Origin of the sequence: Paenibacillus oceani (assembly GCF_014705615.1) — a bacterium.
GTDB classification, from domain to species: Bacteria; Bacillota; Bacilli; order Paenibacillales; family NBRC-103111; genus Paenibacillus_AB; species Paenibacillus_AB oceani.
In genome coordinates this window covers 1-57,671 of the sequence record NZ_JACXJA010000034.1, presented here as the reverse complement: position 1 = coordinate 57,671, position 57,671 = coordinate 1, and the positions used below count along the sequence as shown (strand labels likewise).

49 protein-coding genes, 5 tRNA genes and 1 riboswitch (1 of these 55 running past the window's edge) are annotated in these 57,671 nt (G+C 51.5%); of the genes, 12 read left to right on the top strand and 42 right to left on the bottom strand.

What is annotated here, in order from left to right; translation table 11 throughout:
* The 3 genes from IDH45_RS23020 to IDH45_RS23010 form a co-directional block, all read right to left on the bottom strand.
* On the bottom strand, positions 1–207 hold the start of the coding sequence (locus IDH45_RS23020; protein WP_190930477.1) for a UDP-N-acetylmuramoyl-tripeptide--D-alanyl-D-alanine ligase. It extends 885 nt beyond the left edge of the window; only the first 207 of its 1,092 coding nucleotides appear in the window; its start codon is at positions 205–207; its stop codon lies off the left edge, out of view.
* Positions 208–241: 34 nt separating this feature from the next.
* Positions 242–721: an NUDIX domain-containing protein gene (locus IDH45_RS23015; protein ID WP_190930476.1), complete on the bottom strand. Its 480-nt coding sequence runs from the start codon at positions 719–721 to the stop codon at positions 242–244.
* A 620-nt stretch (positions 722–1,341) separates the two neighbouring features.
* A complete protein-coding gene (locus tag IDH45_RS23010) occupies positions 1,342–1,974 on the bottom strand; it encodes a hypothetical protein (RefSeq protein WP_190930475.1) in 633 nt (210 codons plus the stop codon).
* Between the two features lie 260 nt (positions 1,975–2,234).
* Between IDH45_RS23010 and IDH45_RS23005 the strand changes: the two genes are divergently transcribed.
* The 3 genes from IDH45_RS23005 to IDH45_RS22995 all read left to right on the top strand — a co-directional run bounded on the left by IDH45_RS23005 (position 2,235) and on the right by IDH45_RS22995 (position 4,023).
* Positions 2,235–2,495 carry a ribbon-helix-helix protein, CopG family gene (locus IDH45_RS23005; protein ID WP_190930474.1) on the top strand — a complete coding sequence of 87 codons (261 nt, stop codon included), beginning with the start codon at positions 2,235–2,237 and terminating at the stop codon, positions 2,493–2,495.
* Positions 2,492–3,631, top strand: a complete 1,140-nt coding sequence (gene dnaN, locus IDH45_RS23000; RefSeq protein WP_190930473.1) for a DNA polymerase III subunit beta — start codon at positions 2,492–2,494, stop codon at positions 3,629–3,631. The genes IDH45_RS23005 and dnaN overlap by 4 nt, the downstream gene beginning before the upstream one ends.
* Positions 3,632–3,753: 122 nt before the next feature.
* Positions 3,754–4,023 (top strand): hypothetical protein, encoded by a 270-nt coding sequence (locus tag IDH45_RS22995; RefSeq protein WP_190930472.1) that lies wholly within the window; start codon positions 3,754–3,756, stop codon positions 4,021–4,023.
* A 130-nt stretch (positions 4,024–4,153) separates the two neighbouring features.
* On the opposite strand, the gene IDH45_RS22990 is transcribed toward IDH45_RS22995, so the two are convergent.
* The 3 genes from IDH45_RS22990 to IDH45_RS22980 form a co-directional block, all read right to left on the bottom strand.
* Positions 4,154–4,801 carry a thiamine diphosphokinase gene (locus tag IDH45_RS22990; protein ID WP_190930471.1) on the bottom strand — a complete coding sequence of 216 codons (648 nt, stop codon included), beginning with the start codon at positions 4,799–4,801 and terminating at the stop codon, positions 4,154–4,156.
* A 55-nt stretch (positions 4,802–4,856) separates the two neighbouring features.
* Complete coding sequence (locus IDH45_RS22985; protein WP_190930470.1) at positions 4,857–5,492, bottom strand: YigZ family protein; 636 nt, start codon at positions 5,490–5,492, stop codon at positions 4,857–4,859.
* Between the two features lie 125 nt (positions 5,493–5,617).
* Positions 5,618–6,979 carry a glucose-6-phosphate isomerase gene (locus IDH45_RS22980; RefSeq protein ID WP_190930469.1) on the bottom strand — a complete coding sequence of 454 codons (1,362 nt, stop codon included), beginning with the start codon at positions 6,977–6,979 and terminating at the stop codon, positions 5,618–5,620.
* Positions 6,980–7,131: 152 nt separating this feature from the next.
* On the opposite strand from IDH45_RS22980, the gene IDH45_RS34240 reads away from it, so the two are divergent.
* Positions 7,132–8,442, top strand: a complete 1,311-nt coding sequence (locus IDH45_RS34240) for an NAD(P)-binding domain-containing protein (protein WP_317891268.1) — start codon at positions 7,132–7,134, stop codon at positions 8,440–8,442.
* On the opposite strand, the gene ppnP is transcribed toward IDH45_RS34240, so the two are convergent.
* The 9 genes from ppnP to IDH45_RS22930 form a co-directional block, all read right to left on the bottom strand.
* Complete coding sequence (ppnP, locus tag IDH45_RS22970) at positions 8,412–8,732, bottom strand: pyrimidine/purine nucleoside phosphorylase (RefSeq protein ID WP_190930467.1); 321 nt, start codon at positions 8,730–8,732, stop codon at positions 8,412–8,414. The two genes, IDH45_RS34240 and ppnP, sit on opposite strands and share 31 nt — an antisense overlap.
* Before the next feature lie 340 nt (positions 8,733–9,072).
* Positions 9,073–11,088 (bottom strand): transketolase, encoded by a 2,016-nt coding sequence (gene tkt, locus IDH45_RS22965; RefSeq protein WP_190930466.1) that lies wholly within the window; start codon positions 11,086–11,088, stop codon positions 9,073–9,075.
* 340 nt (positions 11,089–11,428) lie between these two features.
* Positions 11,429–12,118 (bottom strand): CAP domain-containing protein, encoded by a 690-nt coding sequence (locus IDH45_RS22960; protein WP_190930465.1) that lies wholly within the window; start codon positions 12,116–12,118, stop codon positions 11,429–11,431.
* An 8-nt stretch (positions 12,119–12,126) separates the two neighbouring features.
* Positions 12,127–12,265, bottom strand: a riboswitch (cyclic di-AMP (ydaO/yuaA leader).
* A 181-nt stretch (positions 12,266–12,446) separates the two neighbouring features.
* Positions 12,447–13,535, bottom strand: coding sequence for a hypothetical protein (locus tag IDH45_RS22955; protein ID WP_190930464.1), 1,089 nt, complete (start codon positions 13,533–13,535; stop codon positions 12,447–12,449).
* Positions 13,536–14,455: 920 nt separating this feature from the next.
* Entirely contained in the window at positions 14,456–15,181 is a 726-nt protein-coding gene (locus tag IDH45_RS22950; protein ID WP_190930463.1) for an amino acid ABC transporter ATP-binding protein, read from the bottom strand.
* Positions 15,129–15,848 (bottom strand): amino acid ABC transporter permease, encoded by a 720-nt coding sequence (locus IDH45_RS22945; RefSeq protein WP_190930462.1) that lies wholly within the window; start codon positions 15,846–15,848, stop codon positions 15,129–15,131. The genes IDH45_RS22950 and IDH45_RS22945 overlap by 53 nt, the downstream gene beginning before the upstream one ends.
* Positions 15,849–15,922: 74 nt before the next feature.
* Positions 15,923–16,759: a glutamine ABC transporter substrate-binding protein GlnH gene (gene glnH, locus IDH45_RS22940; RefSeq protein WP_190930461.1), complete on the bottom strand. Its 837-nt coding sequence runs from the start codon at positions 16,757–16,759 to the stop codon at positions 15,923–15,925.
* 813 nt (positions 16,760–17,572) lie between these two features.
* Complete coding sequence (purU, locus tag IDH45_RS22935; RefSeq protein ID WP_190930460.1) at positions 17,573–18,472, bottom strand: formyltetrahydrofolate deformylase; 900 nt, start codon at positions 18,470–18,472, stop codon at positions 17,573–17,575.
* Positions 18,473–18,630: 158 nt separating this feature from the next.
* A complete protein-coding gene (locus tag IDH45_RS22930) occupies positions 18,631–19,758 on the bottom strand; it encodes a deoxyribonuclease IV (RefSeq protein WP_190930459.1) in 1,128 nt (375 codons plus the stop codon).
* A gap of 109 nt (positions 19,759–19,867) precedes the next feature.
* Here IDH45_RS22930 and IDH45_RS22925 point away from each other — a divergent pair, with 109 nt between their 5' ends.
* A complete protein-coding gene (locus IDH45_RS22925; protein ID WP_190930458.1) occupies positions 19,868–20,296 on the top strand; it encodes a DUF2621 domain-containing protein in 429 nt (142 codons plus the stop codon).
* A 238-nt stretch (positions 20,297–20,534) separates the two neighbouring features.
* Positions 20,535–22,478: an FAD-dependent oxidoreductase gene (locus IDH45_RS22920; protein ID WP_190930457.1), complete on the top strand. Its 1,944-nt coding sequence runs from the start codon at positions 20,535–20,537 to the stop codon at positions 22,476–22,478.
* Positions 22,479–23,451: 973 nt separating this feature from the next.
* On the opposite strand, the gene IDH45_RS22915 is transcribed toward IDH45_RS22920, so the two are convergent.
* On the bottom strand, positions 23,452–25,707 hold the full coding sequence (locus IDH45_RS22915) for an FAD-dependent oxidoreductase (RefSeq protein WP_190930456.1): 2,256 nt from the start codon (positions 25,705–25,707) through the stop codon (positions 23,452–23,454).
* A gap of 125 nt (positions 25,708–25,832) precedes the next feature.
* On the opposite strand from IDH45_RS22915, the gene IDH45_RS22910 reads away from it, so the two are divergent.
* The gene (locus IDH45_RS22910; protein WP_190930455.1) at positions 25,833–26,714 is read left to right on the top strand and encodes a helix-turn-helix domain-containing protein; all 882 of its coding nucleotides are present in this window, start codon (positions 25,833–25,835) and stop codon (positions 26,712–26,714) included.
* A gap of 406 nt (positions 26,715–27,120) precedes the next feature.
* On the opposite strand, the gene IDH45_RS22905 is transcribed toward IDH45_RS22910, so the two are convergent.
* The 4 genes from IDH45_RS22905 to IDH45_RS22890 all read right to left on the bottom strand — a co-directional run bounded on the left by IDH45_RS22905 (position 27,121) and on the right by IDH45_RS22890 (position 33,040).
* Positions 27,121–27,363, bottom strand: coding sequence for a hypothetical protein (locus tag IDH45_RS22905; RefSeq protein WP_190930454.1), 243 nt, complete (start codon positions 27,361–27,363; stop codon positions 27,121–27,123).
* 13 nt (positions 27,364–27,376) lie between these two features.
* Positions 27,377–31,624 carry a glycerophosphodiester phosphodiesterase family protein gene (locus IDH45_RS22900; protein ID WP_190930453.1) on the bottom strand — a complete coding sequence of 1,416 codons (4,248 nt, stop codon included), beginning with the start codon at positions 31,622–31,624 and terminating at the stop codon, positions 27,377–27,379.
* 544 nt (positions 31,625–32,168) lie between these two features.
* The gene (locus IDH45_RS22895; protein WP_190930452.1) at positions 32,169–32,474 is read right to left on the bottom strand and encodes a hypothetical protein; all 306 of its coding nucleotides are present in this window, start codon (positions 32,472–32,474) and stop codon (positions 32,169–32,171) included.
* A 293-nt stretch (positions 32,475–32,767) separates the two neighbouring features.
* Positions 32,768–33,040: a hypothetical protein gene (locus IDH45_RS22890; protein ID WP_190930451.1), complete on the bottom strand. Its 273-nt coding sequence runs from the start codon at positions 33,038–33,040 to the stop codon at positions 32,768–32,770.
* Between the two features lie 200 nt (positions 33,041–33,240).
* Here IDH45_RS22890 and IDH45_RS22885 point away from each other — a divergent pair, with 200 nt between their 5' ends.
* Positions 33,241–34,119 (top strand): cytochrome b family protein, encoded by an 879-nt coding sequence (locus tag IDH45_RS22885; RefSeq protein ID WP_190930450.1) that lies wholly within the window; start codon positions 33,241–33,243, stop codon positions 34,117–34,119.
* Positions 34,120–34,229: 110 nt separating this feature from the next.
* Here the strand turns inward: IDH45_RS22885 and IDH45_RS22880 are convergent, their stop codons facing one another.
* From IDH45_RS22880 to IDH45_RS22850, 7 genes are all read right to left on the bottom strand, one after another.
* A complete protein-coding gene (locus IDH45_RS22880; RefSeq protein ID WP_190930449.1) occupies positions 34,230–34,661 on the bottom strand; it encodes a thiol-disulfide oxidoreductase DCC family protein in 432 nt (143 codons plus the stop codon).
* Between the two features lie 400 nt (positions 34,662–35,061).
* Positions 35,062–35,727, bottom strand: coding sequence for a response regulator transcription factor (locus tag IDH45_RS22875; RefSeq protein WP_190930448.1), 666 nt, complete (start codon positions 35,725–35,727; stop codon positions 35,062–35,064).
* A 224-nt stretch (positions 35,728–35,951) separates the two neighbouring features.
* A complete protein-coding gene (locus IDH45_RS22870) occupies positions 35,952–37,325 on the bottom strand; it encodes a sensor histidine kinase (RefSeq protein WP_190930447.1) in 1,374 nt (457 codons plus the stop codon).
* A gap of 367 nt (positions 37,326–37,692) precedes the next feature.
* Positions 37,693–38,778: a lactonase family protein gene (locus tag IDH45_RS22865; RefSeq protein WP_317891267.1), complete on the bottom strand. Its 1,086-nt coding sequence runs from the start codon at positions 38,776–38,778 to the stop codon at positions 37,693–37,695.
* Between the two features lie 167 nt (positions 38,779–38,945).
* A tRNA-Leu gene (locus tag IDH45_RS22860) sits at positions 38,946–39,027 on the bottom strand.
* A 32-nt stretch (positions 39,028–39,059) separates the two neighbouring features.
* Positions 39,060–39,132: transfer RNA gene (locus IDH45_RS22855), tRNA-Lys, on the bottom strand.
* 304 nt (positions 39,133–39,436) lie between these two features.
* Positions 39,437–39,511, bottom strand: a tRNA-Glu gene (locus IDH45_RS22850).
* 286 nt (positions 39,512–39,797) lie between these two features.
* On the opposite strand from IDH45_RS22850, the gene corA reads away from it, so the two are divergent.
* A complete protein-coding gene (gene corA, locus IDH45_RS22845) occupies positions 39,798–40,730 on the top strand; it encodes a magnesium/cobalt transporter CorA (RefSeq protein ID WP_223836893.1) in 933 nt (310 codons plus the stop codon).
* 92 nt (positions 40,731–40,822) lie between these two features.
* Here the strand turns inward: corA and IDH45_RS22840 are convergent.
* The 3 genes from IDH45_RS22840 to IDH45_RS22830 form a co-directional block, all read right to left on the bottom strand.
* Positions 40,823–40,908 (bottom strand) — tRNA-Ser (locus IDH45_RS22840).
* Between the two features lie 15 nt (positions 40,909–40,923).
* Positions 40,924–40,996, bottom strand: a tRNA-Asn gene (locus IDH45_RS22835).
* Between the two features lie 18 nt (positions 40,997–41,014).
* Positions 41,015–41,488 carry a SprT family protein gene (locus tag IDH45_RS22830; RefSeq protein ID WP_190930445.1) on the bottom strand — a complete coding sequence of 158 codons (474 nt, stop codon included), beginning with the start codon at positions 41,486–41,488 and terminating at the stop codon, positions 41,015–41,017.
* Positions 41,489–41,632: 144 nt separating this feature from the next.
* Between IDH45_RS22830 and IDH45_RS22825 the strand changes: the two genes are divergently transcribed.
* Positions 41,633–41,986, top strand: a complete 354-nt coding sequence (locus tag IDH45_RS22825) for a hydrolase/acyltransferase (RefSeq protein WP_190930444.1) — start codon at positions 41,633–41,635, stop codon at positions 41,984–41,986.
* A 102-nt stretch (positions 41,987–42,088) separates the two neighbouring features.
* The gene (cmpA, locus tag IDH45_RS22820) at positions 42,089–42,232 is read left to right on the top strand and encodes a cortex morphogenetic protein CmpA (RefSeq protein ID WP_190930443.1); all 144 of its coding nucleotides are present in this window, start codon (positions 42,089–42,091) and stop codon (positions 42,230–42,232) included.
* A gap of 133 nt (positions 42,233–42,365) precedes the next feature.
* Here the strand turns inward: cmpA and IDH45_RS22815 are convergent, their stop codons facing one another.
* The 5 genes from IDH45_RS22815 to IDH45_RS22790 form a co-directional block, all read right to left on the bottom strand.
* Entirely contained in the window at positions 42,366–44,609 is a 2,244-nt protein-coding gene (locus IDH45_RS22815; RefSeq protein ID WP_397327102.1) for a Tex family protein, read from the bottom strand.
* Between the two features lie 207 nt (positions 44,610–44,816).
* A complete protein-coding gene (locus tag IDH45_RS22810) occupies positions 44,817–45,167 on the bottom strand; it encodes a type II toxin-antitoxin system PemK/MazF family toxin (RefSeq protein WP_190930442.1) in 351 nt (116 codons plus the stop codon).
* Between the two features lie 3 nt (positions 45,168–45,170).
* Positions 45,171–45,452 (bottom strand): CopG family ribbon-helix-helix protein, encoded by a 282-nt coding sequence (locus IDH45_RS22805; RefSeq protein WP_317891266.1) that lies wholly within the window; start codon positions 45,450–45,452, stop codon positions 45,171–45,173.
* Positions 45,453–45,952: 500 nt separating this feature from the next.
* Positions 45,953–47,419 (bottom strand): alanine racemase, encoded by a 1,467-nt coding sequence (alr, locus tag IDH45_RS22800; protein ID WP_223836892.1) that lies wholly within the window; start codon positions 47,417–47,419, stop codon positions 45,953–45,955.
* A gap of 379 nt (positions 47,420–47,798) precedes the next feature.
* Entirely contained in the window at positions 47,799–48,881 is a 1,083-nt protein-coding gene (locus IDH45_RS22790; protein WP_190930441.1) for an outer membrane lipoprotein-sorting protein, read from the bottom strand.
* Positions 48,882–49,042: 161 nt separating this feature from the next.
* Here IDH45_RS22790 and IDH45_RS22785 point away from each other — a divergent pair, with 161 nt between their 5' ends.
* Entirely contained in the window at positions 49,043–50,548 is a 1,506-nt protein-coding gene (locus IDH45_RS22785) for a sugar transferase (protein ID WP_190930440.1), read from the top strand.
* Positions 50,549–50,590: 42 nt separating this feature from the next.
* Here IDH45_RS22785 and IDH45_RS22780 read toward each other — a convergent pair whose 3' ends face one another.
* From IDH45_RS22780 to IDH45_RS22750, 7 genes are all read right to left on the bottom strand, one after another.
* A complete protein-coding gene (locus IDH45_RS22780) occupies positions 50,591–51,532 on the bottom strand; it encodes a glycosyltransferase family 2 protein (protein ID WP_190930439.1) in 942 nt (313 codons plus the stop codon).
* Between the two features lie 7 nt (positions 51,533–51,539).
* The gene (locus IDH45_RS22775) at positions 51,540–52,472 is read right to left on the bottom strand and encodes a glycosyltransferase family 2 protein (RefSeq protein WP_190930438.1); all 933 of its coding nucleotides are present in this window, start codon (positions 52,470–52,472) and stop codon (positions 51,540–51,542) included.
* Positions 52,473–53,483 carry a dTDP-glucose 4,6-dehydratase gene (gene rfbB, locus IDH45_RS22770; RefSeq protein WP_190930437.1) on the bottom strand — a complete coding sequence of 337 codons (1,011 nt, stop codon included), beginning with the start codon at positions 53,481–53,483 and terminating at the stop codon, positions 52,473–52,475.
* Positions 53,484–53,496: 13 nt separating this feature from the next.
* Positions 53,497–54,039 (bottom strand): dTDP-4-dehydrorhamnose 3,5-epimerase, encoded by a 543-nt coding sequence (rfbC, locus tag IDH45_RS22765; RefSeq protein WP_190930436.1) that lies wholly within the window; start codon positions 54,037–54,039, stop codon positions 53,497–53,499.
* A 17-nt stretch (positions 54,040–54,056) separates the two neighbouring features.
* Positions 54,057–55,085, bottom strand: a complete 1,029-nt coding sequence (locus IDH45_RS22760) for a hypothetical protein (RefSeq protein ID WP_190930435.1) — start codon at positions 55,083–55,085, stop codon at positions 54,057–54,059.
* Positions 55,086–55,122: 37 nt separating this feature from the next.
* The gene (locus tag IDH45_RS22755) at positions 55,123–56,898 is read right to left on the bottom strand and encodes a class I SAM-dependent methyltransferase (protein WP_190930434.1); all 1,776 of its coding nucleotides are present in this window, start codon (positions 56,896–56,898) and stop codon (positions 55,123–55,125) included.
* A 14-nt stretch (positions 56,899–56,912) separates the two neighbouring features.
* On the bottom strand, positions 56,913–57,671 hold a 759-nt coding region (locus IDH45_RS22750; protein WP_190930433.1), incomplete at its 5' end, for a hypothetical protein.

Below are 57,671 nucleotides of genomic sequence, written 5' to 3'. Positions count from 1 at the left end.
AGCGACATCGGTATCCGGCTCCATATCCAAGAGCGTCAGAGGAACACCGATCTGGCTGTTCAGATTGCCTTTCGTTTTGTGCACCTTGTACATCGTTCCGAGAATCGATTCGATCATATCTTTCGTAGTCGTTTTGCCATTGCTTCCGGTAACGCCGATCACCTTCGCCGGCAGTTCGCTGCGATAGCCATGCCGCTGCACTCCCATCATAAAGGCTTCTTGGTATGAAGGAAATTCGCCTTCAGCCGCCGCCGTTCTGCAACCTGGATAACAAGCTGTAGGCAGGGTTTACTTCCCAAGTTTCATATGGAACCAAAACTTTCGCTTTCATGGCGTCAAGAGTGCGGGATCGCTGCTGCGGACGAGTGATGTAATCGCCGATGTTGGATTCGTTCAACCCGATATATCCCGCTTCCGCGATCTCCTCCGGCTGAATCCGGATGTCGCCGCTGACGTATTCCGCTTGAAAGACGACAACCAGAACCTGCTTGGTCGCATTGTAGTAAACGCCTGTAACTCCGAGCGGACGGATGACGATTCCGGTCTCCTCCCACACTTCCCGCGTTACCGCTGCATCCAGCGGCTCCCCCGCCTCGACGCAGCCTCCCGGCATCTCCCACGTATCGGAGCGCCAATGTGTCCGGACCAGGAGCACCTCCCCGCTTTCGTTTTGGACCAACGCGCCAACAGCTACAACATGCTTTGGAGATACATATTCCAACGCGCATCACCACCTCGTTCAGATACATCCCAATATACCTTATCCATCCTATTCCTGGGGCTGATATCATCATGATTGTTTCCTGATGAAAGCGGAGCGGTTTATTATGAAAAAACGTCCGGTAAAGTTGTCCACTCGGTCCTTTGACGTGCAAACCCATGCGGTGGTGCGTGGGAGGGAATGATGTTGGGCTACAGTCGTTGACTCCTAATCGGTGTTGTCTGGAGGTAGGTTTATGGAAACAACGGGACTTCAAATGCGGCCTGTAAACAGCTTTCTTGCGAGCTGGCATGTTCCGATACCCGAAATACATCATGCGTAATACAGTCTCTTTGCAATATAGGGGACTTTTGCACCCTCTATTTTCGGCCTTTTCGGGAAACTCAGGCGTATAAAAGCGGTTTGTACCCCTTATTTCAATCAAACAGGGGGGGATTGCACCTTGTTCGCCGATTTTTAGAGCCCCAAACCGCTCTTATTTCCCCATCCAATCGGGCTTCGGACAAAATAAAGACTCCAATCCGCTCTTATCCGGTACTTTCCGGCTACGAGCAGGGCATGGGCCGTACCGCGACAAGATGAACGGCCTCCGGCACTTGCCTGGCACAATAAGAAACCCTCTAAGCGACTAAACGAAGCCTGTTCAACGAGAACCCCGCATAAGCGGAGGCATTTCTTTGCAAGAAATCTTTTGCAAGCTCGATCGATGCTCCCGTATCGAACAACAAGTCGACCATCTCTCCGTCGATCTTTACCTGAATACGCGGAAAACTGTTCATCCGGCTCCCCTGATCGTTGTGCAAAAAGCCGAGAGGCACCGTATGAGGGCTATCCTTCATCGCTTCCCCGGCCATTACGTCGGGATCGTAAATAAACTGCTTACGGATATAATCGAAAACCCATACCCGATCCGCAAACCAGGCTTGGCCGATCAGTCCATCCAGCCCCTCCAGCACTCCCCTCGGCTCGGACATTACCAGAAACTTGCCCGGACACCCTCCGACCAGTAAGGGAGGAACAGCTTCGTCTTCCTCGCCAAAGGGCAAACCTACCGCAGGGAACGTCTTGTTCCCGACGACTTCCGTAGCGTCCGGAACCAGCCCCGCCTTGCGGATCGCCTTCTCCGTAAGCACGAGACCCCCTCCCGTATCAGTCAGCAGTTGAAGCGGCACTCCGTCTCTGGTGACAAGCCGGATCAAGATGCGGTCATCCCTGAATTCGGCGGGCGATAGCCGGGTTGTATTTGTCTTCATCCCTGAAAACCTCCAGTTCTGTTACAAGGCAGTCCCCACAGCAAGCCAGCCCGGTACTTAGTCAACACCCATCCCGGGTATTCTGACCTGTCTGCGTAGTATTCCAACTAGCATAACACAATTTCAATATATTGGAAATTCATCCGATTCCGCTAAAAAGAACACAGTTGCCCGCTTCACGAGACTGTGATACGCTTAGATCAACCGATATTATGATTAAAGTTACTTTATTCTAATTAAAAGAAAACGGTGAGCCAAATTTGAACGAAGAAGAGATCAAATTAATCGTCCCCCGACAGGAGGGCCAGATCAGCGCCATGTTCTCGCGCGGCGGTCCCCGGGAAGGCGCCGGACGCAAAGCGATCGGCCAGACACGCAAGCTGTCGCTCACGCTGTCCGAACCGGCATGGGCCGAGCTGGAAAACCGGTGCCGGGAAAGCAATCAGACGAAGTCGGAATGGATTCGGGAGCTGATTACGAATTATTTCGCAGCGAAGACGGACCGGCAGGAGGATTTATGAAAATTGAAGTCTCGCAAGCGGAGCTGCTTCATGCGTTGCAGCAGACGGCGCGGGCGGTTCCACCCAGCAGCCCGCTTCCCATCCTGGCCGGTATGGTGCTGCGTATTCATCGGGAAGGCATCACGCTGCTTGCAGGAAGCTCGCCGATGGTCATCCGCACCGACATCCGCATTCCGATGCCCGGTCTGCCGCGGGAAACCGAAGACAACGGCCTCGTCGTACCCGCCCGGACGTTCGCAGACATCGTGCGCAAGCTGCCTCCCGGACCGGTGGAGCTGGAACAAACCGACCGGTCCATGCTGTGCATCCGCGCGGGCAGCGGGCTGTTTCGCCTGTGCGGTACAGATGGCGAGGAATACCCGGCTGCGCCTGAAATCGGACGTCCGACACTGCAGCTCCGGCTGCCGAACACAGTATTGAAGTCGATGATCCGGCAAGTCGCTTTTGCCGTCTCGGCCTCCGAGACGCGGCCGATTCTCACCGGAGTATGGTGCAGATCTGACGGCGAGCAGTTGAAGCTCGTCGCCACCGACAGCGTGCGCTTCGCCTCCACCACCTCACGGATCGAGCAACCAAGCGACACTCCCCCGTTCGAAGCGATCGTCCCGGGACGATGCATGGCCGAGTTGGCCAAAATGCTGCAGGACGATCAGGGGGAGACCCGGATCGATGCGGATGAAGCGTTGATCCGCTTCCACACGGCGGATATGACGCTAAGCTGCTCGCTTTTGCATGGAGCCTATCCTCCCATCGACAGATTGGTGCCGGCGAGGCCCAACTGCGAATTAAAGGTCGATACGGAGAAGTTGTTGCAGGCGATCGAGCGGGTGACTTTACTGTCCGGCGAAGGCTGTGTCGTTTTCTTGCATACGGTCTCCGCCGAATCCGCAGCGTTAGTCGGCCAAGCCGCCGAAGTGGGCGACGTCAGGGAAGAAGTGCCGATCGAGACCGTAGCAGGAGAAGGGGTGGCGATCTCGTTTAACGGCAAATATATGACGGATATTTTGCGGGCAATCGCCGGTGGTACGCTGATGCTGCGCTTTTACGACAAGCTCGGCCCGATCGCCGCCGAACCGGAGCCCGCGGCCGGTTCCTCCTCTTTGTATCTGCTTACGCCTATCCGTACATCGCGATGATCGCACACCGTTTACAGCACAGACGTATTCAGGCGGGTATGACACGAATGTATTCTTTCCTGACGGACCGGGAAAAGTAAAGCGGACCATTCCAGATATCTTTTATCCGGAGGTGAATCACTATGGAGCAGCGCGGTAAGAACAGCGAACAACTGGAGCAAAACTTGGCGGACGCCCTGACCGAAGGGGAGATGGAGGAAACGACTCCCGACGAAGCGGCGGTTCGGCGGCTGAGCCCCCGGTACGAAGTGCGCGTGCAACTGGAGCGCGACCCGATCGTCGAAGAGACGTTGCTCTTCAGGCGGATGGCGAAAGAAGTGGACAACAGGTATGACAAGTATATGTCGCGGACGCAGCCATCCTGCGATCCGGACCACGAGGCAGACGGTTGAAAGTCAGCCTGTATCCGATACCCCGGAAGACGGGGCCGGGCTCCCGAAGCATGGACCCAATGGGAAAACAAGCTCCGAACTCTCTATATCAAGCAAAAAAACAGCAGGTTACGGTCCAAGCCGTCGCCTGCTATTCGTCTTTACTCTGAATGACCAGCAGCATACCGTCCCGGATCGAGACATGCCCGCTCTCTTCAACGATGACGTTGCTGATGCCCAGCGATTGTCCGATCGATAACGTCGCTTCCGTCAGTGGATACAGAAAACCTTGCAGCGTAATTCCAGTTACTTCCGCACTGAGCGGAAGCAAGGAGACGTTGGCGAACTTGCCTTTGTGCAACGCCGTCACCTGACCGGGTCCGAGCAGCCTCAGTTCATTGTGGCGATCCGCGATGAGGGAAGGAATCCCGTGCTGAAGCCCTTTGCGCAGCAAATGGACGTTGGCGAGCGAATGATCGAACCGGCTGCCAAGCGCCCCCAGCAGTACGATCCCAGCCGGCCGGCGATCCAGCGCCCAGTTAAACGCCATCTCAGTATCGGTCCAATCTTTCATCACCGGATCGCAGTCGATCAAGGCCTCGCTGCCTTGCCGGATCTCGTCCAGCTCCTCGGCCGTCACCGAGTCGAAATCACCCAGCGCTAGCGCCGGCCGGTAGCCGTTCCTCACGAGAAACAACGCGCCCCGGTCCGCTCCTACGAGTAAGTCCCCGGGTTGGATATAGCCGCTCACCCAATCGCCGACCGTACCGCCTGTAACGATGATAATTCGGGATGACACGCGTCTAACCCCCCGTGTATTTAATGACTTGATATTCTCCAACTCCAAGGCTTCCCTACTCCTGAACTTCCCGGTATTCCACCGTACCTGTCGTAAGCTGGGCTTGACCTTGCGTCAGATCGGTCATCCAGGCGAGAAATGCCTCCGCTTCTTTCGCGCGGGGCCAACACGCAATCGTCACCTTGTCGGTAAAAAACGTTTCTCCGAGCATTGTACCCCGGCCGCGCAGCCCGTTCTCGACTTTCCCGTGCCACGTGTAATCGATCTCGACCCGCACTTCCTGATGAAGCGCCAGCGTAAGCGGCTCTGCCGCAGCCAAACCTTCGACAGTGGCATCCGTATAGGCGCGAATCAGCCCGCCCGCTCCGAGCATAATGCCGCCGAAGTAACGGGTCACGACGACGACCGTGTTTTTGAGCCCTTGCTGCTTGATCACTTCAAGAATCGGCTTGCCTGCCGTTCCGCTCGGCTCCCCGTCGTCGGATTGTTTCTGGAATTCGTCCCGTTCCCCTACGACATAAGCCGAACAATTGTGCGTGGCCGACCAATGCTCTTTCTTGATCTCCTCGATAAACGCGACCGCTTCCTCTTCGCTCTCCACCGGCTTCACGTGACCGATAAACCGCGACTTCTTGATGACGATCTCGGCAGACGTTTGCCTCCGCACGGTCCGGTATTGTTCCAGCTTCATCCGAATCCTCCTCTCGTCCGTTATGTGCGCCAAAAGAGCGGGCGGCGGCAACACCCGCACAATCCCGCTCCCTCACACACAGCATGCTTTCGCTAGCAGCAGCATCAGCCTGCCGCCTGTCCCTCTTATTCGCCGAGGCGCGCTTCCAGCTCCGCCTTTTCCTTCTCATAACCGGGTTTGCCCAGCAGCGCGAACATATTTTTCTTGTACGCTTCCACGCCCGGCTGGTCGAACGGATTGACGCCGAGCAAGTAACCGCTGATACCGCACGCTTTTTCGAAGAAATAAACCATATAACCGAACGAGTACGCCGAAATATCCGGAATCGTCACGATCAGGTTCGGCACGCCGCCGTCCGTATGCGCCAGCATCGTTCCCTGGAACGCCTTTTTGTTGACGAAATCCATCGTCTGACCGGCCAGGAAGTTCAAGCCGTCGAGGTTTTCCGGATCGGTGCCGATCTCGATTTGTTCCGGTACGTTCGTTACTTGGATAACCGTCTCGAACAAGTTGCGAGCGCCTTCCTGGATAAATTGCCCCATGGAGTGAAGATCGGCGGAGAAGTCGACGGAAGCCGGGTAAATGCCCTTCTGGTCTTTCCCTTCGCTTTCCCCGTACAACTGCTTCCACCACTCGGAAACGTAATGGAGCGACGGCTCGTAGTTCACGAGAATCTCGATCGCTTTGCCTTTCCGGTACAAGGCGTTGCGCACGGCCGCATACTGGTAGCTCGCGTTGCTGTCCAGATCCGGGTTGGCAAACTCTCGGGAAGCGTCGGCCGCGCCTTCCATCATCGAACCGATGTCGATTCCCGCCGTAGCGATCGGCAGCAGTCCTACAGCCGTCAGCACGGAGTAACGTCCGCCTACGTCGTCCGGAATAACGAACGATTCGTAGCCTTCCGCGTCGGACAGCTTCTTCAGGGCGCCCTTCTCGCGGTCCGTCGTGGCGTAGATCCGTTTGCGTGCGCCTTCCTTGCCGTATTTGCGCTCCAGCAGCTCTCGGAAAATGCGGAAGGCGATAGCCGGCTCCGTCGTCGTCCCGGATTTGGAGATAACATTAACCGAGAAGTCTTTGCCTTCCAACAGTTGAATCAGATGAGTGACATAGGTCGAGCTGATATTGTTGCCGACAAAATAGATTTCCGGCGTATGGCGTTTCTCTTTTGGAAGCACGTTATAAAAAGAATGCGACAACATCTCGATTGCTGCGCGCGCACCCAGATAAGACCCGCCGATCCCGATGACGACAAGCGCGTCGGAATCTCCCTGAATCCGCTTGGCGGCTTCCTGGATGCGGGCAAACTCCTCTTTATCGTATTGCGTAGGCAGATCGATCCATCCCAAGTAGTCCGAACCCGCCCCGGTCCCCTTGTGCAGCTGCTCATGGGCTAAACGTACCGGTTCGCGAAAATATTCGATTTCGTGCTGCTGCACGAATGCGGCAGCGCGGCTATAGTCAAATTGAAGCTTTGGTTTCTGAGTCATTTCCTTACCCCTCCTCGGTTTTCATTAGCAATAGAATACTTGAATTGTCCGCGCAAAAGCAAGTAGTGGGTCATTCACAGAGCTTTCGGATAGTGCTACAATGGTTCTAGGTCCAGCAGCACTCCAGGCACCATCTTCTGCAAATATTCGAGGTGAAAATAATGAAAAAAATCGGGTTTATCGGCCTGGGAACGATGGGACTGCCCATGGCAGCCAACCTGCTGCGCAAAGGCTTTTCATTGACCGTATACAACCGTACATCTGAAAAAACGGCGGAGCTGGTTCGTCGAGGCGCCCATTACGCCGCCACTCCGGCCGAAGCGGTGCGGGACGCAGACGTCTTGATAACGATGCTTAGCAACGATATAGCCCTCCGGCAAACGTTCTACGATCCGAATGGAATAATAGAAGGCATCCGTCACGGCATGACGGTGATCGACTGCAGCACCATTTCCCCGCATATGAGCAAGACTCTGTATGCCGAACTGGCCGATCTGGCCGTCGACTTTCTGGATGCACCGGTAACCGGCAGCAAGCCGGCAGCGGAGAGCGGCACGCTTCTGTTCATGGTCGGCGGACGGGAGGAAGCGCTTCATGAGCACCGCGACGTATTCGAAGCGATGGGCAACCGGATCGTCTATATGGGCCCTTCCGGATCAGGCTCTTATGCCAAGCTCGCCCACAATACGATGGTCGGCATTAACGCCATCGGCTTCGTGGAAGGGATGGCGCTTGCCGCCAAAGCGAATATCGACCTGGAGAAATTTTACGAGATCGTCCTGGCCGGCGGCGCGGGCAGCAAACAAGCTGAGCTAAAAGGCCCAAAAATGTTGAACCGCGATTTCGCCACTCAATTTTCGATGCAGCTGATGCATAAAGATTTGCGGCTCGCTTCGCAGCTCACCGATCAGCTTCAATTGACCGCTCCGCTCCTCGGTCTGGCCAAAAGCGTCTTCGAAATGGGCCTGAGCAAAGGGCTCGGTGATCAGGATCTAAGCGCTGTCGTGATGTGCTACGAGGAATGGATGGACAAGAAGATCGAAGTATGTAAGCGGGAAGAAGTTCCATCCGAGGAGCTGCTGCCGAAGCTGCAATTAAATATCGAGCGTCGCCGCAGCGTCCGGGTCCCTATGAACATCCGGCTTCTGCTGTCCGTCTACCAGTGGGAGCACGAAGGGGCGTTCTCCGGTCAAAATATCGAAGGCACGCTGTACGACTTGTCCGACAGCGGCCTCCAATTGACCAGCACATTTCCGCTTGCGCAAGATATGTTCGTCGTGATCCATTTTCCGCAGGATGCGGGCTTGCCGCCGATTACGGCGCGGATTATCCGGGTCATCTCGGACGGCACCGGATTCCGTTACGGCTGTATGCTGTCCGGACTTCCACCGCATACCCGGATCAAGCTGGAGGAATATATCCAGCTCAAGCTTCAGGAGACGGAGATGAACGAGCAGACGTAATCGGTGATCGTCTTCACGTCCACCTTAAACGTAGCGCCCGCCGGCACCTCGAACTGCATGCCGCCCGTGAAAGGCTTCCATTCGGTCTCTCCGGGCAGCAGGACGAGAAGATCGCCGGCCGTTATTTCCATAATCTCGACGACATCGGTGGTGAATTGGTATTGCCCGGGCAGCATGACGCCTAACGTTTTTTTGGAACCGTCGGCGAACACGACCGTACGGCTCGTAACGCCGCCGTCGAAGTAAACGTTAGCTTTTTTCAATACTGTGACATGTTCGAATTGAGACACCTTGGTTTCACTCTCCCTGGTTGGATGGTGTGCTGCAAGTTTAAAACGAACGCAATATCAACAAAAGATCAAAATAAGGGTCCCTCCGGGACTCTTATTTTGTCGAATTACCCATTTTATTGAAAACGGGAGTTGGCAGGCCCGCTATGCCACTGCCTGCCAAAGCGGACTGGCCTTTCCCATGTCGTATGACCCGTGCAACCGGCAGCTTTCTTGGTTCTAGGTGCCCATCGATACATTCAGAATAAGAGCTCCGGGGAGCTCTTATCCACCTTCTTTATCTCAGATTGCAGACCTGAATGACAAACGCCAGACAACAGGTCCGTACCTTCGGCTCTCCTTACAGCAGCGCCTTAACTTTGGCTGCCACGTTGTCGACCGTAAAGCCGTACTCGGCGATAATTTTAGCCGCAGGCGCGGAAGCTCCGAACGTGCTGATGCCGAGAATCGCTCCGCCGTCGCCGACGTAACGCTCCCATCCGAGCGGGTACGCCATCTCAACAGCAAGACGAGCTTTTACGCCGGACGGAATTACCGATTCTTTGTACTCTTTCGATTGCTTCTCGAACAGCTCCCAGCTCGGCATGCTGACGACGCGTACGCGCACGCCGTCTTCGGCCAGCTTCTGCTGAGCTTCGACAGCCAGCGATACTTCGGAGCCGGTCGCCAGAATAATCGCCTGCGCCGAGCCGCCTTCCGCTTCGGACACGACATAAGCTCCGCGGGCCACGCCTTCGCGGGCTTTCTCGGACGTCGACTCGAGATTCGGTACCGCTTGACGGGTCAGTACGAGCGCGACCGGTCCGTTTTTATTTTCCAGCGCATACCGCCATGCTTGCGTCGTCTCGTTCGCATCGGCCGGACGGATGACCGTGACATTCGGAATGATGCGCAGCGCCGCCAATTGCTCGATCGGCTCGTGGGTCGGACCGTCTTCGCCGACGCCGATACTGTCATGCGTCAGGACGTACGTAACCGGCAAATCCATAATCGCCGCCAAACGTACAGCAGGACGAAGATAGTCGGAAAATACGAAGAACGTGCCGCCGTAAGGCTTAACGCCTTTGTGCAGCGCCATCCCGTTCATCGCCGCACCCATGGCGAATTCGCGAACGCCGAAGTAAACGTTGCGGCCGCTGTAATCATTGCGGGTCATCTGGCCGAGGCCTTTCATATGCGTCATCGTCGAAGATTCCAGGTCGGCCGAGCCGCCGATGAACGACGGAATTTTGGACGCGAACGCGTTAATTGCGTTACCGGAGGCGTTACGAGTACCGATTCCTTTATCCGCCGGGCTGTAGGTCGGAAGATCGGCATCCCAGCCTTCCGGAAGCTCGCCGGCTACGGCTGCCTTAAATTGCTTGGCCAGTTCCGGATACGCCTTCTCGTATTTGGCGAATAGCTCGTTCCAAGCCAGCTCTGCCTGCTCGCCTTGCGATTTCAGACGGGCAAAATGCGCGGCAACTTCCGAAGGGACGTGGAAATGTTGATCTTCCGGCCACTCGTAAGCTTTCTTGGTGAGCGCGACCTCGTCTACGCCGAGCGGTGATCCGTGAGGTCCCACATGACCGCCTTTACCGGCTTTGTTCGGGCTTCCGTAGCCGATTACGGTTTTCACTTCAATCAGCGAAGGACGCGGGTCCTGCTGCGCTTCCCTTACAGCCGCATTGATCGCGGCCAGATCGTTGCCGTCCTCGACGCGGACATAGTGCCAGTTGTAGCCTTCGAAGCGGGCTTTTGCATGTTCGGAGAACGACAAGTTCAGCTCGCCGTCCAGCGATATATCGTTCGAATCGTACAGGACGATCATTTTGCCAAGCTGCAGATGGCCGGCAAGCGAAGCCGCTTCGCTGGAGATCCCTTCCATCAGGTCTCCGTCGCCGCAAATAACATATGTATAGTGATCGATAATGTTCATATCGTCACGGTTATAAGTAGCCGCCATATGAGCTTCAGCCATCGCCATACCGACGGCGCTTGCAAACCCTTGTCCGAGCGGACCGGTCGTTGCGTCTACGCCCGCCGTGTGGCCGTACTCCGGATGACCCGGCGTCTTGCTGCCCCATTGACGGAAATTTTGCAAATCTTCCATAGACAAATCGTAGCCGCTTAGATGAAGCAGGCTGTAAAGCAGCATCGAGCCGTGCCCCGCCGACAGAACAAAACGGTCGCGGTCGATCCATTCCGGATTGGCCGGATTATGTTTCATCAGGTTAGCGTAGAGCGCGTATCCCATCGGAGCTGCTCCCATCGGCATGCCGGGGTGCCCCGAATTCGCTTTTTGCACCGCATCAATAGACAGCGTGCGGATCGTATCGATCGCCAATTGATCAATCGACTTCGTTTGAGACGTCATCGTTCCATTCCTCCCAAAAATCGGTATTCGCCGCTTGCCGGGTGTCTACCCTGCGCGAACCCCCTTCTTCGTCCAGCGGACACTTTCAGTCGCTTGCATTATTGTACCACTTGATTTGCTTGTTTGCCACAGAACCAAGGCAAAATGCGGTGTCGATTTACAAAACTCCCCCGGATGAAAGGACAGCTCCTGCAGGCATGTCCGTAACTTCCGGGGGAATTGACGTTTTTTTAATTTTGTAAACATGCGGCTTCTTTCGTCCTTCAAAGGAACGCCGGCTGTTTCTTATTGTAACAAAACCATGACTAGTACATGCGCCGCCCGAGGGATGCCTCCAAAATTAGTTCGCAATAAACTCCTGCACCCATTCGCCGTTATAATACGCGACGCCGATCTTCGTGAAGTTCGGGCTCATCATATTTTGACGGTGACCCGGGCTGTTCATCCAGGCGTTCATCACTTCCTGCGGATTGCGCTGGCCTTTGGCGATATTTTCCCCGGCATACGTGTAACGGATTCCGTAAGAACGCATCATATCGAACGGCGAACCGTAAGTCGGCGAGTTGTGATCAAAATAGTTGTTATTGTACATATCCTTCGCTTTGTCCATCGCCATCGCCGTCAGTGCCGGATCGCTCGCGAGCGGCTTCAATCCCGCTTTGGCGCGTTCCTGGTTGACCAAGATCACTACTTGGTCGGCATAAGCGGATGCCGGAGTCGAAGTATCCGCTCCGGAACCGGTGCCTTGTCCTGTTCCGCCGCCGTTTCCGTACCCGCTGCCATTCCCGCCTCCGTACCACGAACCGGTCCCCGGGATAACGAGCTTCATCCCTGGCCATACTATATTCGGATTCGCCACGTGCGGGTTCGCCTGGATGAGCGACTGCAAGCTGACCCCGTAACGCTGCGATATTTTCCACATCGTATCGCTATGATTCACCGTGTACGAAGTTGCGGCGAAAGCGGAACCTGTTCCGGCAACTACGCTGAGTGCAAGCACCCCGGCCATTACGGTCTTTTTGAAACGCATGTAAACCATCCTCTCCTTTTTGCGGCCTGCGAGGTTAGCTGACGGATTCGGGTCAAAGAGCAATCACCCGGCCAACAAACGTTGGCTTCACCCCGGTAGATCTGGGTTCCCCCGCGCTTCACAATGAAGCTTCGGCCTGTCCGTATTCCCCATGAAAAGCTCCGGCCGTCTTGCCGACCAGCCGTCCTCCATGCGGTTTTCTCATCTTAACACGGGATATACACGCGATCATTACATAATGTTTTCCAAACCGGGACAAAAAACAACCCCCGAATTCCCCATACGAGGACCGAAGGTTGTAAGTACGTACATATAACCTAAATTAGCGTTACTTGTTCGCATAACGTTCGAGCCAAGCTCTTATTCCTGTCGGCTCACGGCCTTGTTCATCCGTCAATTCGATGATTCCAACGCCTTCTTCATTTTGCAGACTTGCCAGGTCGCTCCCATGAACCCGGCCCTCCAGCTCGGTAATCGTAAACGAAACAAAGCGCATCTCAGGGCCAACCTTGGACGAGATGTCCAGATCGGGACCGAACCAGCTGAACGTGAAGCACTTTCCTTCGTTATCGATAGCTAATGCATAAAGTTGTGTGGTTTCCATGTTATACTCTTTTAGCCAACGTTCAAGCGTACTGAAACCAACGTTCTGCTCGAAGGTAATGGCAAATCGGCTGTACGATTGTTCGGTAATTGTATCAAGCTTCGCCTTAGCCGCTTTTTTATACTGCTCAAGAGACTCTTTGGAATGGATATAAGCGGCATCGCTCTTGATTTTCACAGCTGTCGGTTGCTTCTGCGGTCCAATGTATCGAATGACCGAATCCTCCGAAGCGTGCCGTTTAGCAGGCCATTCTTCCACTTGTGATTCCTTCCAGGATACGCTTGTGATCGGATCGCCAGTGTCCGGCAAGTCGTATACCGAGCCGTTTGGCTGAGCGAATCTTTGAAGCGATTCCATCATCACCTTATGCGACTCATCGTTCCCCGATCGTTTCCAGAACGTTTGGACAAAATAAGGCATGTCCGCACGAATCTGCTCCGGGTCCCAAAATGTCGCTTTGATCCGGTAACCTTCCGAACCGTCCTCCGGAACCCTCTCGAACTTCGCGGCAGGTACGTTCGTAAAGATCGCTTGAGGCTTCAGCTCTTCGGGGCGATCCGACCGAAACTCAAATGCAGGAAACCGGATATAGTGCTCATGTTTAATAGAAGAGAGCTGCCGGTCCGTCCACTCGAATCGGGCGGTTGCGGCGAACACATCCGTATTGGTTTTGAACGCCTCAAACGAAACGGCAGCAGGTTTGTCCCAATTCTCAGAGTCGGAATTGAGAATCACGGACGGCTCTGCCCCTACAGCCGACAGCCAAACGAGCTGGGATAACAGAACTATGGCAGTGACTTTTCGTTTAGTCATCTAACGGTCCCTATTCCATATTTTCCTTTCATTTCCTCTTTAAAAAGAAAAACTCATTCCCCTAAGTCATAGTCATATATCACCTATTCCACCCTCTCACTACCTAATGCAACGCTACGTAAAAATCCCAACACTTGTACGAGCAGATTCCGCACCGCGCGAAGCTCCCGGCGCGAGGTGCTCGGTTTTACCGAAGCGGCGAGTTTGCGCAGACGGGGCGGTTGGATGTACTAGTCGGCATATAGAGGCTGTCGATTCATAGTGTAGAAGTGATAGCAGGCCGTTCCAAGTGAAAAGTTACCTTCTTCTGCTCAAACAGGTTGTCCGGAATCCCTTGATTGCATTAGGATTGTAAGGTAGGGGATTCCAGACAAAACTCGCCAGAAGGTAATCTTTTCCCTTTCCACTTGGTTGTCCACATGGAATCGACAGCCTCATAATAACAGGCGAGCGATGGTCGTTTGGCAAAGAATACGGTTCAACCTTGTTTTGCTCCCTGCAAATGAAGATAGAGGAAACTTTACTTCCGCTAATTCGTCGATGGAACTCTTTAAGAGTCGTTAGCGGAAGTTTTATTTCCTCTATACGGAGGATTTCTCTGTATTTCAAACAAATTTTCATAAATAACGGAAATAATAGTTCCGCTATCCACCTTTCTGGACGGTTTCAGGCACAGTAGCGGAAGTCTTTCTTCCGCTAATCGTTTCACCCTGCACAACCCCTTGCTATCCTCATTCAGCGTGTAGGCGTAAATTCATTCGCCGCCGGATCCGGACACCGATCTCCGCTGCCCATACGCTGGTAGATTTATCTGTTGGTCTAATTTCGAGGTCTAGCGCTAATAACCCCCCTTAACCATTAACAACACAAATAACCCCGAATCCAACCAAGATCCGGGGTTATCCGTTTGCTTTAAGCGACTACGAAATCACCTTGCTGAGAAACTCGCGGGTCCTCTCGTTTTGCGGGTCCTCGAACAAGCTGCCTGGCTCGCCTTCCTCCATAATAATTCCCTGATCCATAAACAAGACACGATCGCCGGCTTCTTTAGCAAAACCCATCTCGTGGGTGACGACTGCCATCGTCATGCCTTCCGCGGCCAAATCCTTCATGACGGCCAGCACCTCGCCTACGAGCTCGGGATCGAGCGCTGAGGTCGGCTCGTCGAACAGCATCACCTTTGGGTTCATCGCAAGCGCACGGGCGATCGCCACACGCTGCATTTGCCCGCCTGACAGCTTGCCGGGGTACACATCCGCTTTCTCACGAAGCCCGACTTTATCGAGCAAGACCAGCGCCGATTGGCGGGCCTCCTCCTTGGACTTCTTCCTCACCTTCCTCGGGGCCAGCGTTATGTTATCCATTACCGTTAAATGAGGAAACAGATTAAACCGTTGAAAAACCATGCCGACTTCTTCCCGCACCTGATTGATATCCGTGCCCGGATCGGTCAGATCGTGGCCGTCTACAATCACCTGGCCGCTCGTTACGCTCTCCAGCAAGTTCAGACATCGGAGAAACGTACTTTTCCCCGATCCTGACGGCCCGATGATGCACACTACTTCCCGCTCCTCGATCCGGCAATCGATTCCTTTAAGCACCTCGAGCTGGCCGAACGACTTGTGCAGATTTTGGACTTCGATCATGATGGACGTCGAGCCTCCTTTCGATCCGCTTCAGCAGAAAGGACAACGTTAAGGTCAGCAGCAAATACATCGCGGCCACCATCGTATAAATCTCCAGCGCGTTAAAGCTGCTGGCCACGACCTCCTGACCGTTGCGCATCAGCTCCCCGACCGAAATAACGGACAGCAGGGACGTATCCTTCAGGCTGATAATAAACTGATTGCCGAGCGGCGGGATCATTCGTTTAAACGCTTGGGGGTAGATGATATGAACGAACGTCTGGAAGCGGGTTAAGCCAAGCGACCGTCCCGCCTCCTCTTGTCCCTTCTCGACCGATTGAATGGAGCCTCTTACAATTTCCGCTATGTAAGCCCCCGCATTAATGGCGATTACGATAATGCCGGCTATATCACCGGGGATCCGCCATCCTACCGTTTGTACAAGCATCTGATTAAGTCCGAAGTACAACCATAACGCCTGAACGAGAATCGGCGTGCCCCGGATCATCTCCACATAAACCGTAGCGAGACCGTATATCGCTTTATTTCGGGACGTTCTCCCTAGCCCGGCAATTAATCCGACTATAAACCCGAAGATAAGGCCAAACACGGCAATGAGCAGCGTAATTTTTAACCCTTCCAGCAAAAACGGCAACGATTGGGCCGCACCGCTCCAGTTGAACTGCAAGCCTTTTCCCCCTTTCCTCCGACCGTAATGCGAAGGCTGACAATCTTAAGTGTTAGTTCCGACTTCGCATCTGTTTACGAGCCCGGCATTTTGGCAGGTTTCTGACCGAACCACTTTTCGTAAAGCGTCTCGTAGGTACCATTTTTAAACAACGTTTGCAGCGCCTCATCGACCCGTTTTACGAGAGCGCTTCCTTTCGGGAAGGCGATCCCGTATTGCTGCCCCTCAAGCAGTTCGCCCACCGGCTTTACTTTGCCTGCCCCTTTCACCTTTGCAAAATACAAAATGTTCGGGGAATCAAACACAACGGCATCGACACCCTTATTGATCAATTCCATGTAAGCGCCATCTATATTCGGGAAAGGCTTGACCTCCTTCACTCCTTCGATGGCCTTCGCGTAGTCGTAGCTGGTTGTACCGGATTTGCTCGCGACCACCTTCCCTTTCAAGTCGCCAACACCCTTAATCTCGGTTTCACCCGATCGGACAAGTACGAGCAGTCCCGCATCGTAGTACGGCAAAGCGAAATCGACCTGCTGCTTGCGTTCCTCCTTAATCGTCATGCCGGCCAGAGCGGCATCGATGCTTCCCGACTGCAACGCCGGAATCAGCCCGTTGAAATCCATCGGCTTCAGCTCGTATTCCAATTTCAGTTCCTTGGCGATGGCCGCCCATAAATCAATATCGAATCCTTCGTATTTCCCCGTCTGCTCATTACGGAATTCAAACGGGACAAAGCTCGTATCGGTCCCGACGACCAGCTTCTTGCCTTCCGGTGCGGCAGCACCGGGTTGTCCTCCAGATTCGTCTGAAGTCCCCCCTGCCGGAGTCGAAGCCGCCCCGCAGGCTGCCAGTAAAACCGCCAGCAGTACGAACACCGCCGCCTTGCTCCAATCCAATCTTTTCTTCATTGTTGCATCCTCCCTGGCATGAATTTTTTGTCTCTCATTATAAATTTTTTTTATAAATAAGAGACGAACTTGAAGAGCCGCTTATCGCGTGAACGAACGCCTGCTCTCTGCCCAAAAACTGGCACTTATCTCCTTACCCATCTATATCGGATTCGAAACATAACATTCCTGGCCGATTGTCCGCAAGCGAGTCCGGAGAACGGGTTAAAGACGAAATTATAAGGGATTTTATAAGCAACTCTTATAGGATGCCAGAGGATACGGAAGCGTTTTCCAGCATCGGCAGGGTAATTAGCGTTCATCCTTGCTGAGCCGTCTATATGCCCCCTTAGGTCCCCTCAGGGGAATTTGTACCTTTACTTGGAAAGTATAAAAAAAAATTTTTCGTAGCCGTAGAGTGAACGATTCAAAAGAAGTGGCTGCTTTGAATCGCTGCTGGAAGCTTCTGTTACTGAGGGGGGGCGCACAGGGTGATCGTGGAGACGAAACGGTCCAATTTCTGTAATGGACATCACAGCCTCTTATCCACCCCATTTCAGCTTTTTTTGCACTGTAACGGTCATCCAGGCACCTATCGCGCGATTTATCCGCGATTTTCACTAGCTATGCAGTCGTTAGCGTTTATTATGCCCGATAGCTGCCTTCGGGTCCCGTTTTGCCGTTCTAAGCTGCACTCAGGTCCATTCCCGTAAGAGGTAGCTTTTCTTGCCAGCAGACTAGCAGAACGGGTTCAGCTTCCCTGGAACTATGCTCATAAAAAAACAACCCGCCCTGCTGCCATACCAGCATCAGGCGGGTTGCCTATATGCGTCGTCAATTAAAGACGACGGTTTTGTTCTGGTGAGTCAAAATACGGTCTTCCACATGCCACGACACAGCCCGCGCCAGCACGATCCGCTCGATATGCCGGCCGATCCGCTTGAGCGCCTCCACATTGTCTCGATGACTGACCCGCTGCACGTCCTGCTCGATAATCGGGCCTCCGTCCAGCTCTTCAGTCACGTAATGCGCAGTCGCGCCGATAATTTTCACACCGCGCTCATAGGCTTGCGCATAAGGCTTGCCGCCGACGAACGCCGGCAGAAACGAATGGTGGATGTTGATGATCCGGTTCGGGTAATGTTCGATAAACGAAGGCGAGATGATCTGCATATATCGTGCCAGCACGATCGCATCGACGCCCTGCGTCACTTCCAGCTGCTTCGCTTCCGCTTCCTTTTTCGTATCGGCCGTAACCGGGATATGATGGTACGGAATGCCGAACGATTCGACCGTGTCGCGCATATCCGGGTGATTGCTGACGACCATCGCAATATCCGCATACAGGTCGCCGGATTTCCATTGCCATAACAGCTCGAGCAGGCAATGGTCCTCCTTCGATACGAACACGGCGATGCTTTGCTTGCGGCCGGCTTGCGTAACCCGCCACTTCATCGAGAATTCGGCTGCCGTCGTCTCCGCGAAATCCTGTTTAAGCTTCTCCAGATTCACTTCAAGCTGCGGGAGGTCAAACTCGATCCGGATGAAAAACATGCCGCCTTCCGGGTCCATCGTATATTGGTCCGACTGGACGATGTTCGCGCCGTGTTTGGCCAAAAACTGCGATACCGCCGCCACAATACCCGGGCGGTCGGGACAAGATATGAGCATCCGCGCCCGGTCTTGATGGCGGTCGGAACGCTGCCGGTTCGGTGGTGTAACTAAGGGACTCATCTGCCTTCTCTCGTTCCTCTCGTAACATAGGAGCCTGTCCGACGCATTTTCGTCGGTCGGTCAGACCCGTAGGTAGTAGTGGTAGACGGACATTCGATCCTGCCGCTTGTCCGCCGCTTCCGTCCGTCGTCCGTCGCATTGCCGCAAGCAGACCTCTCTTAGACGGCTGCCAGTATTTCCTTGCCGGCCAGCCAGACTGTAATGCGGTGATTGATCTGCTCCTCGCTCAAATCCGGGAACAGCTTGCTCTCAAGCACCATATCGTACAGACGTTCCATCGGCTCGCGCGGGTCGGCTTTTTTCGCTTTCGCGTCGTTTTTGAGCACATCCCAGGTCGTCACGACAAAGTCGCGGTGGTTGACTTCCTGCTTGCCGAAATAATGGTGCAAACGCTCGAGATGATCGAGGAACTCGGCTCCGAAACGCCCGTTCAAATCGCCGCGAAGCAGCGCGATCTCCGCTTCGTACATCGGACGGACGGTCTTGTCCTCCTTGCCGATCCACGGCGTCTCGAGAATCATCGGCAGATGCTGCAGGCTGTCGTGGTGCACGATGTAATTCATCGCTTTATAGCCGATCAGGCCTGCGCCTACCGGTGCATGGCGGTCTTTGCCGGCTCCCCGGACGTTTTTGCTGTCGTTCAGGTGGATGACGGCCAGACGGTCAAGGCCGACGGTTTTGTCGAAATGATTCAAGACGCCGTCAAAATCGTCCACAATATCGTAACCTGCATCATGAACGTGGCAGGTGTCCAGGCAAACGGTCAGCCGGCTGTTGTCTTCAACTTTATCCATAATTTGCGCAAGCTCTTCGAACGAGCGCCCGATCTCCGAGCCTTTGCCCGCCATCGTCTCCAGCGCAATGTTAACGTTTGTGTCTTTCGTGCCGCTGAGCACTGCGTTCAGGCCTTCGGCGATACGGGCGATGCCGTACTCCGCATCTTTGTCCGTATACGCGCCCGGATGAAGCACGATATTGCGCACGCCCAAATAATCGGTACGGCGAATCTCGTCCTGCAGGAAGCGGACCGCGAGCTCAAACGTATCTTCCTTGTAAGAACCCAAATTAATAATATAAGGCGCGTGGACGATAATTTCGCCGATGCCGTTTTTCTCCATAAGCGCCTTGCCTTCTTCAATATATTGCTCCTCGATCGGTTTGCGTCTAGTATTTTGCGGAGCCCCGGTATAGATCATGAACGTGCTGGAACCATAAGATTCGGCCTCTTGCGCCGCGTTCAACAGCCCTTTGTCGGAAAAAGAAACATGAGATCCGATTTTCAACATCTTCTTCGACTCCTTTGCATTTGCTTTCCCTATTGTACTAAGAAACTTCAAATAAATCTACGAATAGGGTATAATTCCAGTAACACCAGTTCTTCAAGGAGAATGAACAATGCCTTCGGATAATTTCATGCTGTTTCTCATATTTTGGGGATTTGTTCTGCTGCTTTTCATGTCGGTGGGCGGATTTTTCATGTTTCGTAAATTTATGAAAGTATTGCCCAAAGCCGACGGCAAGTCTAAGCTGGACTGGCAGAACCATTACGTCGAATCGTCCCGTCACCTGTGGACGGACGATTCCAAATCGTTCCTGGAAAAGCTGGTCTCCCCGGTGCCCGGCCCGTTCCGCGACATCGCCCGCCATTCGATCGCAGCCCGCATTGGCCAAGTCGCTCTGGAGAAAGGTGCCAGAGAAGTAACGGAAGAGCACTGCATCGAAGGCTACATCCTCGCGACCCCGAAGCGGGACCATAAGAGTTTGATTTCGTTTCTGGAGAAAAACGGCATCGATTATTCGCCGTACCGACACCTGTTGCAGTAGATGGCGCAGATCGTCCTGCCCTCCGCTTCTCGCGGCAATATCTTATTAAACACGAAACCTCCTTTCCGACTATGTGTCTGGTAAGGAGGTTTTTTGTTTTTTTCGCGGCACGAAGAAAGTTCCGGGGAAGTTGAAACCTCGCGCCGTCTCGGAGCGTCCATACAGTAAGCAGATATGCACGGGAATCGGGGAACCCGCCCGGTTTTCGACAAACCGCTAGGGAGTGTTACTACCGTCCATGTTTAAAAGGTCATCATCTATTTTCTATAACAACAACCAGCGTAAATACCGCAAAGGACTCGCCTCCGCGATCGCCATCGCGCTGCTTCTGGCAGCGGCGGTCGTCTTCATCTGGCTTCGGGAGCCGCTGGAGACCCCCGCGCCGGCTGAGCTTCTGGAAGTCCCGTCCGTAGCGAAACCGAAGGAAGAATACGACGTCATCGTCGCCGGGACGGACCCCGAAGGCGTCGCAGCCGCCGTATCGGCCGCAAGAAACGGGCAAAGCGTGCTGCTTGTCGACGGCAGAAACCGGGACCGGTTGGGCGGGCTTATGACGCTGGGCTGGCTGAACAGTCTCGATCCGAGCTACTCCCCCAAGAAGGCGCTGCTGCCGGGCAAGCACAACTTCTTGAACAAAGGCATCTTCCAGCAGTGGTACGACCGGGTGGAAGGAACGTCCTTCGACATCATTACCGCGGCCAACGCATTCCGCAATCTGGTGGCGAACGAAAACCGGATCGACGTGCTCCTGAAAACGCAATCGATGCGCCCCCTTGTCGACCACTCGAGCGTAGCCAGGACGGTACGCGGTCTCTCTATCACCCTGGCCGATGGCACGAGCATGTCCGTTCAGGCCAAAGCCGTCATCGACGCCACCCAGGACGCCGACATCGCCGACATCGCCGGAGTTCCGTTTACTTATGGACGGGAGGACCTCGGCGAGAAAGATTCGAAGATGGCGGTAACCGCGGTCTTTCGGCTGGCGAATGTGACGCCTGACGTGTGGGGCAAGATGATCGCCCGCGAAGGCGTCGGCCACGACGGCCACAGCGCATGGGGTTACCACGACATGTGGGACTACCCGACGACCGACAAAACGAAGGTACGCATGCGCGGCCTGAACATCGGCCGTCAAAACGACCATTCGATCTTAATTAACGCCCTGCAGCTGTTCGGCGTCGATCCGTTCGATCCGAAATCGGTCGAACAAGCGTACGAGACGGCTCGCCGGGAACTGCCGCTCGTCGTAGACTATATGAAGGACAAGTATCCCGAGTTTCAACAGGTAGAGCTTGCCGGCATCGCGCCCGAATTGTACGTGCGGGAAACCCGCCATATGATCGGGGAATACCGGCTCTCCATCGCCGATCTGCTCGACAACCGGGATCACTGGGACCGGATCGGCTTCGGCTCCTACAGTGTCGACATCCAGAGCACCTCGTACGATTTTCGCGGCACGATTCTGATGAAGCCGAAGCAGTACGCGATCCCTTTTCGCAGCATCGTGCCCAAGGAAGTGGACGGTTTGCTTGTCGTCGGCCGGTCGGCAAGCTACGACTCGCTGCCGCACGGGAGCGCCCGGACGATTCCCGTCGGTATGGCGGCGGGGCAAGCGGCGGGAGCGGCAGCCAAGCTTGCGGCCGAACACAAGGTGACGTTCCGGCAGCTCTCCGCTTCCAAAGACATAATCGAACAGCTTCAACGATTGCTGAACGATCAGGGCATGGAGCTAAAGCCGTTTCGGATCGACCCGCCTGTTTATACCAAGCATGCCTCGTACCCGGGCTTAAAAGCGGCGGTTAGTATGGGGTTCGCCTTCGGAGGCAGCCAGAACGACTTCGAGCTCGAAGACGTGTCCAACCCGCAGCGTCTAGTCCACACGATGCTCCAGGTGCGCCAGGTCCATCCCGACGCCTTCAAGGGCAATCCGTCCGAGGCGCTCGAAGGAATAGGAGAGCCTGACACAGCGCCGCTGACGCTCGAACAAGCAGCTTTTACTATTGCGCTGTCTGCGGGGCTTCCGACCAGCCCGGAGCAAGCCCGCTCCATGTTGGGGACGAGGCAACTGCTATCCGCAGAAACGATGACAACGATAAAAAATCCGCAAAAGCTCACCAATGCTGACGTCTATATGATGATTCGCGATGTGGTGAAAGGAATGACCGGGACGGTATATGAATAGACTCGCGAAGGCATTCAGCGGGATGTGCCGGTCTGCATGGGGAACTGCGGCTCGGCGGCTCCGGGAAGGCTGGTAGGGGCAAAGCGCTCATCGGACAATATCGGTCGCAGATGACGAGCACCGTACGCCGGAATCTGGACACGGTCCGTCGGATGTAAGCAATTTTGCTTGAAGCACACACCTTGGGCGCTAATAGATTTCACATTTGGCATCGTATAAATCGGGCCGTCTCCGAGTCTACTTTGGTTTTCGGTCCCCGTTTCGGGCTGTTTCTAAGGAATAAGAAAACCGTCCGGTAAAATGCCGGACGGTCCTTCGCTATGCTAACCCATACGTTTAACGCGTTTGAGGGGATAAGTATCGGACTCCAGCCGCTCGCCCTCAATCCTGTTCTCTTTTTAAGGTTTTATTGTTATAACACCACTTCAAATGTGGACCGTAACCAGCTTACCTGCGAGCTGTTCATGTTCGGATGCGCTGAATACGTAATCATACGGGCTCTTTCACTAAATAGGAGTCTCAGGCACCCTCTATTTTCCGTTTTTTCGAGAAACCCCGGCAAATAAAGGCGGTTTGTACCCCTTATTTCAACCGACAGCCCGGGTTTGACCAATTTCGCCGATTTTAAGAGCTCCAAATCGCTCTTATCTTCCCATCCAACCCGGATTCGTACAAAATAAAGGCTGCAAACGACTCTTATCCTCTTCGCTCTGGCTAGAAGCAGGGCACAGGCCGAACCGACACGATGAAACGACCTGCGACACGTGCCGGGTACGATAAGAAAAGCCTCAAGGCGACCAAACGTAACCTTTGCCGCGATGACCCTGTATAAACCGAGGCTTTTTTTAGGTCAAGCGGTTATCTATCTCACTCGGCCGGCTCCCCCTTGCGGAGACAACCCCTTATCCATTTAATCGCCCTACAGCTAGGGACAGCAAGAGGCCATCCAGCCTCAAGCCTCCCCTGCGATCCGTTATTCCCCGTACACCCTGACTTCCACAATCTCCGCGTGCCGGCTTCCGTTTGTCGCCTCCACAACGATTCTCACCCGATCGCTGCTCGCCGGTTCGCTCAGCCGGTGCACGCGCTTGCGCTTGCGGTTATCCGTTATGCGCTCCAGCGACTGCCACTGACCGTCGATCCAGGCTTCGATCCGGTAATCGCGCACCAGCTCCGGCATCGTCACGAACGGCGTACGATGATGGTGAAGATTGATTAAGTCCTCGTTGACGTCATCGTTAAAAATCAGCTGCAGCTCCTCGATCCGGACCGCCTGCTCCCAATCGAGCTGGAGCCATTGCTCCTGTCCGGCCGGCGTCGGCTCCGACATCCACTGCTGCGGCCCCCCATATGGACGGCGGTATCCGTTCCGCGCCTTGTCGGGCGCGTACGCCGAAGTATCCCCGTCAGCACGGAAGCAGAACGGCTGGCGCGTTTTGCGCTGCATGCGCCATTGGATAACCGGCTGGCTGTGGCCGTGGTATTCCAGTTTCGACGGCGCATTCGGCTCCAAGCCATTGAAGAAGATCAGCACGCCGGTTAACGGCTCGCTGGCATGGTACAACTGCACCGAATCGTTCGCTTTGACGATGACGAAAGCGTTCTGCGCTGTGTCCGGCGTCCAGGCGAGCTCGAAGCGCACCCATTGAGAGCGGCCCGGCAACACGGAAGCTTGGCTGCTCGCCCGAAGCGTGTGCGGCAAATAATTTTCCTTGCGGCCGGTATCCCACAGCTCGACCTCGACGGTCGTCGCCGTATCGGCATCAAGCAGCAGCTCAAGGCCGTCCAGCCGCGGCTCCACGGGGAACAGCAAAGCAGCGTCGCGCGTGAGCCGGTAGCGCTCCTCCCCATAGCTCTCCTCGCTGAGCCGCATGAGCGTGCTGGAAGCGCTGGTGCGGGCTTGCTGCGCGAGATCGAGACTGTCCGCGTTGCGAAGACCGATGATCGAAGCGTCCTGACGCAGCAGCGTCTGACGCAGCTCGTCGCAGTGGCTCGCGTAAAGCTCGCGCGGTGTAACGCCCTTGGCGGCGCAAAGTGCGGCGCCGGTGCCGGCAGCTTCCCCGATGACGGCGCACGTCGCCATGACGCGGGTCGTCCCGAAGGCGACGTGCGAAGCGCTGATGTCGCGGCCGGCCATCAGCATGTTGTTCACGTTGACGGAATATAGCGAGCGGAACGGAACGTGATAGACGCCGTCCGCATGCAGATGCTTCGAGCCGCTTTCCGTCGAATACATGCCTTGCGGCGGGTGCAAGTCGATCGACCACCCCCCGAACGCTACGCCGTCCTCGAACTCCCTCTGGGCGAGAACGTCGTTCTGGTTCAAGACGTAGTCTCCTACGAACCGCCGGTATTCCCGCTTGCCCGGCAGCGCTCCGACCCACTCCAGCGTCATATTGGCGCTGTCGAACTTCCCGGAGTTTTTAATGTAATCCCATATCCCGTATATGACCGCCCACAGTTCGTCGCGAATCCGCTCGTTATCGTGCACCGTATCCAGTTCTCCGCCCCACTCGATCCACCAGTAATGACAGCCGGAATCGCCGCTGCGGATCACCCTTTTTACGGGAATTGTGGTCTGGGTGATGTCTTTGGCGAATGAAGGCGGGACATAACGGACCGGATGACCCGCATCTTTCGTATAAAACAGGAGCGTGCTGCCGAGCGTAATATCGTCGGCCGTCTCGGGCGCCCATTCCTCGTTGTACTCGTGCCGGGCTTCCCTGCCGATCCGGTACTTCGCTCCTGCCATGAAACCGACAAGCCCGTCCCCCGTGCAATCGAGATAGACTTGGCTCTCGAACCGGAGCCGCCTTTCAGAACCCATCATCCAGCCGGTCACGGAACGGATCGTGCGGTTAAGTTCATCCCCGTCCGCTTCCACTTCGTGCACGTCGGTATTCAGAAACAGCCGGATGTTCGCCTCCGCCTTCACCGCTTCCAAAACGACCAGATCCCACATGTACGGGTTGCCGTCCGGATTGCGGTACTGATTCTCGACGAACAGTTCCCCCATAATCCCTGTCTCGCGCGCATAACGATGGGTGCCGTGAGCGGTAGCTCCGCAAACCCATACGCGAACCTCGCTGCTGGAGTTCCCACCCAATACCGGTCTGTTCTGCACGAGGGCTACCGTTTGCCCTAATCGGGCTGCTGCAATCGCCGCACAGACGCCGGCCAATCCCCCGCCGATTACCGTTATATCGGTCCGTACCGTTTCGTTACGCATAGCCAAAACCACCTTAATCGAGTTATGATATATATAATTTCATCATATCATGTCGTAATTAAGTTAAAATACACGATACAATCCAATTCGGTATCTTTTATTTCAACTAACAAAGGAGGTATACGATGACGCACAATACCGGCATCAGATCGATGCAAACCGACGCCAGCCCCGCAGCTTTCCCCGCTTTCTCCTCTCTGTTCGGGCTTCACTGGCAGGTGAACGAATATACGTATTGGGAAAAGAAGCAGGAGTTTTTGCTCGATACGGACACGTATCCGAGCTGGTGCCTGTTTGCGGTCGAGAACGGCTCCTTCTCCTACGAGATTGGGGAAACTTCGGGCGTGGCGAGCAGCGGAGTTCTCGTTCTCTGTCCTCCGCATGTTCCGTTCAGCCGGACGATGACTGCTCCGGGGCTGTCGTTTCATTATGCGCGGCTCGATCTGATCCGCCGTTGTCCGGTAAGCGAATCGGAAGAGACGGACAGCCGTCCCGCGATTCCCGTCTCCATTACGCCGGGTGACCGCAGGCGGTTGTTCGACTCGTTTGCCAAATGGAAAACGATCAGTCCCCTCCCAATCGCCGAACGGCAAAAACTGCTCAGCCACTATTGGAACGACATCTGGACGTCCTGGTGCCTGGAGCTTCTGTCCGCTCCGAATCCACGTTCCTTACAGCCTCCTCAGGACGAGCTGATGAACCGGGCCGCCAAACTTCTGGAGCAGCATTGCTCCCAGCCTTACGGAGTCAAGGAACTGGCTCACGAGCTGGGCCTCAGCTCGGTCCAACTGATCCGCCGCTTCCGCTGCGCTTACCGGTTAACGCCCGGCGATTATTTAACGTCGCTTCGAATGGAACGGGCCTGCCGCATGCTGAGGGAAACCCGGATGACCGTCGACCAGATCGCCGCCGTTTGCGGCTACGCGACCGGGCATTATTTGAGCCGCTTATTCGCGGCGCGGATCGGTGTCGCTCCTTCCGAATACAGGAAGCGTCATCGGGTGTAGATCCTTGCCGGATGGAGAGCTTCTAAGGATTAAGAAAAACCGTCCGGGAACGGCTGGACGGTCCTTTGACGTGCATACCCATACGTATACGCGGGAATGGGTACCTTCGCTCCAGCCGCTCGCCCTCAGTCGTGTTGTCTTGTTTCGACTTGGCGGTAACAACACGACTTCAAATGCGGCCCGTGTGGATTTTGGCGAGATTCATGCCAAATTCACACCCAAACTTTCCGCTTCGTAAGGAGGCTTTCCTGGTAAAGAATGTTAATAAAAGCAAAGAACCGCCCGGCAAGCGGAACGGTTCTTCTCTTCTGCGGATACTCGAAGCCGTATTCGACGGCACAGACGCTTCACATTCTGAATTTTAACTTCCGGAAGCCTTATTTATAGAGCTTGTTCAGAATACGGTTCAGCAGTACGGCCGTTTCCGCTCTGGTCGCACAACACCGTGCTCCGTAACAAGCTCAATTTGATGCTTGGCGCTTGGATCGGTGAGTCCTGCTGTCGGCAGCATCACTTCGATGTTCTGCGCCCCTTTTGTCCCTTTAACTTCGCCGGCTTCGGCTTCGTTCAGCGCCTTCGCCAAAGCTTCCGCGTCGATTTCCGCCTTTGCGGCCGAGGGTGCTTCATCGAGCTTAACATCGGCTGTCATTCGTCCGTCCGATTCAGGTGCCGGCTTTGGTGGTGGTGTCGGCTTTGGCGGACGTCTCCTCTTCCTCCTTCACCTCGATCGCTACAGGCTGCGTGTAAATATCGTAGACCGGAGAACCGCCCGACGTATTCGTGTAGCGAAGCGTTACGTATGCGGTGCCGTTCGCTTTGGCCGTCACCTTGCCGCCGCTTGCCTCGATTATATCGCGGCCGCTTAGTACGACGATTTCCGGCGTTACGTTCATTGTGGCGCCGGCATACGTACGTACATCCGCCTTCAGCTCGGCCTGTCCGCCGACCATCAGCTGGACTTTTTGCCTCGACGGACGAATCCGGTCCGCCCAATCGGAGGACCAATGGTTATAGTCCGTAGTCAAGCCGTAAACGCCCATCGCAAAAGCGTTCTTATAATCGTTCATGTCCCTGTAAGTCCACGGCCAAATCGTAATTCCGCGATGTTTGGACGCTTCGAGAAAAGGTTTGCCGAATCCCGGATAGCTGGTGTTAAATGTCGTGTTCAACGGTTGAATCGTATCCAATACGCGGTAGAGCGACCGGGAAATATCGTTGTCGTTCGCTTGCCCCCCGGTCAGGAGGCCGAGTGACATGCCAGGCATTTTCTCGTTTACCCGCTTGATTTGATCGCCGATGAACGAAATCATGACGACCTGGTCCTCCACGTCATATTGCTCGATTAAAGCAAGCATCGGATCGATGACTTTCGGATTGTACGTCTTGATTTCAATAAAATGAAGCAAGTCTTTCCCTTTGAATTCCTGGAAATATTCTTCCAATGTAGGTATGCGGGCATCGGGATATTGTTCGGGAAACTGCTTGTTCGCAAGAAGCTGCTTCAGTTCGGCTAGCGTATAGTTCTCGATGCTGCCCGTACCGTTCGTCGTCCGATCCAGCGTCGTATCGTGCATAATGACGACTTTGTCATCTTTCGTTATATAGATGTCGTTCTCGACGATATCCGCGCCCTTCTCATAAGCGAGCACCGCGCCTTCGAGCGTGTTTTCCGGCGCCAGCGCCGGGATCCCGCGGTGTCCGATAATCCATGGCTTGCGTACGAGCGTAGTGTTCTTGTCGTACGTCCCGAGTACATCATGCAGCGTGTCCGGGGAGAGGGTAACGATTCCGTTAACGCCGGAAGTTATCAGCTTGTGATGAGCAATCTCATTCGGAAGCGGCCCCCTTCCCGTATGCTTCGCCCAAACGGTAATGAGCCTTTCCTGCAAATATTCTACATGTTCCTGCGATGCGGATCGCTCAGGCAAAAGCGCGATTTTCGCCAGATTGGCGTTCGTCGTTCTCCGGATATCCATCAGCTGCTTATGCGTTAAATTTGCCGCGGCATGCGGGAAGTCGATTATTCCGCGAATGATCGGATAAGCGGTACGCGCCTCTTTGACCAGCGCCGGCTGGTCGGAGACGATGAACGCATCGGCGATCCCTTCGGCTTTCAAATATTCGACGAGCTTCGCTACCGTAGCCGAATCGTGCACATAAAAAGCGGGAATCGTTTTACCGTCAAGCTTCTGCAAAGCGTCCCCCAGCGGCATCAAAACTTCTCTCCGCTTGACGCCGGTTACCTGCAAGCTCTCGTTCACATGCAAAATAACGGTAGCCGGACGCTTGTCCGGATTGATCGTCCAGTTCTGCCCAGCACTCTCGACCGCTCCGATAATACTTGGCGCGAGCGATATTTTGGTTAGTGGCTCCACAACGTTCGCAAAACTGCTGTCCGGCAGCTTCGGCAAAGCTTCCTGCTGCAAAGTCACTTTCACGCGCGCCACTTTCATCAAGCTGCCGTTTGCCTGCAGCCCGATGCCGCCTTTCGCATATGCATGCGCCATGCCGGTGTTAACGATCAATGCATCGTTAATGAATTCCTGTACGCGTTCATTATGCGCCTTAATCGTATACCGGTAAAATTGTTCCGGCTGAATCGCTTCCTTGTACGACTTGGCTTCCATGACATTCCAGCCGTTTGCCGGTGTCCGTTCGGCGAATTCCACGCCATTCGAAGCGGCGGCATTTTGCCGTACAGCCATTTGGTAATAAGGATAGTTGTCATTTTGCACCCGGAACATGACCGAATGCCAGCGGGACGAATCGTTTGCCTTGGCATGCGTCGCTTCGGCTTCGATCTTATAGTTGCCGAACAGCTTCAGTTCGTCCGGAAGCAACACGCGCATTGCAGTCCCCGGCACCGTCGCATCGATCTCGAAAACGCCGTTCTTGACGCCCGCGCTCGTACCGGCCGGTTGTTCGATCACTTTCCACCCGTCCGGCAGCGAGCCGTCCGCCACACCCGCAAAATCGCTCTCGTACAGCACATATTCGCCTTCCGCAGCCGGCTTGGCAGCCACCAGCAAGTCGACGGCCGCCGCGCCGACGGTTGCGCGCACTTTGTGCAGCCCTTTCTGCTTTGCCGTCAGTGTCCCGCCGTTCATAACGACGCCGCTGCCGTCCGTGCTCCAGGTAAGCTCGCTGCCTTTTACCGTCCCTGTCGTAAAATCGTTGAAATCGGCTTGGAATTCAATCGTGTTCAAATCGACTGCTTGATCGACGTTCGCCAGCAAATAGCCGGGCTCATGCCGAAGCGTCGTTACTTGCTTGCCGGACAACGACGCCATTACCTGGATTTGGCGAGTAGCCGAAGCATTGTCGTACACCGCCGTCACTTCCGCCGTACCTTCCTTTAAGGGGACCAGCTGATTGTTCACTACCCGGATAATCGCCGAATCCGAGGAATACCACTTGATCCGATCGACAGGAACCGATTCCTTGATCCCGTCGGAAAACACGACTTCGTTTGCCGCTGCAATCGGCCCCGACAGCGCCTCCACTTGCGCAGGAAGCGCAAGCTGGATATGCTCTGCCCGAATGCGCGTCACCTTCAAGTGATTAACCGAAATTTTGCTTTGATCGGCTTGAAACCCGACTTTGCCCCTCTCCAGCAGCAGACTGCTCATCCACTTGTCGGTCAGCAGATCGTATGCCGGTTTATCCACTTCTTTTATGTAAAGCTTCACATTGTGATCGAATGCTCTCACTTTGAATGAGTAGTCCTTGTTCAACTCCAGAGCTTTGCCCCAGCTCCCGGTAACCGGCACATCCCAGCCGTTGTTCGCATTCCGGAAAGCGATCTCGTACGTGCCGTTTTGTCTCATGGCCATCTGGTTGTACGGATGCAAGCCGGCGGACGGAGCGCGGAACATTAGAGACGCCCAGCGTCCCGTATTAACCGCTCCCTGGAACTGCAGTTCGGCTTCCACGGTGTAGTTGTCCCACTGCACGGGAGCAAAAATTCGAGCTTGCTCGCCTGTTGAGTTACCGTCAAACACGAGCCTGCCGTCGCCGTATACGTTATTTACGACTCCGAACGGACTGCTGCCGGCGTTTACGTTCGAAATCCACCCGAACGGAATTTGCCCGTCCGCATAACCGTCAAAGCTTTCTTCCAGCAATACGTCGCTTGTGAAGCCCGTTACCGGATTCGATCCGTCCAGCTTGACGATACCGAAGCCGTAAGTATCGTTCCAGAACGACTGCCTTTCGAACGCGCTCCAAGCTTTGCTCGGTTTCACCATTTTCCCTTCGCCGTTTACAAAACTCGAACCGACCGTCAATTCCATCCCGATTTGTTTCATCAGATGCGGATCAAAATCGAGGAACTTCCAGGGAATGGCCGTCTCCAGATTCCAACCTTTATCCGTTTTGCGGATTGCCCGCAATATTTGCTTTTCGTCCCGGTTTTTGTTCGTGTCGGCCGCGCCGAAGCTGAAATACGGGGTCGACGTACCCGATTTGTATACGAAGCCGAGCTGCACGTCTTTGCCTTGGTAGGGCGTAGATTGGTGAAGCTGCGGGTCGAGAAAAATCGTCACGTTCGGATGATCCCAATAGTAATCGTCCGGCGTATTAGTCGGATCCTTATCGACGTTCGGGCTTTTGGACAAATTGGGATCTTCCGTCGCTACGCCGATGTACAGATGCTTGTTGTCCCACACCATGCCGAACCTGGATTGAAGAGAATCGGCGCCTTCCGCGCTTAGTACGGTCTGAACGTTCCCGTTCAGCGACCATACGGACTCGTCCAAATTGCCGTCGATGATCGGCTCCGCCAGCGTTTGCCGGATCGGCAGCTCCTTACGCCCCTCGGCCGCCTCCGCCCGATCCGCATAGGCAGGGAGCAAGCCAGCCAACATAGCGATAGCAAGTATAGATGACACTGTTTTTTTTCCGCGTCTCATGCCTCACATTCCTCTCCCGGAATATCTAAAGATGAAACCTTTTCTAAACCACAAATACCTCCATTATTTTTCAGTTTTTCATTATTGCGCATCCCCTCATTCCCGGTCGCAGATTGGTAACACAATCAACACAGCTATTAAGTTAAACTAATTTTGTATGCGGAGAATTATCTTCAGGTTAATATATTATTGAGTTGGACCGTCACGGGTAAGAGAGGCTTACGATGTAGGGGAACATTTGCGGATCTTGATTGGCCATGGAAAATGAAGGTTTGAGGTACGGAGTTAGAGACAGCAGCATACTCAAATCTTTTTTGGGGGATTGCACCTGGCAAAAGAAGAGGCTAGCGGGTAAACAGAGCAGCTCCATGCTCTGTAGAGTTCATTCAGAATACCGAGTAAAGGCGGAAGGAAGCGGTTTGCAGGAGAAAGTTGGGCTTGCATCCCATAGGAGAGGTTATTATCATCATTCTGGTGTCTCGGAAAAACAGTTAAGATTACTCCGGATCGTGCCAAGGTACTTTTGCCAGGCAAAACCGCCGGCTCAGCCCTCCCTATCCATTCGGCCGCGCTCCTGCCCCGTCCGGGATTTCGCCACACAGCCGAACCGGTCCATTTTGGCTCGCATATAGTCAATCCGCTGCCGGATCTCGCGTATTTCCGACTCGGAAGGAGCAGTCGCACCCGGATGCGGCGATTCGGTCTCGTCACCGAAACGTGTCAAGGCTTCCGCGCTTTTGCCAAGCCAAGCCGTAAACGCAGAGCCGATAAGCTGCAGCAACGTTTCTTTCTCACGCCGCGCCGCTTCCCGCGTATTCCGTTCGATGGTCACCGTTCCCGTCTTCATCACGATCGTCTACCCCGTTCCACTATTGTTCTTATAGAGGTTATTCAAAAAGTCCACTTTTGATCACGAAGCCGATCAGGAAGCCGATCAGGAAGCGTACTCGACATCGAATATGGAATTCAGCCGGAACTTCCGGTGCTCACGTAACTCCCACTACGCTCCGCTCCTCATTTCCTAGCTTCATCCCATCTTCTCGGTGCTGAAAACCGGACTTTTTGAACTCGCACTTATAGCTCAACAATACCGGAAAGCGGCCGGATGCAAAACGGACCCGGGACTGTCTGCAAACCCCGACTTTAGTCGAGCGGACGTTCCGACCTGTGAGAGCGGCTTTTTCCAGCTGCCCGGCTAAACTTGAGCATGCCGCTTGGCCGACCGGCCGCCGTTATGCAGCCATACATACGCGCCGGGAGCAACGTACGGCTTGCTGCATTCCGCAAGAGACTTCCCTGAACAAGCACCGTTCTCAGCCTTTTCAGCCTGCGCCGCAGCCGTTTCGCCGCCCGAATCGTAATTTCGTTCACGACGCCAGGTCCACGCTTCGCCTTTCTGAGGTCCATTCTCACCATGACGCTTCTTCCTCCTCCACTCGTCGGCTAGTCATCATACTTCCTTTCCAGTATGCCGCCCGATCATTAACCCGCCGTCAATTGGATGTAAAAGTTTCACGAACTCCAACTGCCGAATTGGACCAAATATTTATGGTACCCGGTTCTGCGGTTCCACTATAATGGGAGAAACAACGTTGGACCGGCAAGGGAGGAGATTGATGGTTATGTTCGAACATCCCGGTTTAAAATGGGGGTCTTTCGCGATTGCGATCGCCGCATCGCTCCTTCTGCTGGGCTGGATCGCCCGCGGCAAACAGGAACATGAGCCTTATCTGTTCTTGAAGCTGTTTGGTTATTCCGCGCTTGGAGCTTCTACTTTTATCTTGAACGGGATTCGTCTTCCCGTTGGCTTTCTTTTGTATCTGCTGTTTTTGGCCCGACCCCGCACGAACCCGAAAGTGAAGCGCCGCGCCGCTTTATTCGGTCTTTGTCTGTTTTTGCTGAACGCAGCAGCTCCCACTTGGGAGAGGATGATCTATGAGCGCGACATTACCGTTGCAGCGCCCGCCGGCAATCTGTTTGCGATTGATTTCCGACACCACTGGCAGAGTGTGACCTCCAAGCTGGCTATCACGGGCGATACGCGGCTGGAACGGTTTGAGGCTAGGTACAAGTCGGATGGAGATTTGCAGCGACTTCGGTACGAATGGATCGAAAAACGTTCGGATGGCTTCATCTACTACCGGGCCGAGCTCGATCCGGGAAAATCCAAAGTAATAGTGAAGCGGAATCGTTTGGATGGCGGATGGGTACAATTCGACCGGTCGATCCCGGTAAGCCGTTTCCTGCAAAAACTGGACGATACGGAGCTGGCGTCACTTAAACCTAGCACGGACTTTCCGTATTACAGCCTGAAGGCTGACGGCGCTTCCGTAAACTACGGCATCAAGAATACGAAATCGTTTATACTCCGGGAGACCGGCATCAGCCCCATCGAACCGTCCAGGCTTCCGGTTTTAGGATATTGGCTGGCGGCGTGCGGATCCGGATCGCCCCATGGCTGCGACGAGCGGGCGGATTATTTGTTTGATTCATAAGGCGTTTTGCTCCGTACCTCTCGAATTAAGCGGCTTGATGCCGATCGGATTACGCGCTGGCCGCTTCGCCATCGTGTTGCCGTCGTTGCGACCGTGCCTGCCTTCATTAACTATTGGAAAAAGCGGTCCCTCACTTCCGGAGACGGCAGCAAACAGCACTCGTTGCGGCCAAACCAGCGGTACCGGTTGCGGGCAACCGTATCGTATACCAAGTCCCTGAGCGGTGCAGGAACCGCTGCGAACGCGTACAGAACCGGCCACAACCCGCCCAGCTTCCGTGCAACCTCCAAGGCCGCTCTGGACTTGATATACACCCGCCCGTCCCGGATCAGCCTAAACGTATCCCGCGCCGCCTCACCGGAGCTGCCGGTTTGCCCCGCTTGTTCCAGCAAAGCTTTACCCGCAGCCGAGTCCAGAGCAGCAAACCGGTAGAGGGCGCGCCGGTCCCGTTTAACCACAAAACGGACGATCCAGCTGCACATCGCGCAATAACCGTCATACAAAATGACATCGTAGTTTCCTTCGCGAACTTGCCCCGCCATGACCGTTCCCCGCCTTTCCGGCCGCCCCTGTACTCGTATTGTACCTCGTTCCGGCCTTTGCGCTGCAGTTCCAAATTTGCTATAACGGTATGCCAAACAGGTACTAGATTCTGTAGTACCTCGGTCTGAAACGGACCCCGTCCCCGGCTCCGGTGCGCAGCAGGCACTTATTTCTTTAGTTATCAAAAGCTCCAGGAACGGACGGGGCCCACGCCGGTTGAATGGTACAAACTCCGCGTTTCTTCTGAACCGACCGGCCTGGGACCACGATTCCACCGTCGTCACACAGCGAAACATCGGACATGTTAAGAATGCGCGAAGTACTAGATAGCTTCCCGGTTGTGTTTGTCCGGTTGTTCGTCCGGCTGCGTTCGTCTGCCTACGCATATCGCTGGCGCCGTCACCCGTCACGTTCGCGACCGCCGTTTTCCGGCTTCTCCGCCTCCGGAACAAGCCCCCCGCGCCGCACCTTCGCCACCGCTTCCTTGCTGCTTTTCACCCGGAGCTTTTTCAGCATTTTGTTTACCTGGTTTTTCAGCGTACTTTCCGCTTTATACAGCTTGCCGCCGATCTCCCTTTGGGTGTATCCGGCCTCCAGCAGCCCGAACAGCTCCCGCTCTGCACCGGTCAGCTCCTTCAACTGCTCCTCCCGTTTCAGCCGGGCAAACTCCTTCAGCAGCACTTCCATCGGATTTGAGCTTCGCATGACGGTGCGGATCGTTTGCGGCAGGCTACGGTAGTCCGTCTTTACCACATACTGAACCGCTCCGGCGGTAAATGCTCTTGTAATAACCGATTCCTCCTCAAGCGAGGTCAGCATAATGACCTTCGCCGGCCGCACCTCCAGCAGCTCCATCGCGGCATAAATCCCGTCCACCTGCCCCGGCGTCAGGCATATATCCATCAATGCCACATCGAATTCGAGCGTACCCGCCAGCCGGACCGCCTCCTCACGGCTCGTCGCAGCGCCGACGACCAGCATGTCCGCTTCCTTGTTCAGAAAAGCGGTCATCGCTTTGATCCAGTCCGGATCGTCCTCCGTAATGAGTATTTTGATCGGCTGCATCTTGTTCCCTCCTCTCGAACGAATCTTTGCTCTTCCCGGGGTTCGGTACCTCCCAACCACTCGAATTCACTCTTGTGGTCACTATCCAAGCTGTGCTTCCGAACCCCGCAACCGCCGCTTCCCCAGGTCGCTCGCTCCACGCCAGCCGACGCCTCTACAGCTCCGGGTTGTACGTACCCGGCCCGGCTCCCTATGGCAGACGTTTAGACTTCTCAGTCCATGGATTAACCTTCCAACCGCTTGTTTCCTGGAAATCGGAGCGTCACGACCGTTCCCGCCCCTTCCCGGCTTGTCACTTCAATCGAGCCGCCGATCTTCTGCATCACCTGGTAGCCGTACGTCAGCCCAAGCCCGAAGTTTCCTCCGCCGCCGGTATGTTTCTTGGTTGTATAAAAAGGCTCCAGCACGCGCGCCAGCCGGTCTTGCGGAATGCCCGGCCCGTTGTCCCGCAGCGACAGCTCCACATATCGTTTGGAGGCGGCGATCCTGACATGCAAAGTTCCTCCGCCCGGCATCGCTTCCATGGCATTGGTGACCAGATTGGAGATCACTTCGCCCACATGAACCGGATCACACAGAACGATCGGATCACATTCGAAGTCCGTTTCTACCCTGATCCCGCTTCGCTCCAATTCGGCAGACCGCGATCGCACGTTTTGCTCAATCAGGACACTCAGCCGATTCGGCCGCTCCTCCAGCACGATCTCCTGCATCTGCCCGTGTATACGGGCTACCATCTGTTTCATATGATCCGCCGATCGGACGATCAGGTCGAGCTGTTCCGCCGTCTCCGCATCCTGCTGTCCAAGCGCAAACTTAATATTTTCCGCGGACATCGAGATTTTAGCAATTTCGTTTTTGATCGTATGGTTCAGCATCGCCGTTCCCGAACTGACGGCCGTCACCGCGCTTTCCAGCGGATCTTTCTCCAGACGCACCTTAACCCCCAGCACGCCGGAGCCAAAAGCAAACGCCACGCCCGCGAGCAGCGAGTAGGCGATAAAAAAAGCGATGTAATGAAAAAAACGGAACCCCGGCTCCCATACGTTCGCTACATTAATCAATACCGCAATAGCCGCCAAAGTCGGCACCGCCAGCACTGCAACTGCAAGCTTCTCGCGCCTTTTCCAGGCAGACGGCTCGCACCTGTACGCCGAGACGAGCAGCCAGCAGGAGCAAGCATAATAAGGTACGGCCCAGAAGAGCAGCGTAAGGAAAAAAGCGCGCTCGTCCGGAATCGTCCAGTACACCGCTGCGGCCGCGGCGGCCGGAAGGAGCAGAAGCAGCTTCAGCTTGGCCCGGACTTTGCGAGAGAACCGTTCCGCATACACGAGAGCAAACACCAGCACGCCGTACGGCGTTAACGTATGGTTGAGCGTCGCCAGCCCTTTTGCCGCAAAAGCAGCGAAGTCGGACCACATACTCGTTCCCGCTCGTTCCGTCAGCTTGAACAGAAGATCGTCCCGGATATAACCGGCCAGACCGCCGGTGCTCGCAAACAGCAGAAAAAAAGCGGCCCACCGGTTGGCCTCCCGCTGCGGATGCAGCTTGTATAACACGCATGCAGCCGCCAGCAGCGCCGCAAAATAAACAAGCATGCTTCCTCACCCTCTCCTAGTCGCTGCATGCCGGATTGCGGGTACCTCTCTAGCACGATCATACCCTTTGACTCAAACGGATTTCAAGAGGGGCGGGGGACGCACGCGAATCCAACCCTTTCCAGCGCAAAGAAGAAAAAAAGCAGCCTCCCGGAACGAAGAGAAGACTGCTTTCCATCATAGAGTATGCATCATAGGGGCCCGGCAAGGCGCTATCCAAGGCACATGCCGCGTCTGCGCGCCCCCGAGCTTGCCCCCCTACCTGCGACTGTATATACGCGCGGCCGATCCCGCCCTCTTTCCTGCCGCTCCTGGACCCCGTAAGCGCCGTGCTCCCAAAAATCATCCTTTGAAGGAGAAAGTGAGTTTAGTCGGCGAATACGGCCATTCTCACACAAACCGGCTTGGACGCTTGCGCCGTATGTCCGGTGAATTCCAGCTTGCCGGTGCTCCGGTCGACGCGAAACACGACCAGATTATCCGTATCGCGGTTAGCGGCGATCAGAAACGCACCGTCCGGCGAGAGCGAAAAGTGACGGGGATGTCCTCCTCTGGTGGACGTATAGTCCACAGGCGTCAAAACGCCCGAATCCGGATCGACCGCATATACGACGATCGAATCGTGCCCCCGGTTGGACCCGTACACGTATTTCCCGTCCGGCGAAATCTGAATCTCCGCACACGCATTCTCGCCCTCGAATCCGGCAGGCAGCGTGGACACAATCTCCAGCTTCTCCATCGTCCCCGCCGAAGCCTCGTAAAGGAACGAAGTGACGGTGGAATCCAGCTCGTTAATGACATACACGTATTTACCGTTCGGATGAAAGACGAGATGCCGCGGACCCGCCCCAGGCTGTACAGCCGTCTCGCCATGCGGCTCCAGCTTGCCCGCCCCGGCATCGATCCGGTAACCTACGATCCGGTCCATCCCCAGATCCGGCACGAACACGAACCGCTGATCCGGGCTGAAAAAAGCCGAATGCGGGTGCGGCCGTTCCTGGCGCTCCGGATGAACGCTGCTTCCCGCATGCTGCTTCGCATCGAGCAGCGGCCCGATCGTTCTGTCTTCCTGAAGTGCGACCATGCCCACCTGACCGCCGCCGTAACTCGCCACAATGAAGAAGCGGTTATCCGCGCTCCGCTGAATATGACAGGTCGACGTATTCACCGTGACCGAACGGTTCAGCTCCGTCAGCTTGCCGGCCGCCGAGTCGATCTCAAAAGCTACAGCGGCCCCTTTACGCTGTCCGTCCTCCAGCTTTTCCGCAATCGCATACAGCTTCCGCGCCTTGGCATCGAGGCTTAGGAAGGTCGGATTTTGCAATCCGGAAACCTGATCGAGCTGCGAGAGCGCCCCCGATTCGGTATCCAGCTGATACACATACACCCCGCTGTTCGCCGCCTCCGCATACGAACCGATAAATACGAGCATTTTCCCCTGATTGTCCGCCACGTCTTGTTTCCTCCTCTTGGCCATCCGTTAGTTTTCCAATTGTACCGGTATCTCTATTAATGTACACTTCCGGGTGGAAGGAAAGCAAACTGCATGTTGCGAGGGACATCCTGCGCATTGCGAATAAAAGGAAAGAGCCCTTGAGCTAGTCAAGGACTCTTGGTATATGCGGTCGGAGGGATTTGAACCCTCACACCCGATGGGCACTACCCCCTCAAGATAGCGTGTCTGCCGTTCCACCACGACCGCAAATCGGAGATAGATGTTAGTTAAAGGAAATGTGAGCCATGTAGGACTCGAACCTACGACACCCTGATTAAAAGTCAGGTGCTCTACCAACTGAGCTAATGGCTCATGGATATGCCCCGACCTTGTTGCATGTTAAGGGGCTCTGCTGTGACAAGCCTTAGATGCTCGTCCCCATGAAATATGAAGATGAAGAAATGGTGACCCGTAGGGGATACTCTCCGCTGACGCTCCGAGACTGCGAAGCGGTTCCTTACGAAGCCAAGCTCCGACGAACCTAATAGGTTCTCATCCCAAGCGAAGTTATTGCATAGATGATGACCCGTAGGGGATACTCTCCGCTGGCGCTCCGAGACTGCGAAGCGATTCCTTACGAAGCCAAGCTCCGACGAACCTATTCCCACTTAAGAAATGGTGACCCGTAGGGGATTCGAACCCCTGTTACCTCCGTGAAAGGGAGGTGTCTTAACCCCTTGACCAACGGGCCCTGTTGCTTGATTCTACTGCCGCCCTTCAAAGCGACAAGTGTTATTATATCGGAATTAGGAGACATTGACAAGCACTTTTTCAAAGCGTTTTTTGGAGAAACGGCATGACCTCAAACCTGATTCTTGGCGGGCTGAACCGCGCTTCAACTCACCCTTGTTCTACGACTTCCATCTCCGGGTATTAAAGGACACCATTGCTGCAGCAGTTGAACGTTTAAGCACCAACTTCAATTTTATGAAACAATCCGAATGTGCTATGCTTTTTCCATATTGGAGGTGATCCGGATGATGCTTGTGTATCATAAATCGAACCAAAGTGTGCTTGAAGAACCGGTGAGGCTGCCCGCCCCGGACGAAGTAGCCTGGATCCGTCTCCGCGCCCCCGAGCCGGAACAACTGCAGCACCTTCTTCAAGACGTATTCCACTGCCACCCGCTGCTCGTCGAGGATTGCATTAAGATGAATCAGCGTCCTAAGATGGACCGTTACAAAGATCATATCTTCATTTCCTTTTATAGCTTAAACCAAAATTTGAGCTCCTCCGAAATCGCGATTGTTATCGGCACTAACTTTATCGTCACGGTGTACAAGCAGGATATCCCGTTCCTTGACGATCTCTACTCGGAGTTTCAGCAGGTGGAGGGAAAGATGGAGTATACGGGACGGATTTTGTATCATATTTTGGACCGGTGCGTGGACGAATATATGGAGCACGTTTACCAGTTGGACGATCGGATTGACCGGCTCGAGCAATCCATTTACCACAATCCGTACGTTCGCGTCGCCCAAGACATTTTCCGGATGAAACGGACGCTTCACATGCTCCGCCGCATCTTTGTGGAGGAACGGACTTTGCTCGGCGCGATCGGTCACCAAAACTTCCCCTATATCCGGCAGGAATCCGACGTTTATTTCGTCGATATTTACGACCATTTGTCGCGCGTCGTCGACTCGCTGGACATTTACAGGGAATCGCTGAACGGCCTGCTGGAGCTGCAGATGAACATGAAATCCGACCGGATGAATGAAATAATGAAGACCCTCACGATTGCCAGCACGTTTTTTATGCCGTTAACATTCATCGTTGGGATTTACGGCATGAACTTCGACCGGATGCCCGAGCTGGACTGGAACTATGGGTATCTGGCCGTGTGGGTCGTCATGGCGGCCGTGGCCGTCGGCATGTGGATTTATTATAAAAAGAAGAAGTGGATGTGACGGGGCTCCGACGCCCCCTCCTGTCGGGTTCTCTTCCCTCAACTTTCTCACGTAACAACAAAAAAGCCGCCCTTCGGCGGCTTTTTGTGTTACGGAGAAAGAGGGATTCGAACCCTCGCGGCTGTTACACCCTAACGCTTTAGCAAAGCGCCCCCTTCGGCCTCTTGGGTATCTCTCCATGAGAAGTAAAAAGCTCCCCGAACAGGACTCGAACCTGTGACAACTCGGTTAACAGCCGAGTGCTCTACCAACTGAGCTATCAGGGAACGTATATTGTTAAATTATCATGAATCGGCGGCCAAGTCAAGCTGGAGCAGTTTCAATTTGCCTTTGCATGTGCCGCAAGCGTATTTACGCGGGTCCATCCTCCGTTTGCGCATATAGGAGGTGCCGCACGATACGCATTCCAGCTTGTACCGAAAAGGCTGCGGCTTTCGTTTCATCCCGAGCGACTGGCAGTAACGCGTACCTCCGACTTCCGCGAGCAGCTTTTTGAAATCTTCGTCCCGATGCTTGTACCCTTTACGCTGCAAATGCAAATGATAATGACACAGCTCATGCTTAATAATTTTCTCGACTTCTTCCGGTCCGAACGCCTCGTATTGATGCCAGCTAATATCGATATGATGGGACTTCATAAAATATCGTCCGCCGGTCGTCCGCAGACGCGTATTAAATGTCGCCCGGTGCAGAAAAGGGCGTTTGAAATCATGCAGAGAGATCCGCTCCACCCATTGCTGCAACTGCCGGTCGTCCATTCGCCCCCCTCCTCCTTCGGTTTCCATGGTGAGTAAACTTTACTTGAATTTGTACTCCATCATAGGCTACACTGTCAAGTAGAACAAGTCGGAACGAACGCCTTCCGCAACCACGCAAAGCCCCGAGAGGAGAACGAAACCGCGATGCCGAAAATGAGATATGCCGTGCTGAAGCTCGGCGAAACTTTGGAATTCGTCGAAATGCCTGCCGATCACGTGTACCAATTAACCGCTTTAAACCGCCGCCTGCATAAAGAGCTGGACAAGCTGACAGCCGATGGCGTCCCCACGCTGCCTCATGTCATAGCTGAATGCGATTCGCTGGATATCGTAGACAACGCATGCACGGTCCTGCACGGACTTGAGTACATGAACGCGCTGGAGCGTTCCTTTGCCCAGCTTGATGAGAAATCTTATCCGCTCATCTCCTTGCTCACCGAGATTCGGGCGCTGCAAGCCCAACTGGAGCAATGGTACGAAGAGGAAGAAGACGCCTGACACATTTGCCGCAATAGGACCTGCACCGCATCCGCCTTTTCCCCATATCCTATAGGTAGTAGCACATCAAGAGTGTGAAAACCATGGAAAGGGGATGGAACTATGCCGCAGTGGCTTTGCCATCAACTGGAGAAAGCGTTTCGCAAGAAGGATATTCGGCAAGTTCGGCTGCTGAACGACTGCTGGTTTTTTTATCGCACACGAACAACCGACTCGAAGGAGTCCATTCATATATCCAGACCGTAAACGCCCCGGAGACAGCGTCCCCAGGGCGTTTCTTCGTTATCGTTCAGACTGGAAGGCTGGAGGGGGAAACCTGCCTTCTTGACCCGTTGCGGATAACCCCCGTTTAATACACACCTGGCCTACAGCATCCCGCCTATTTGCCATTCTGGCTTTTCATCGTCAGCCCGACCCGGCCCTTCTTCAAATCCACATTCAGCACCCACACCGTCACCGTATCGCCAACCGACACGACATCCATCGGATGTTTGACGAACGTATCGCTCATCTGGGAAATGTGAACGAGTCCGTCATTTTTGATCCCGATGTCGACAAATGCGCCAAAATCAATCACGTTGCGAACCGTGCCCTGCAACTGCATCCCCGGCGTCAGATCTTCAAGCTGCAGCACATCGGTGCGGAAAATCGGCGGCGGCAGTTCTTCGCGCGGATCGCGTCCGGGCTTCTGCAAGCTGTCCAGGATGTCCCGAAGCGTCGGCACCCCAACGTCCAGTTTGGTCGCCAGCGTGTCTACATCGGCGTGCTGCAGCTTCTCCTTCAGTTCCTTGGTGCCGAGCTGATCCAGCTCCAGCCGCAGTTCGCGGAACAATCGGTCGACGACCTCGTACGATTCCGGATGAATCGGCGTATTGTCGAGCGGATTCTCACCTTCGCTGATCCGCATAAACCCGATGCACTGCTCGAACGTCTTCGCCCCAAGCCGCGGTACCTTCTGCAACTGCTTGCGATTGACGAATTTGCCATTTTCCTCGCGGTATTTGACGATGTTTTTGGCGATCGTGCCGTTGACGCCCGATACATAGGAGAGCAGCGACGGCGAAGCGGTGTTCAGATCGACGCCGACATGGTTCACCGCAGACTCGACGACCGCCTTCAGGCTTTCCTCCAGATGCTTCTGCGCCACATCGTGCTGGTACTGGCCGACACCGATCGCCTTCGGTTCGATCTTCACCAGCTCCGCCAGCGGGTCCTGCAAACGCCGGGCGATCGAGATCGCACTCCGCTCCGCCACGTCCAGATTCGGAAACTCTTCCTGCGCCAGCTTGGACGCCGAGTAGACGCTCGCACCGGCCTCGTTGACGATCAAATATTGCAGCCCGCGTCCCTTCACCTTCCCGATCAAATCCGCGATAAACTGCTCCGTCTCCCGGGAAGCCGTCCCGTTGCCGATCACGACCAGCTGCACGCCGTACTTCTCGATCGCAGCCTTTATCTTCGTTTCCGCTTCCGCTACTTTGTTGTTCGGCGGGGTCGGATAGACGACATCGATGTACAACGTTTTTCCCGTCTCGTCCACAACCGCAAGCTTACAGCCCGTCCGGAAAGCCGGGTCTACGCCCAGGACGACTTTTCCTTTAACCGGCGCCTGAAGAAGCAGATTACGCAAATTTTCCGCGAAAATCTGGATCGCATGCTCCTCCGCCTTCTCCGTCAGCTCTCCGCGCACTTCGCGCTCGATCGACGGGGCGATCAGCCGCTTGTAAGCGTCCTCGATCACCAGCTGCAGCGTTTGCTTGACGATGGAGTCGCCTCTAATGGTCTGTTTGCCGATGTAATCGTGGATACGTTCCACCGGCACTTCCAGCTTTACCTTCAGCACCTCTTCCCGCTCCCCGCGGTTAATCGCGAGCGTCCGGTGCGGCGGCAGGCGGCGAATCGGCTCCTGGTACGCGTAATACATCTCGTACACCGACTCCTGGTCCTTATCTTTGGCTTCCGTTACAATGATGCCCTGGTCCTGCGTATGCTTGCGCACCCAAGCCCGTATTTTGGCGTCGTCCGCGATATTTTCGGCAATGATGTCCATGGCCCCTTGGATCGCGTCCTCGGCTGTATTCACCTGTTTGTCCGCATCGATATACTTCGACGCCTCCTGCTCCAGTGACCCTTGACGCGGCTGCGTCATGATCCAGGCCGACAACGGCTCCAGGCCGCGCTCTTTGGCTACGCTGGCTCTCGTCTTCCGCTTTTGCCGGTACGGCCGGTACAGGTCTTCCACTTCCTGCAGCTTCACCGCTTGCTCGATCGAAGCTTTCAGCTCGCCGGTCAGCTTGCCCTGCTCGTCGATCAGCCGGATGACTTCCAGCTTGCGATCCTCAAGATTGCGCAAATATTGCAGCCGCTCCTCGATGTCCCGGAGCTGCGTCTCATCCAGCTCACCCGTCATCTCCTTGCGGTAGCGCGCGATAAACGGAATCGTATTGCCTTCATCCAGCAGGCCGACCGAGGTACGCACTTTCGTAAACGGGAGCTGCAGCTCCTTGGCGATCTGCTTCAAGATCCGTTCCTGCTGAAGCGCTTTATGTTCTTCGGTCATTTCCGGCTTGGCCGTATCCGGGTCTTGAAGGGCCGTGCGGTTGGTTTCCAGCTCTTTGGTCATGCCCTACCTCTTTCTGCTATGGTTTCATTTGCACATCTTCTACTGTAATATTTTCGCTTTGGGGCATGCGGATTCCTGCCTAAATGGACTTTTTTCTCCGATTGAGGAACAAGTGTGCCTATGATTATGATCCACAAGAAATCGAGAAAGTATTGTTAAAAACAAAAAAACGAGGGCTTCCCCCCGTCCGTTCGTTGTTGTAGCCGATTAAAAATCGATCAACCCTACGCTAATCTGCAAAGCTTCGTCCACCTTACGCATCGACTCGTCGTCCAAATGCGTAATCTTATCGGTAAGCCTCTGCTTATCGATCGTACGGATCTGCTCGAGCAAAATAACCGAGTCGCGGTCGAACCCGTGCGTTTCCGCATCGATTTCCACATGGGTCGGCAGCTTCGCTTTCTGAATTTGCGCAGTGATTGCCGCAACGATTACGGTTGGGCTGAACCGGTTTCCGATGTCATTCTGAATGATGAGCACAGGCCGAACTCCACCTTGTTCGGATCCCACTACGGGAGACAAGTCCGCAAAAAATACATCGCCACGTTTCACTATCAAGCTCTACACCCCGCTAACTAAGCGCTCAAGGGTACCGTCCGCTTCTTCCTCCGCTTGAAAAGCCTCTGCCGCCATATGCAGATTGATCTTCGCCATTTCCATATACCCGCGCTGCATCGACTCGCGCAAATGGCGCTTCTTACGTTCCATGAGATACAGCTTCATGGCTTGACGAATGAATTCGCTGCGATTGGAGTTTTCCTTCTCCACGATGCCGTCGACTTCCTGCAGCAAGTAATCCGGCAGACTGATCATGATCCTTTTCGTGTTATGCACATTGGCCACCGATCTCGCACCCCCAAAACATTCCCAAACCAATACTACCATTATGTCGTGCATGAAGTAATTTTATACAAGACCAAGTATATGCGCTGGATATATCACGTATGTATACCCGTTGCAAATCTTTGTCCGAGAGCCGCAACCCCGTTGCAAGCCTGGTCATACGCATCACGGAACACCCCTTCCCAGGCGCTGTCCTCTCACTTGGGAGAAGAGGAAAATTTGTTAACGTACCGGGAACAGTCCCCAAAATTGCCGTCTATACCTATTCGATCCGTGACGACAAAATCCTTTGTTTGGTTGCATAAATGTTGTTGGTAAATGTTGATAAACCGTGTCGAAACAGTTATTCTGACTGCCTTGTCATTCGGATAATAAGATGTAGAAAATGAAGCGGGACGAACTCCCTCACCGCGAAAAGAGTGCTCCCATGTAACAGGATGAGAAAGAGGTCATCGATCCTTACTCCGGACGTGGAAGAAATCAGATTGCCGAATCCAGAACTAACGGATCAAAGGGTTTAAAACGTCTTCCCTCCGGCCGTCCCGAATATACACCCGAGGCACCCGATGAGAAACCATGCACGTAATCTCGTAGTTAACCGTGCCGAGCAAAGCGGCAAGATCCTCGGCGGTAATCGCTTCGTCCTGCTGGCGCCCCATCAGCACCACTTCTTCCTCTTTGGACAAGTCGCCAAGTCCGCTGACGTTCGCCATACACTGATCCATGCAGATCCGTCCAACAATCGGCACCTTCCGCCCGCGCACGATCGCCTGCGCTTTCCCGGACAACATCCGGCTGTAGCCGTCCGCGTAACCGATCGGCAGCGTCGCGATACATTCTTCCCCGGAAGTGTGGTACGTCGTGCCGTAGCTGATGCCAGAGCCCGCAGGAAGCGTCTTGACGTGAACAGCCCTCGTCTTGATACTCATCACCGGCTCGAGCTGCACGCGCTCTTTATTCACCTCTTCAGACGGGTATAGGCCGTACATCCCAATCCCTAGCCGAACCATTGAGTACGACAGCTCCGGACAGTCGATTCCTGCTGCGCTGTTTCCGGTATGAACGTAACGGAACGTAACTCCCCGCTCTTCCAAATGCCGGATAATCCGCTCAAACTTCCGGTGCTGCTCCAACGTATACGCTTTATCCGCCTCGTCGGCGCAAGCGAAGTGCGTATACACGCCTTCCACATCCAATAGTAGGTGTTCAACCGCGCGAGTTATATAGGAAATGGCTTCGTCATTCGGCTGAAGCCCCAGACGGCCCATGCCGGTATCGATTTTGATGTGGACTTTGAGCTTGTGAGTAGTTGCAGGTGTTGCAGTCATAATGGTATCAATATCGTTAGCGTGAATGCTCTCTGATGTGCTGGTAAACGCATCAGTACTCATGCTTTCGGAAACTGCAGCAGTTTCCGTCTTAGAGACCCTACCCGTGGTTGCATCCGTAGTGATCACATTTGTGGGACGACAGCCTGCGCGTGACTGGGGACCACGCATCGAAGGTGGTTTGCCCTGCCGAATACTCGCTCCCATCACAGCATGCGCAGAATCCTCCGGCCTTTTTTCCAGCCAAGAACTTCCCGCTTCCGCCGTTGGCCCTGAAGTTGCTTGAAGCCGCTCTTCCAACGCCGTCCACAATTCGTCCTGAAACACCGTTAACGTAATATCATGCTCGATCGCTAGCGGAATGCCTTCCGGCTGCGTGTACCCGAGCACCAGGATCGGCGCCTTTACTCCCTCACGCCGAAGCTCCAGCGCTTCGTCCAAGAAGGCGACCCCGATATAGCTGACGCCGCACTCCATCGCTTCTTGCGCGACCTTTACAGCGCCATGTCCGTATCCGTCCGCTTTGACGACCGCCATCACCTTCATCTCCGCCGGCAGCGCCTGCCGAAATGCCCGTATGTTATGCCGCAGCGCATCCAGCGAAACCTCCACCCACGTCGGCCGATAAAACGTCTCCAACCTGTTCACCTTCTTCTAGTCATCAAGCCCCCACCACCGGAGCCCGCCAAAAAACACATAAACCTATGGTAATGCCATCCCCCCGGGCTGTCAATGAACAATGAGTCACATGTTCGTGATCTGGGGGCGGTAATAAAAGGGAATACCCGGTTTCTCTTTGATTGGGGAGAGAGAACCGGGTATTTTTGGTAAATGGATGAAAACAATAGTATCCTCTTGTTGTTATTAACTTTTAAGATGGTAGCCAGTTTAACCTCTATATGTCAAGATTCTAAACCTGGCTCTCCAGTGTATTTCGGAAATAACAGAACCAGCTAACTTATCTGGCGAAAAACATCGCCCTTGACTGCAACCTTGTTTATTCTGCAGCGGCCAGTCATCATTTCCCAACTTGCCCCTGAACCGATTGAGCGACCCGGATCATTTCAGTCTCAGGAAGATCTCCCGTCGACAATCGGAACTCAACCCCGTCGTAAGTCCAAGTCAGCGTGCGCAACCCTTTAGATTCGCCAGTTACAATACCAAGCGTATAGCCAAGGTCAAGAATATCGCCAGTCAGAGAAGTGACCGTTTTCGTCTGAGGCATCGATTCAGTTAACGTATAGTTGTATGTGCCCGAATATCGGAGTAAGATCGCCTTATCTTCGCCAAGCTTGACTTCCTTCAAATCCTGCAGCTTAACCCCTTGCGGAATATAGTCCGGCTCGAGAATTCCAAAAGTGAGCGCTCCTGCTTTATCCGTCGTGCCTGTCTTCTGCACAGTTGTTCCTGCGGCCCCTTGCTTAGCTGTATCTCCGACCGTACCCGAGGTAGGCAACGATTGAATATTCCAGCTTGTCATATTCCGCTGCATATCAAAGGAGTCCTTCTCGAACTTCTTGCCAAACTCAAACTGATCGAAGCTAACTTTCACCATTACATTGTTGTTCTCATCGGATACCTGCACTTGCCGCGGAGCGTAATCCTTTTTGCTGAGCCAAATCTTCTGCCGAGCTAACAAACCGTTCTGGTAATTAGCTACGACATCGAACACATACGCATCCTTCTCTTCGGTAAAATGCCGCTCATTATCCATCACAATGCTTTGCACCAGCGACTGATACAGATACACTTGTCCGGAATTTTCCGGCCAATCGCTCTGGAAACGGAACATCTTATTCAAATGCGGCGTCAGCACGAAGACGCCCTCATCGTTACGCAGTACAATTTGCGTGACATCTTTCGCCTCGTTCGTCAGCGCAATACGGTAGTAATGCGGATTTTGGTACCAGACCTCCACATCGTACTGCTGCGCCTGCTGCCCTGTCTGAAGCGTCATCTTCCCTGCGCCCTGATAGCTGTTCAGCTTCCCGATCACATGATCCAAATCCTTAACAACCTGTTCCGCATTTTTCGTCCCACATCCGGCTGCAATCAATGCAACGCTTATCACGATGGCCAATACCCATGTGACCCGACGCATTCCATCCACCCCTCACACGATTAATGATTACTTGTACCATGTGTATGTGGGGGGGTGGACAAATATGCCGGGGGATGACCAACCATTTAATTAAGGAATTGATTGCTTCATCTATGCTATAATTAATATCAATGAACTAAGATATGTCAGGAGCGTAGTCCATGAGTTTTCAGGCTCAGATGAATAAAAACTTAAAACCGGGCCATTTATTGATTGCAGAAGATATAGTTGCCTACAAGAAAAAGACATTGCGTATAGAAATGATATTGAATATCGGCCTCATCGCTGTCGAGTATCTCCTGTATCTCCTGAGCTTCTTGTTACTCTTCCATTACAAAGTCGCCACAGATTACGGTGCCATCGATTGGAGCAACTTCATTTACAGCTTGCAGCAAATACCAGTTACAGCAGAGTATGCTTTATTGCTTAGCATTATCTTTACCATTTACACTGGGACCCTTTACCAACGGGGAATGTATAGATGGGACCGAGATATTAAGTTAATCGATGATATGTTTACAGCTTCCAAAGCAATAGCTATCTCCTTTCTGATCGCGCTTGGTATCATATTTTTTCTAAAAACAAGTATTATTTACTCTCGTGTACTCATTCTCGTATTAGCTATCCTGATGGCCATTAGCTTCTTCTTATCTAGACTAATGCGATTTGGAATACTTATGGCCCTAAGAAAAACTAAGCACTACAATAAAAACGTCCTAATCATCGGCGCCGGACGAATCGGCGAACAAATACGAGATAACCTGAATGCCAACAAAACAAGCAGCAGCCGGTTTATCGGGTTTTTAGATGACTATAAGACTGGGAAGCAAATTCTGGGAACAATCCCGCATATTGAGAAACTCGTCCAAAAACACAAAATACATGAAATTTATATCACGATTCCTTCAGAACGTGGAGTTATTAATAAATTGATTACAAGTGTCAGGAAATACGATGTACAAATCAAGATTATTCCGGAATTATTTGAACTCGTGACATCAAGTGTATCTTTTGACCATGCATTCGATTATCCATGTATTGAAATAGTACGGACTCCTTTGCGGGGAATTAACTGGTTTATGAAGAGAAGCGCCGATTTTATACTATCTGCACTTGGAATAATCCTAATATCTCCAATCTTAATTCTTATTGCAGCCTGGATTAAAATAGATTCTAGAGGACCAATTATTATAAAGCAAAGACGGATCGGGAAAAACGGCGCACCCTTTCATATGTTGAAGTTTCGGTCTATGGTAGCCAATGCAGAAGCATTGAAAGCTTCGCTTCAAAATAAAAATGAAGCGGATGGTCCTGTGTTTAAAATAAAAAACGACCCTCGTATAACTCGCGTTGGCCGGTTTATTCGCAAGTATTCCCTAGATGAGTTGCCTCAATTGTTTAATGTATTATTTGGACAAATGAGTCTGATTGGGCCGCGCCCACCATTACCAAATGAGGTAGAGCAGTACTCCGACTACCAATGGCGTAGATTCGATGTAAGACCTGGCATTACTGGGCTCTGGCAGGTCAGTGGTAGAAGCGATTTACCTTTTGATGAATGGGTTAAGCTGGATATTTATTACATCGAGCGATGGAGTTTATCTATGGAGTTTAAAATCCTTCTTAAGACAATACCGGTTGTTCTGAAGGGCGAAGGAGCATATTAATACAAACAGACCGTCTGCATAAAAAAATTGCTGACGGCCTGTTTATTTTCCTGCATTAATTACTTTTGAATTTTCGCCGGGTGTCGGTGCTTTTTTCTTGGAGGGCTTCGCTTGTTGAAACAGTTTCCATATTTGATCTTTGGCTACTGTAGCTCCAAACTTTACCGTAATCCCCGCATACATGAGAAGTGTAACCCAAAAAGGATATTGCTTCCGGTAGTGTTTATCATAAAACATCTTCATAGCACGGTGAAACTCATAAGTTATGCGGAATGGTCTGCCACGACTACTGCCTCTTTTAAAATGGGTGATCTGAGTCATAGGGTAATAATAATTGATCCACCCTGCTTGCTGGATGCGGTAGCACCAGTCTGTGTCCTCGAAGTACATAAAGAACCGTTCATCTAGCATACCAACTTGATCGATTACCTCTCGTCTTACCATCATGAACGCTCCAACCAAACAATCTACAGGATAAGAATCGTCTTCACTCAGGTATTCCATATGGTAAGCGTTAAAGTGCGGACTTTTAGGGAATAATTTCGACAATCCGGATACGTAATAAAAAGTCGTTAGAGGCGTTGGAAAGCCTCTTCGGCATGCTTTATCTAGGGAGCCATCCGGGAGTACTACTTTACAGCCGGATGCCCCAATCTTAGGATTTTCATCCATGAAGCTAATTATTGTGCCTAGTGTACCTGGTTCGACTATGGTATCAGAGTTAAGAAGAAGGATATATTTTCCCGATGCTATAGCAATTCCTTGATTATTTGCTTTTGCAAAACCAAAATTCTCTGTATTTTTTATAACCTTTACTTCTGGGTATTTGCTCGTTATTTCTTCGACAGATCCATCGTATGAAGCATTATCAACAAGTATTATTTCATAAGTAGGATCAGTACATTTGGAGTGTATGAGAGAATTTATACAATTACTAGTTAGTTGCTTGGTATTATAATTAACTATTATAATTGAAACGTCCATTTTACTCCTACAGAAATTGTGTTAAGTTTCGTTTTCTTTTTTGAATCCACTTTCTTTTCCTGAGCAGCGCAGGAATAGATCTATAGAAATCAAACCAAGCTACCAATACCTTCGGCTCTTTTATAAGAATATAGGTATTACTAATAATCTCATAAAAAGTAATATAAAAAAAATCTTTTGCAAAACCATTAAATGTCTCATTTTTAAATATCATTTTATATCGATTAATATATGACTTCTTTCTAATAAACAATGGTTGTTGGCTTCGTTTTCCTTGTTGCCATCCTCGCACATGATAACCTATAGCATCGTTAACATAATAAGCCTTCCATCCAAGTAAATTAGCTCTCCATGAAACATCTACGTCTTCTTTATATGCAAAAAAATCACTGTCAAAAAAGTCACCTTCAAAGGAAAGATCTTCAATCATTGTTCTCCTATAAACTGCTGCCGCACCTGAGACTCCAAAAATCTCACTTGAGCATTTCCATTTCTCGGCATTATCACCTGCGCCTCGATCAAAAGCACGTCTGGATTTTTCGATTGTTATCCCTGTACTATCAACTAGACTTGTATTCGATTGTAATAGTAGCGTTCCTGTTGCGCTTCCTAGCTGCGGATTTGACTGCATTTTATCAATAATTTTACTTATATAATTTGGATCAAGTATCACATCAGGATTAAGTACTAGAACAAAATCACTATTGGTCATTCGGATTAAGTCATTATGAGCTGGAGCAAACCCCCTGTTATTCTCATTTTGAAAGAAAAGCACTTTACTGAACTGATTTACTACATTTTTAGTATCATCCTTGGAAGCATTATCTAGTACGAATATTCTTTCTATGGGGTAAGTTTGACCTTCCAAAGAATTTATACAGTTAGCAATATAACGTTCACTATTGTATGTGACAATATGAACTGTAACTGAATAATTCATTTACTTAAGGGCTCCATATCGATTTTCATAGTAATTCTGATATTTTCCTGACTGAATTCGTTCCCACCATTCTTTATTTTTCAAATACCATTCAATAGTATCTTTAATTCCTGTATTGAAGTTATGCTTCGGTTTCCATCCGAGATCCCTAGTTATTTTTGTGGCATCTATTGCATATCTTCGGTCATGTCCTAATCTATCCTGTACATACTTAATCAACGAACTTGACTTACCTAGTTCATTTATTAAGGTGTTAACTATTTCAATATTTGTTTTCTCGTTGTTTCCACCTATGTTATATACCTCACCGATTTTCCCTTCATGTAATACAAGATCAATTGCACTACAATGATCTTCAACATAAAGCCAATCTCTAACATTAAGCCCATCTCCATAAACAGGGAGACTCCTGTCATCGAGAGCATTTGTAAGCATCAAAGGAATTAGTTTTTCCGGGAATTGATATGGGCCATAGTTATTAGAGCACCTTGTTATATTTACTGGCATATTATATGTTTCATAATATGCTCTAACTAGTAAATCTCCCCCTGCTTTACTCGCAGAATAGGGGCTATTTGGTGCTATTGGTGTTTCTTCTCTAAAATAACCCGTTTTACCTAAAGACCCGTAAACCTCATCAGTGGATACTTGCACATACTTGCTAACATTGTATTTCTTTGATGCCTCTAGCAATACTTGAGTTCCCAGGACATTTGTTCTTACAAATACCTCGGGTTGAAGAATGCTTCTGTCCACATGGGACTCAGCTGCAAAATTAATGACTGCATCTATCCCCTCTTGGAATACGCTATTCATGGCATTTACATCGTTGATATCTGCTTTAATAAATTTATAATTCGAGTGATTCTCTACTTCCTTCAGATTTTCTAAGTTACCTGCATAGGTTAAAGTATCGATATTTATAATTTTATACGTTGGGTATTTTTCCATCATATATAAAATAAAATTGCTTCCAATAAATCCAGCTCCACCGGTAATAACTAATCTCACTATAGTATCCTCCTCAATCTAAATCTGCTACGTTTAGTACAGGATGCAATTTATCTTTTTCCGAAAGAATTGGATTACTTGTTGGCCAATCAATGCGTAGTGCCGGATCATTCCATAGTATCCCACGATCATGATCAGGTGAATAATACTCGTCGACCTTGTATATAACCTGTGTATTGGGAACTAATGTACAAAAACCATGTGCAAAACCTTTAGGTACCAATAACTGCCTTTTATTATATTCGCTTAAAATGACTCCTACCCATTGACCGAATGTTGGTGAATATCTTTGAATATCCACAACCACATCATAAATCGCACCTGATATAACTCTCACGAGTTTTGTTTGCGATTTTGGAGGCAATTGGTAATGAAGCCCTCGAACTACCCCCTCCTCTGCAGACAAGGAATGATTATCTTGAACAAATTTATAATCAATATTCAATTCCCCGAAAATTTGTTCGTTATAACTTTCCATAAAGAAGCCTCTAATGTCACCATGAACTTTTGGTTCGATTATCATTAGCCCTTCTAGTTCCAGCTTTTTTATTTTCATGGTTTCTCGCCCCCTAATCATGGAAATTCAATTTGCTTTTCTGAATTAATTAACACCAACTCATTGGTATTCTTTATTCTCCCGTATGCCCTAATCGTTGTTGTTGTCTTTTCTTTCAAATATATATATCCTTGCCAACCACTTTTGTCTGCGTTTGTTTTTTGTAAGGCTTGAGAAAGCCCCGGTCTGTCATACCCGTAATTAGCAGCTCCAACTATGTTATCACTACTATCAACAAAAATAACGGAATCAATTAATACATCTTCACCTGCATATATCCATCCTGTTGCAAGAAATACATATTCAGAGACAGGGATAATCGAATCAAATGAGCTCAAAGTGTTTGTTACTATTTTTTCAGCATTGATTTTACTATTTGCTTTATATTCTTGCTTTAATGTCGATTTCTCATATAATACTTGATTATCATTGTGAAGAAGAGTCAAAACATCAGTTTCCTCGGCTTCCTTTACAACAATATTACCTTTCATCTCAATTTGCTTTTCAGATTTAATTAATATTAACTCATTAGTATTCTTTATTTTTCCATATGCTCTAATAGTTGTTGTTGTTTGTTCTTTCAAATATATATATCCTTTCCAACCACTTTTATCCGCGTTTGCTTTTTGTAAGGCTTGAGAAAGCCCGGGTCTGTCAAACCCATAATTAGCAGCTCCAACTATGTTATCACTACTATCAACAAAAATAACAGAATCGATTAATACATCTTCGTCTGCATATATCCATCCTGATGCTAGAAATACATGTTCAGACACAGGGTTAATCGTGTCAAATGAGCTCAAAACACTATTGTTTGTTACTATTTTTCCAGCATCAATTTTACTATCTGCTATATATTCTTGCTTTAATGTCGATTTCTCATATAATACTTGATTATCATTGTGAAGAAGAGTCAAAACATCAGTTTCCTCGGCTTCCTTTACATCAATATGCTTTTTTATTTCATCTTTTACTGTGACAACTAACATTATCATCAATGACATGTTTATTACTATTATTAATATCATTTTCCATATTTTATTCATATTTCCTCTATTCGCAATTTATTTATTTAATAATAATTTAATTATACACAAGTGATCCACAAAACACTGTTTGCTTTGTCCCCCTCCAGTTATACTTATTCCATTCATAGGTTTGGATTCCCCATATGCTTGGTGATGTTGATACATATCTTATAAAGTATTTTTGCATAGCAGAATCCTCAATTTGATCAAAGTATATCTTGGTTGGCTTATTATGTTTTATTTCGAAACTATCTAGAAAAATCGTTCTTAAGATCAAGTTATTTTCACTTAATATTTCTAGCGCCATTATTTTTGAAGACAAATTGGTACTATAATTTGTAAAAATAACTTCTATTCCACTCCAACCATTTAGTTTCGGAGTAACTGTATAGTAAATGATATGATCTGGTATAATTACACTAGATAGCTGTAATATATAATTATTTAAATTAACATCTGTGTTCAGTATACTTTGACTAACAACGTCTCTACAATCTTCATTAATAATTGCGCTCAAATCCCCTTCCTTCCTCTGGAAAAATCTTTTGGTACGGTTAATTAACCGACGCAATTTCCCTTGCTTAATCAACATATTTTCAATCCATAGCCCATATATTTTCTCGCTATATATTGTAGAACTTTCAGTCTGTAATTCATGTAATCTCATTAGGTTATGAATACTGTCACTTTTTTCCATAATTGCACTGGAATAAGTATCGTTTAGGTTCATTATTTCTTTTTCTCTTTGTACAAGCTTATTTTTATAGTTTATCTTCAACTCATCTAAAACATCTTTCAAATCAATTATTATTTTTTTAGCTAAATCACCGACTTGTAACATCTCATCTTGATGTGGGATATTATTGTCTACTACCTGTTCTTGATGTTGCTGGATCTGTTCTTGTTGTTGCTGGATCTGCTCTTGCTGTTGCAGTATCCGTTCTTGCTGTTGCTGCATCTGCTCTTGTTGTTGCTGTATCTGCTCTTGTTGTTGCTGTATCTGCTCTTGATGTTGCTGTATCTGCTCTTGATGTTGCTGTATCTGCTCTTGATGTTGCTGTATCTGCTCTTGATGTTGCTGTATCTGCTCCTGCTGTTGCAACTCTTTCTCTTGTTTCTGTATCATCTCTCTACTTAATAATTTATCAATTTCTAACTGATACGAGTTCTTTTCGAATTCTAGATTCTCACATTGCTCCCTTAACTTCCTAATGGTTACATAAACAGGCTCTTCTAGATATCCTTTAGATATAGAATCTAACTCTTCTTCCGATATATTCTCTTTAACTACTACCAAATGGTACATAATCTGATCCACAATATTATTGGACGTATTTCTTAATCTCCTTTTTTCATCATTACTCATACTTCTGTATTCTGGGAAATAAAAAAACTCCATCTTAACACATCTAAAATCTATTTGCAAATTACTGTTATCACTTTCTCCTAATCCCCAAGATATTGCATGGGGGAAATAGTAATCGGCAAAGGATACATTTGTTAATGCATGTTTTGTGAAAAACCGTGGTGTATGTTCGTTAAAAACTTGTTTATGATACGGATTAGCCATATTTAAACTAGTCTGATGATAAGGAGCAACAATACATACAATGGCCTTATGTTTGCATATCCTGTATAACTCCTCCATTACCTTCATTAAGTTGTTGGCATGCTCTAACGAATGCGAGGCCATAATGTATTCTACAGAATTATCTTCGATCGGTATATTACTATCAAAATCACAAATTAGTTTAGTATCGGGAGTATCATACCGATCAACGCCAACGTAACCTGGCTGTTTATTAAAGCCACATCCTACATCAATTTTCATTTCGTAAGCTCCCTCTAAACACAATATATCGCTTCAGCATATATATTCTTTGTATCAGCGCTTAAGAATAATTCAACATTCTCACTTATACTTCTTATCCTAATTATCATTTCACTGTATTTAACATTATAAATCGGCTTGTTAAACTTAAACTCTATCCATCTTCCATCATTTAATTCTTTCAGGTAATACGTAGAGTATCTCAAGATCGTATTTCTTCTGTTTTCTGGAATCAATTCAAGCATCAATTCACATGTTTTATTATTAGTTATCTTCATTTTAATTCCAACTAATGTATCTGAAATGCAAGAAAATTTATATTCATATTCCTTTTTTACAAGTATTTTTCTTCTACCCGTGTTTCTTGGAGAAGGATTTATAGGTATATTTATAAACTTAATATCATTCGGTTCTTCACGGATACTCATCGATGTACTTTTATCAAAATGCATTTTAATACTAATAAAAAACCGGATAAGCAGTGTTACTTTTTGTATTACATTATCAACACCTTCAACCGTGGATGCTGTTAAAAATGAATCATGTTGAAGATACGCTATTTTCTCGTTGTAGCAAAACGAATGTACCTCTGAATTACTTGTAAGATCATATATAGTTTTGATATTATTCTTTTTAATGATTTGTATACTGGATTCTACGCTGTACTCTATTTCATTTTTTTCACACCATATTTTAATCTCCCTATCTGATTTTTCAGCAATTAATACTGGAATTAAATTAATAGATTTTAATTTTTTTATACTATCAAAAAA

What these genes read in the sequence shown, in the direction of transcription:
- IDH45_RS23010 (WP_190930475.1), bottom strand. Translation starts at nt 1,974, where the DNA reads ATGAAGACAAATACAACCCGGCTATCGCCCGCCGAATTCAGGGATGAC.
- dnaN (WP_190930473.1), top strand. Translation starts at nt 2,492, where the DNA reads ATGAAAATTGAAGTCTCGCAAGCGGAGCTGCTTCATGCGTTGCAGCAG.
- IDH45_RS22995 (WP_190930472.1), top strand. Translation starts at nt 3,754, where the DNA reads ATGGAGCAGCGCGGTAAGAACAGCGAACAACTGGAGCAAAACTTGGCG.
- IDH45_RS22985 (WP_190930470.1), bottom strand. Translation starts at nt 5,492, where the DNA reads ATGAAGCTGGAACAATACCGGACCGTGCGGAGGCAAACGTCTGCCGAG.
- IDH45_RS22980 (WP_190930469.1), bottom strand. Translation starts at nt 6,979, where the DNA reads ATGACTCAGAAACCAAAGCTTCAATTTGACTATAGCCGCGCTGCCGCA.
- tkt (WP_190930466.1), bottom strand. Translation starts at nt 11,088, where the DNA reads ATGACGTCTCAAACGAAGTCGATTGATCAATTGGCGATCGATACGATC.
- IDH45_RS22960 (WP_190930465.1), bottom strand. Translation starts at nt 12,118, where the DNA reads ATGCGTTTCAAAAAGACCGTAATGGCCGGGGTGCTTGCACTCAGCGTA.
- IDH45_RS22955 (WP_190930464.1), bottom strand. Translation starts at nt 13,535, where the DNA reads ATGACTAAACGAAAAGTCACTGCCATAGTTCTGTTATCCCAGCTCGTT.
- IDH45_RS22950 (WP_190930463.1), bottom strand. Translation starts at nt 15,181, where the DNA reads ATGATCGAAGTCCAAAATCTGCACAAGTCGTTCGGCCAGCTCGAGGTG.
- glnH (WP_190930461.1), bottom strand. Translation starts at nt 16,759, where the DNA reads ATGAAGAAAAGATTGGATTGGAGCAAGGCGGCGGTGTTCGTACTGCTG.
- purU (WP_190930460.1), bottom strand. Translation starts at nt 18,472, where the DNA reads ATGAGTCCCTTAGTTACACCACCGAACCGGCAGCGTTCCGACCGCCAT.
- IDH45_RS22930 (WP_190930459.1), bottom strand. Translation starts at nt 19,758, where the DNA reads ATGTTGAAAATCGGATCTCATGTTTCTTTTTCCGACAAAGGGCTGTTG.
- IDH45_RS22925 (WP_190930458.1), top strand. Translation starts at nt 19,868, where the DNA reads ATGCCTTCGGATAATTTCATGCTGTTTCTCATATTTTGGGGATTTGTT.
- IDH45_RS22920 (WP_190930457.1), top strand. Translation starts at nt 20,535, where the DNA reads ATGTTTAAAAGGTCATCATCTATTTTCTATAACAACAACCAGCGTAAA.
- IDH45_RS22915 (WP_190930456.1), bottom strand. Translation starts at nt 25,707, where the DNA reads ATGCGTAACGAAACGGTACGGACCGATATAACGGTAATCGGCGGGGGA.
- IDH45_RS22910 (WP_190930455.1), top strand. Translation starts at nt 25,833, where the DNA reads ATGACGCACAATACCGGCATCAGATCGATGCAAACCGACGCCAGCCCC.
- IDH45_RS22905 (WP_190930454.1), bottom strand. Translation starts at nt 27,363, where the DNA reads ATGACAGCCGATGTTAAGCTCGATGAAGCACCCTCGGCCGCAAAGGCG.
- IDH45_RS22900 (WP_190930453.1), bottom strand. Translation starts at nt 31,624, where the DNA reads ATGAGACGCGGAAAAAAAACAGTGTCATCTATACTTGCTATCGCTATG.
- IDH45_RS22890 (WP_190930451.1), bottom strand. Translation starts at nt 33,040, where the DNA reads ATGGTGAGAATGGACCTCAGAAAGGCGAAGCGTGGACCTGGCGTCGTG.
- IDH45_RS22885 (WP_190930450.1), top strand. Translation starts at nt 33,241, where the DNA reads ATGGTTATGTTCGAACATCCCGGTTTAAAATGGGGGTCTTTCGCGATT.
- IDH45_RS22880 (WP_190930449.1), bottom strand. Translation starts at nt 34,661, where the DNA reads ATGGCGGGGCAAGTTCGCGAAGGAAACTACGATGTCATTTTGTATGAC.
- IDH45_RS22875 (WP_190930448.1), bottom strand. Translation starts at nt 35,727, where the DNA reads ATGCAGCCGATCAAAATACTCATTACGGAGGACGATCCGGACTGGATC.
- IDH45_RS22870 (WP_190930447.1), bottom strand. Translation starts at nt 37,325, where the DNA reads ATGCTTGTTTATTTTGCGGCGCTGCTGGCGGCTGCATGCGTGTTATAC.
- corA (WP_223836893.1), top strand. Translation starts at nt 39,798, where the DNA reads ATGATGCTTGTGTATCATAAATCGAACCAAAGTGTGCTTGAAGAACCG.
- IDH45_RS22830 (WP_190930445.1), bottom strand. Translation starts at nt 41,488, where the DNA reads ATGGACGACCGGCAGTTGCAGCAATGGGTGGAGCGGATCTCTCTGCAT.
- IDH45_RS22825 (WP_190930444.1), top strand. Translation starts at nt 41,633, where the DNA reads ATGCCGAAAATGAGATATGCCGTGCTGAAGCTCGGCGAAACTTTGGAA.
- cmpA (WP_190930443.1), top strand. Translation starts at nt 42,089, where the DNA reads ATGCCGCAGTGGCTTTGCCATCAACTGGAGAAAGCGTTTCGCAAGAAG.
- IDH45_RS22815 (WP_397327102.1), bottom strand. Translation starts at nt 44,609, where the DNA reads ATGACCAAAGAGCTGGAAACCAACCGCACGGCCCTTCAAGACCCGGAT.
- IDH45_RS22790 (WP_190930441.1), bottom strand. Translation starts at nt 48,881, where the DNA reads ATGCGTCGGGTCACATGGGTATTGGCCATCGTGATAAGCGTTGCATTG.
- IDH45_RS22785 (WP_190930440.1), top strand. Translation starts at nt 49,043, where the DNA reads ATGAGTTTTCAGGCTCAGATGAATAAAAACTTAAAACCGGGCCATTTA.
- IDH45_RS22780 (WP_190930439.1), bottom strand. Translation starts at nt 51,532, where the DNA reads ATGGACGTTTCAATTATAATAGTTAATTATAATACCAAGCAACTAACT.
- IDH45_RS22775 (WP_190930438.1), bottom strand. Translation starts at nt 52,472, where the DNA reads ATGAATTATTCAGTTACAGTTCATATTGTCACATACAATAGTGAACGT.
- rfbC (WP_190930436.1), bottom strand. Translation starts at nt 54,039, where the DNA reads ATGAAAATAAAAAAGCTGGAACTAGAAGGGCTAATGATAATCGAACCA.
- IDH45_RS22760 (WP_190930435.1), bottom strand. Translation starts at nt 55,085, where the DNA reads ATGAATAAAATATGGAAAATGATATTAATAATAGTAATAAACATGTCA.
- IDH45_RS22755 (WP_190930434.1), bottom strand. Translation starts at nt 56,898, where the DNA reads ATGAAAATTGATGTAGGATGTGGCTTTAATAAACAGCCAGGTTACGTT.